At 35.3% G+C, this 57,671-nt stretch carries 57 protein-coding genes and 1 pseudogene (1 of these 58 running past the window's edge); 36 read left to right on the top strand and 22 right to left on the bottom strand.

Translation table 11 applies throughout. From position 1 onward, the window contains the following. The 3 genes from rlmD to CRO45_RS16525 form a co-directional block, all read right to left on the bottom strand. A protein-coding gene (gene rlmD, locus CRO45_RS16535; RefSeq protein WP_097150732.1) for a 23S rRNA (uracil(1939)-C(5))-methyltransferase RlmD crosses the window boundary here: on the bottom strand, nt 1-1,366 show its 5' portion. It extends 32 nt beyond the left edge of the window; 1,366 of the gene's 1,398 nt are visible here — the first part of the coding sequence; the start codon lies at nt 1,364-1,366; its stop codon lies beyond the left edge, outside the window. Between the two features lie 656 nt (nt 1,367-2,022). Further along, the gene (locus CRO45_RS16530; RefSeq protein WP_097150731.1) at nt 2,023-2,889 is read right to left on the bottom strand and encodes an RNA polymerase sigma-70 factor; all 867 of its coding nucleotides are present in this window, start codon (nt 2,887-2,889) and stop codon (nt 2,023-2,025) included. Between the two features lie 5 nt (nt 2,890-2,894). Then, nucleotides 2,895-4,244, bottom strand: a complete 1,350-nt coding sequence (locus CRO45_RS16525) for a phytoene desaturase family protein (RefSeq protein ID WP_235864636.1) — start codon at nt 4,242-4,244, stop codon at nt 2,895-2,897. 136 nt (nt 4,245-4,380) lie between these two features. Here CRO45_RS16525 and CRO45_RS16520 point away from each other — a divergent pair, with 136 nt between their 5' ends. From CRO45_RS16520 to CRO45_RS16495, 6 genes are all read left to right on the top strand, one after another. Beyond that, entirely contained in the window at nt 4,381-6,381 is a 2,001-nt protein-coding gene (locus CRO45_RS16520; protein WP_097150730.1) for a PKD domain-containing protein, read from the top strand. Next, nucleotides 6,356-6,985: a hypothetical protein gene (locus tag CRO45_RS16515; protein WP_097150729.1), complete on the top strand. Its 630-nt coding sequence runs from the start codon at nt 6,356-6,358 to the stop codon at nt 6,983-6,985. The genes CRO45_RS16520 and CRO45_RS16515 overlap by 26 nt, the downstream gene beginning before the upstream one ends. A 145-nt stretch (nt 6,986-7,130) precedes the next feature. Next, nucleotides 7,131-7,754 carry a hypothetical protein gene (locus CRO45_RS16510; protein WP_235864635.1) on the top strand — a complete coding sequence of 208 codons (624 nt, stop codon included), beginning with the start codon at nt 7,131-7,133 and terminating at the stop codon, nt 7,752-7,754. A 591-nt stretch (nt 7,755-8,345) separates the two neighbouring features. Continuing rightward, entirely contained in the window at nt 8,346-8,789 is a 444-nt protein-coding gene (locus CRO45_RS16505; protein ID WP_097150728.1) for an NUDIX hydrolase, read from the top strand. A gap of 93 nt (nt 8,790-8,882) precedes the next feature. Next, nucleotides 8,883-9,209 (top strand): VOC family protein, encoded by a 327-nt coding sequence (locus CRO45_RS16500; protein WP_097150727.1) that lies wholly within the window; start codon nt 8,883-8,885, stop codon nt 9,207-9,209. Nucleotides 9,210-9,316: 107 nt separating this feature from the next. After that, nucleotides 9,317-9,883: an NUDIX hydrolase gene (locus CRO45_RS16495; RefSeq protein ID WP_097150726.1), complete on the top strand. Its 567-nt coding sequence runs from the start codon at nt 9,317-9,319 to the stop codon at nt 9,881-9,883. 121 nt (nt 9,884-10,004) lie between these two features. Here CRO45_RS16495 and CRO45_RS16490 read toward each other — a convergent pair whose 3' ends face one another. The 3 genes from CRO45_RS16490 to CRO45_RS16485 form a co-directional block, all read right to left on the bottom strand. Then, nucleotides 10,005-10,394: a hypothetical protein gene (locus tag CRO45_RS16490; RefSeq protein ID WP_235864634.1), complete on the bottom strand. Its 390-nt coding sequence runs from the start codon at nt 10,392-10,394 to the stop codon at nt 10,005-10,007. A 150-nt stretch (nt 10,395-10,544) separates the two neighbouring features. Further along, on the bottom strand, nt 10,545-10,706 hold the full coding sequence (locus CRO45_RS20140; protein ID WP_170949532.1) for a hypothetical protein: 162 nt from the start codon (nt 10,704-10,706) through the stop codon (nt 10,545-10,547). Further along, entirely contained in the window at nt 10,699-11,970 is a 1,272-nt protein-coding gene (locus tag CRO45_RS16485) for a tetratricopeptide repeat protein (protein WP_097150725.1), read from the bottom strand. The genes CRO45_RS20140 and CRO45_RS16485 overlap by 8 nt, the downstream gene beginning before the upstream one ends. 323 nt (nt 11,971-12,293) lie before the next feature. On the opposite strand from CRO45_RS16485, the gene CRO45_RS16480 reads away from it, so the two are divergent. The 4 genes from CRO45_RS16480 to CRO45_RS16460 all read left to right on the top strand — a co-directional run bounded on the left by CRO45_RS16480 (nt 12,294) and on the right by CRO45_RS16460 (nt 15,911). Then, nucleotides 12,294-12,797: a hypothetical protein gene (locus CRO45_RS16480; RefSeq protein WP_097150724.1), complete on the top strand. Its 504-nt coding sequence runs from the start codon at nt 12,294-12,296 to the stop codon at nt 12,795-12,797. A gap of 66 nt (nt 12,798-12,863) precedes the next feature. Continuing rightward, nucleotides 12,864-14,069, top strand: a complete 1,206-nt coding sequence (locus tag CRO45_RS16475; RefSeq protein ID WP_170949531.1) for a YcaO-like family protein — start codon at nt 12,864-12,866, stop codon at nt 14,067-14,069. A gap of 521 nt (nt 14,070-14,590) precedes the next feature. Then, complete coding sequence (locus CRO45_RS16465; protein ID WP_097150721.1) at nt 14,591-15,451, top strand: ParA family protein; 861 nt, start codon at nt 14,591-14,593, stop codon at nt 15,449-15,451. After that, nucleotides 15,441-15,911, top strand: coding sequence for a hypothetical protein (locus CRO45_RS16460; protein WP_097150720.1), 471 nt, complete (start codon nt 15,441-15,443; stop codon nt 15,909-15,911). The genes CRO45_RS16465 and CRO45_RS16460 overlap by 11 nt, the downstream gene beginning before the upstream one ends. Before the next feature lie 279 nt (nt 15,912-16,190). Here the strand turns inward: CRO45_RS16460 and CRO45_RS20470 are convergent, their stop codons facing one another. After that, complete coding sequence (locus CRO45_RS20470) at nt 16,191-16,274, bottom strand: putative holin-like toxin (protein ID WP_408056607.1); 84 nt, start codon at nt 16,272-16,274, stop codon at nt 16,191-16,193. Nucleotides 16,275-16,877: 603 nt separating this feature from the next. On the opposite strand from CRO45_RS20470, the gene CRO45_RS16455 reads away from it, so the two are divergent. The 6 genes from CRO45_RS16455 (at nt 16,878) to CRO45_RS16430 (ending at nt 21,202) form a co-directional block, all read left to right on the top strand. Next, complete coding sequence (locus CRO45_RS16455; RefSeq protein WP_097150719.1) at nt 16,878-17,357, top strand: hypothetical protein; 480 nt, start codon at nt 16,878-16,880, stop codon at nt 17,355-17,357. Between the two features lie 3 nt (nt 17,358-17,360). Continuing rightward, complete coding sequence (locus CRO45_RS16450; RefSeq protein WP_097150718.1) at nt 17,361-17,912, top strand: hypothetical protein; 552 nt, start codon at nt 17,361-17,363, stop codon at nt 17,910-17,912. 214 nt (nt 17,913-18,126) lie between these two features. Continuing rightward, a complete protein-coding gene (locus CRO45_RS16445) occupies nt 18,127-18,414 on the top strand; it encodes a DUF2564 family protein (protein WP_235864633.1) in 288 nt (95 codons plus the stop codon). A gap of 164 nt (nt 18,415-18,578) precedes the next feature. After that, on the top strand, nt 18,579-19,535 hold the full coding sequence (locus CRO45_RS16440) for an ATP-grasp domain-containing protein (protein ID WP_097150716.1): 957 nt from the start codon (nt 18,579-18,581) through the stop codon (nt 19,533-19,535). Nucleotides 19,536-19,756: 221 nt separating this feature from the next. After that, nucleotides 19,757-20,188 carry a hypothetical protein gene (locus CRO45_RS16435; protein ID WP_235864632.1) on the top strand — a complete coding sequence of 144 codons (432 nt, stop codon included), beginning with the start codon at nt 19,757-19,759 and terminating at the stop codon, nt 20,186-20,188. A 165-nt stretch (nt 20,189-20,353) separates the two neighbouring features. After that, complete coding sequence (locus tag CRO45_RS16430; RefSeq protein WP_097150714.1) at nt 20,354-21,202, top strand: GNAT family N-acetyltransferase; 849 nt, start codon at nt 20,354-20,356, stop codon at nt 21,200-21,202. Nucleotides 21,203-21,253: 51 nt separating this feature from the next. Here CRO45_RS16430 and CRO45_RS16425 read toward each other — a convergent pair whose 3' ends face one another. Together CRO45_RS16425 and CRO45_RS16420 are read right to left on the bottom strand one after the other, a co-directional pair. Continuing rightward, complete coding sequence (locus tag CRO45_RS16425; RefSeq protein ID WP_097150713.1) at nt 21,254-21,817, bottom strand: GNAT family N-acetyltransferase; 564 nt, start codon at nt 21,815-21,817, stop codon at nt 21,254-21,256. An 87-nt stretch (nt 21,818-21,904) separates the two neighbouring features. After that, on the bottom strand, nt 21,905-22,633 hold the full coding sequence (locus tag CRO45_RS16420; RefSeq protein ID WP_097150712.1) for a DUF2087 domain-containing protein: 729 nt from the start codon (nt 22,631-22,633) through the stop codon (nt 21,905-21,907). Between the two features lie 210 nt (nt 22,634-22,843). Here CRO45_RS16420 and CRO45_RS16415 point away from each other — a divergent pair, with 210 nt between their 5' ends. Then, a complete protein-coding gene (locus CRO45_RS16415; RefSeq protein WP_097150711.1) occupies nt 22,844-23,761 on the top strand; it encodes a DNA-3-methyladenine glycosylase family protein in 918 nt (305 codons plus the stop codon). Nucleotides 23,762-24,032: 271 nt separating this feature from the next. Next, nucleotides 24,033-24,785, top strand: a pseudogene (locus tag CRO45_RS16405) (AraC family transcriptional regulator); the annotation flags it as partial. A gap of 66 nt (nt 24,786-24,851) precedes the next feature. Here CRO45_RS16405 and CRO45_RS16400 read toward each other — a convergent pair. Further along, complete coding sequence (locus CRO45_RS16400) at nt 24,852-26,060, bottom strand: MFS transporter (RefSeq protein WP_097150709.1); 1,209 nt, start codon at nt 26,058-26,060, stop codon at nt 24,852-24,854. 120 nt (nt 26,061-26,180) lie between these two features. On the opposite strand from CRO45_RS16400, the gene CRO45_RS16395 reads away from it, so the two are divergent. Further along, on the top strand, nt 26,181-26,717 hold the full coding sequence (locus tag CRO45_RS16395) for a GNAT family N-acetyltransferase (protein WP_097150708.1): 537 nt from the start codon (nt 26,181-26,183) through the stop codon (nt 26,715-26,717). Nucleotides 26,718-26,772: 55 nt separating this feature from the next. Here CRO45_RS16395 and CRO45_RS16390 read toward each other — a convergent pair whose 3' ends face one another. Both CRO45_RS16390 and exaC read right to left on the bottom strand, forming a co-directional pair. Continuing rightward, entirely contained in the window at nt 26,773-27,102 is a 330-nt protein-coding gene (locus CRO45_RS16390) for a DUF779 domain-containing protein (RefSeq protein ID WP_097150707.1), read from the bottom strand. 1 nt (nt 27,103) lies between these two features. Continuing rightward, entirely contained in the window at nt 27,104-28,624 is a 1,521-nt protein-coding gene (gene exaC / locus CRO45_RS16385; RefSeq protein ID WP_097150706.1) for an acetaldehyde dehydrogenase ExaC, read from the bottom strand. Nucleotides 28,625-28,882: 258 nt separating this feature from the next. Between exaC and CRO45_RS16380 the strand changes: the two genes are divergently transcribed. Next, nucleotides 28,883-29,824: a Gfo/Idh/MocA family protein gene (locus tag CRO45_RS16380; protein ID WP_097150705.1), complete on the top strand. Its 942-nt coding sequence runs from the start codon at nt 28,883-28,885 to the stop codon at nt 29,822-29,824. A gap of 77 nt (nt 29,825-29,901) precedes the next feature. On the opposite strand, the gene CRO45_RS16375 is transcribed toward CRO45_RS16380, so the two are convergent. After that, nucleotides 29,902-30,462 carry a chloramphenicol phosphotransferase CPT family protein gene (locus CRO45_RS16375; RefSeq protein ID WP_097150704.1) on the bottom strand — a complete coding sequence of 187 codons (561 nt, stop codon included), beginning with the start codon at nt 30,460-30,462 and terminating at the stop codon, nt 29,902-29,904. Between the two features lie 955 nt (nt 30,463-31,417). Here CRO45_RS16375 and CRO45_RS16370 point away from each other — a divergent pair. Beyond that, nucleotides 31,418-31,909 carry a hypothetical protein gene (locus tag CRO45_RS16370; RefSeq protein ID WP_097150703.1) on the top strand — a complete coding sequence of 164 codons (492 nt, stop codon included), beginning with the start codon at nt 31,418-31,420 and terminating at the stop codon, nt 31,907-31,909. 71 nt (nt 31,910-31,980) lie between these two features. Here the strand turns inward: CRO45_RS16370 and CRO45_RS16365 are convergent, their stop codons facing one another. The 3 genes from CRO45_RS16365 to CRO45_RS16355 all read right to left on the bottom strand — a co-directional run bounded on the left by CRO45_RS16365 (nt 31,981) and on the right by CRO45_RS16355 (nt 33,296). Then, entirely contained in the window at nt 31,981-32,205 is a 225-nt protein-coding gene (locus CRO45_RS16365; RefSeq protein WP_097150702.1) for a hypothetical protein, read from the bottom strand. A gap of 3 nt (nt 32,206-32,208) precedes the next feature. Next, entirely contained in the window at nt 32,209-32,529 is a 321-nt protein-coding gene (locus CRO45_RS16360; protein WP_097150701.1) for a YbjQ family protein, read from the bottom strand. Nucleotides 32,530-32,663: 134 nt separating this feature from the next. Then, the gene (locus CRO45_RS16355) at nt 32,664-33,296 is read right to left on the bottom strand and encodes a hypothetical protein (RefSeq protein WP_097150700.1); all 633 of its coding nucleotides are present in this window, start codon (nt 33,294-33,296) and stop codon (nt 32,664-32,666) included. A gap of 261 nt (nt 33,297-33,557) precedes the next feature. Here CRO45_RS16355 and CRO45_RS16350 point away from each other — a divergent pair, with 261 nt between their 5' ends. Then, nucleotides 33,558-34,979, top strand: coding sequence for a tetratricopeptide repeat-containing diguanylate cyclase (locus tag CRO45_RS16350; protein WP_097150699.1), 1,422 nt, complete (start codon nt 33,558-33,560; stop codon nt 34,977-34,979). A gap of 59 nt (nt 34,980-35,038) precedes the next feature. Here the strand turns inward: CRO45_RS16350 and ahpF are convergent, their stop codons facing one another. Together ahpF and ahpC are read right to left on the bottom strand one after the other, a co-directional pair. Then, nucleotides 35,039-36,568: an alkyl hydroperoxide reductase subunit F gene (gene ahpF, locus CRO45_RS16345; RefSeq protein ID WP_097150698.1), complete on the bottom strand. Its 1,530-nt coding sequence runs from the start codon at nt 36,566-36,568 to the stop codon at nt 35,039-35,041. A 13-nt stretch (nt 36,569-36,581) separates the two neighbouring features. Beyond that, nucleotides 36,582-37,145 (bottom strand): alkyl hydroperoxide reductase subunit C, encoded by a 564-nt coding sequence (ahpC, locus tag CRO45_RS16340; protein WP_097150697.1) that lies wholly within the window; start codon nt 37,143-37,145, stop codon nt 36,582-36,584. 850 nt (nt 37,146-37,995) lie between these two features. Between ahpC and CRO45_RS16335 the strand changes: the two genes are divergently transcribed. From CRO45_RS16335 to CRO45_RS16320, 4 genes are all read left to right on the top strand, one after another. Further along, complete coding sequence (locus tag CRO45_RS16335) at nt 37,996-39,603, top strand: gamma-glutamyltransferase family protein (RefSeq protein ID WP_097150696.1); 1,608 nt, start codon at nt 37,996-37,998, stop codon at nt 39,601-39,603. A gap of 466 nt (nt 39,604-40,069) precedes the next feature. Further along, nucleotides 40,070-40,420 carry a GntR family transcriptional regulator gene (locus tag CRO45_RS16330; RefSeq protein ID WP_097150695.1) on the top strand — a complete coding sequence of 117 codons (351 nt, stop codon included), beginning with the start codon at nt 40,070-40,072 and terminating at the stop codon, nt 40,418-40,420. 12 nt (nt 40,421-40,432) lie between these two features. Further along, nucleotides 40,433-41,296: an ABC transporter ATP-binding protein gene (locus tag CRO45_RS16325; protein WP_097150694.1), complete on the top strand. Its 864-nt coding sequence runs from the start codon at nt 40,433-40,435 to the stop codon at nt 41,294-41,296. After that, nucleotides 41,293-41,988 (top strand): hypothetical protein, encoded by a 696-nt coding sequence (locus CRO45_RS16320; protein WP_097150693.1) that lies wholly within the window; start codon nt 41,293-41,295, stop codon nt 41,986-41,988. Before CRO45_RS16325 ends, CRO45_RS16320 begins: the two co-directional genes overlap by 4 nt. Nucleotides 41,989-42,036: 48 nt before the next feature. Here the strand turns inward: CRO45_RS16320 and CRO45_RS16315 are convergent, their stop codons facing one another. Further along, on the bottom strand, nt 42,037-42,513 hold the full coding sequence (locus CRO45_RS16315; protein ID WP_097150692.1) for a hypothetical protein: 477 nt from the start codon (nt 42,511-42,513) through the stop codon (nt 42,037-42,039). A gap of 286 nt (nt 42,514-42,799) precedes the next feature. On the opposite strand from CRO45_RS16315, the gene CRO45_RS20135 reads away from it, so the two are divergent. From CRO45_RS20135 to CRO45_RS16300, 3 genes are all read left to right on the top strand, one after another. Continuing rightward, nucleotides 42,800-42,949: a hypothetical protein gene (locus CRO45_RS20135; RefSeq protein WP_170949528.1), complete on the top strand. Its 150-nt coding sequence runs from the start codon at nt 42,800-42,802 to the stop codon at nt 42,947-42,949. Nucleotides 42,950-43,119: 170 nt separating this feature from the next. Continuing rightward, nucleotides 43,120-43,959 carry a DMT family transporter gene (locus tag CRO45_RS16305; RefSeq protein ID WP_097150690.1) on the top strand — a complete coding sequence of 280 codons (840 nt, stop codon included), beginning with the start codon at nt 43,120-43,122 and terminating at the stop codon, nt 43,957-43,959. Nucleotides 43,960-44,051: 92 nt separating this feature from the next. After that, nucleotides 44,052-44,897 (top strand): DMT family transporter, encoded by an 846-nt coding sequence (locus CRO45_RS16300; protein ID WP_097150689.1) that lies wholly within the window; start codon nt 44,052-44,054, stop codon nt 44,895-44,897. A 65-nt stretch (nt 44,898-44,962) separates the two neighbouring features. On the opposite strand, the gene CRO45_RS16295 is transcribed toward CRO45_RS16300, so the two are convergent. Both CRO45_RS16295 and CRO45_RS16290 read right to left on the bottom strand, forming a co-directional pair. After that, the gene (locus CRO45_RS16295; protein ID WP_170949530.1) at nt 44,963-45,619 is read right to left on the bottom strand and encodes a CPBP family intramembrane glutamic endopeptidase; all 657 of its coding nucleotides are present in this window, start codon (nt 45,617-45,619) and stop codon (nt 44,963-44,965) included. 267 nt (nt 45,620-45,886) lie between these two features. Continuing rightward, nucleotides 45,887-46,303 (bottom strand): Ohr family peroxiredoxin, encoded by a 417-nt coding sequence (locus CRO45_RS16290; RefSeq protein WP_097150687.1) that lies wholly within the window; start codon nt 46,301-46,303, stop codon nt 45,887-45,889. A 204-nt stretch (nt 46,304-46,507) separates the two neighbouring features. On the opposite strand from CRO45_RS16290, the gene CRO45_RS16285 reads away from it, so the two are divergent. The 3 genes from CRO45_RS16285 to CRO45_RS16275 all read left to right on the top strand — a co-directional run bounded on the left by CRO45_RS16285 (nt 46,508) and on the right by CRO45_RS16275 (nt 48,162). Further along, nucleotides 46,508-46,963: a GNAT family N-acetyltransferase gene (locus CRO45_RS16285; protein WP_097150686.1), complete on the top strand. Its 456-nt coding sequence runs from the start codon at nt 46,508-46,510 to the stop codon at nt 46,961-46,963. Between the two features lie 79 nt (nt 46,964-47,042). Continuing rightward, nucleotides 47,043-47,597, top strand: coding sequence for a kinase (locus tag CRO45_RS16280; protein ID WP_097150685.1), 555 nt, complete (start codon nt 47,043-47,045; stop codon nt 47,595-47,597). 19 nt (nt 47,598-47,616) lie between these two features. After that, complete coding sequence (locus CRO45_RS16275; RefSeq protein ID WP_097150684.1) at nt 47,617-48,162, top strand: aspartyl-tRNA synthetase; 546 nt, start codon at nt 47,617-47,619, stop codon at nt 48,160-48,162. Between the two features lie 76 nt (nt 48,163-48,238). On the opposite strand, the gene CRO45_RS16270 is transcribed toward CRO45_RS16275, so the two are convergent. Then, nucleotides 48,239-50,131 (bottom strand): endonuclease MutS2, encoded by a 1,893-nt coding sequence (locus CRO45_RS16270; protein WP_097150683.1) that lies wholly within the window; start codon nt 50,129-50,131, stop codon nt 48,239-48,241. 598 nt (nt 50,132-50,729) lie between these two features. Between CRO45_RS16270 and CRO45_RS16265 the strand changes: the two genes are divergently transcribed. The 4 genes from CRO45_RS16265 (at nt 50,730) to CRO45_RS16250 (ending at nt 57,195) form a co-directional block, all read left to right on the top strand. Further along, the gene (locus CRO45_RS16265) at nt 50,730-51,989 is read left to right on the top strand and encodes an S-layer homology domain-containing protein (protein WP_235864631.1); all 1,260 of its coding nucleotides are present in this window, start codon (nt 50,730-50,732) and stop codon (nt 51,987-51,989) included. 912 nt (nt 51,990-52,901) lie between these two features. After that, a complete protein-coding gene (locus CRO45_RS16260; protein ID WP_097150682.1) occupies nt 52,902-54,608 on the top strand; it encodes an S-layer homology domain-containing protein in 1,707 nt (568 codons plus the stop codon). Between the two features lie 150 nt (nt 54,609-54,758). Further along, nucleotides 54,759-56,384 carry an S-layer homology domain-containing protein gene (locus CRO45_RS16255; protein ID WP_170949529.1) on the top strand — a complete coding sequence of 542 codons (1,626 nt, stop codon included), beginning with the start codon at nt 54,759-54,761 and terminating at the stop codon, nt 56,382-56,384. A gap of 163 nt (nt 56,385-56,547) precedes the next feature. After that, a complete protein-coding gene (locus tag CRO45_RS16250; protein WP_097150680.1) occupies nt 56,548-57,195 on the top strand; it encodes a uridine kinase family protein in 648 nt (215 codons plus the stop codon). Nucleotides 57,196-57,671 lie beyond the last annotated feature (476 nt).

Below are 57,671 nucleotides of genomic sequence, written 5' to 3'. Positions count from 1 at the left end.
CACATTCAACATGTACTGTATGTGGGAAAAGATCCACTGGTTGAACTGTAACTAACTCATAACCAAATGGTGCTAATTCTTTAATATCTGTAGCAAATGTATCTGGGTTACAAGAAACGTAGACAATGCGTGATGGTTGTGTACGGCCAATTCTACGCATTACTTTACCACCTGCACCTGAGCGCGGTGGGTCAACTACTAATAAATCAGGAACACCAAAAGTTTCTAATACTTCAACTAAGCCATGTCTAGCATCTCTTGCTAAGAAGAACGTATTATCAATCCCATTATCCTTTGCATTACGTTTAGCAGATTCAATGGAAGTTTCTACGATTTCAATACCTGCTAACTTTCCAACTCGGCTAGCGAATGGAAGGGAGAATGTACCAACCCCACAGAATAAGTCAATCATACTTTCCGTTTCTTTTGGTTGACCCATTTCCAATGCTAATTCAACTAGCTTTTGTGCTTGTGTTGGATTTGTTTGGAAGAATGTATCAAACCAAAGTCTGTAGCGGTAACCTAACATTTCATCGTAAATAAAGTCACGTCCTGCTAACACATGTGTTTTTTCAGATTGAGTTCTGTCAGCCCAGTCGCGATTTTCAAGCCATAATAAGCTTTGCACTTTAGGGAATTTCTCTGTAATGCGGGCAATTAAATCTTTAACCGCTTCTTCTAATTCACCTTCAGGAGCTTCTGTTACAAATAGAGCAAGCATGATTTCTTCTGTTGCAAATGATTGACGAACCATTAGATGACGAAGTAATCCTTCGTGCTCGTCTTTGTTGTAGCCAGGAAGTTTGTGATCTTTCGCCCATTTCCCAACCTCTAGAGCTGCTTCAACCATTTCTTCTCTCGCAATTAAGCAAGTCTCAAGAGAAATAACATTTCGGAAGTTACCTTGCTCATGTAAACCAAGTTCTCCTTCTTTTGAAAAAGTGAACTCCATTTTATTACGATAGCGCCAAGGGTTGTCCATACCAATTGTATCTCTTACTAGGGAAGGGTCAAAACCTTGTGCTCCTACAACTTCTTTAACGTATGCTGTTTTGTGATTTAATTGGCCTTCGTACTGCCAGTGTTGCCATACACAACCTCCGCAAAGTTCAAAGTGAGGGCATTCCGGTCCGATTCTTTCAGGGCTAGCTTCTAGGATTTCTTCTGCTAAAGCTTTTACTCTTCTTTTGTCAGGACGTTCAATCGATACTTTCACTTTTTCGCCAGGTAAAGTTTGGGGAATTGTGAGCTTTATTTTTTTTGGATTTACTTCGCCTGTTTCTCTCCAAACTACGGCCTGTCCAGAACCTTTTGGATCTAATTGACGAATTTCTGTTTCAAAAATTTCACCTTTAATGATAGTCAATGAAGGTTCCTCCTTCTAAATTTCTAATATATGAATGAAGCATTTTCCATGCATAAATTCAAAGCGCATAGTTTCTATTATAACGAAACATGCACCATATTGGAATCATTCAGATATTGGATATGGAGGGGAGAAGTTGAGTGAGTGGATTGATTGAATTGATAGTGATTCGTGAAATTAGTTGGGGATGAAGGACATTTGGGTAAGTAATTAGGTTTGAGATGTCCTTCATCGGTGTTATGAAAGACATTTTAAGTAGGATTTCGCTTTGAAAAGTCCTTCATGGGCGTTATGAAAGACATTTTAAGTAGGATTCCGCTCAGAAAAGTCCTTCATCGGTGTTATGAAAGACATTTTAAGTAGGATTTTGTTTTGAAAAGTCCTTCATCGGCGTTATCAAGCCCGTTTTGAGTAGAGTTTGGCCCGAAAGTGGTCCTGATGAGCGTTATCAGAACCATTATGAGTAGGATTTGGCCCGAAAGTGGTTCTGATCGGCGTTATCAAGCCCATTTTGAGTAAAGTTTGGCCCGAAAGTGGTTCTGATTGGCATAATCAAGACCACTTTGAGTTGAATTTCGTACAAAAGTGGTCCTGACCAGTGTTATGAAATCCGTTTTAAACTAAATCTCGTTCGCAACTCGGCATCATTAACTATCTTAATCTCCAATCGGCAGTTTATCAGGGTTCAATGTCATATAAATGTCTTCAATCCGCTCATTAACAATAAAGAAGCTAATAATATTACTTAGCTGACCATTAAGATAAATGATAATACCTGGTTGGCCATTCACGTTTTTCACCTCAACTGCGAAATCTTCAGGGGCTTTCTTTAAGATACCAAGTAAAAAGGCAGAAACATTCGGAAGTGTAGAAATTGGTCGAATCGCTGCTCGAACAACTCCACCTCCGTCAGAGTATAACGTCACATTTTCGGATAGAAGCTCAAGAAGGGTATCCGTTTTTTGTTGTTGGAATGCTTCAATAAAGCGGTTTACGATAGATTTATTTTTCTCGTAATGAAGACTTTCTCCATCTACACGTGATATTTTAGACTTCGCACGACTAAAAATCTTACGGCAGTTATCCTCACTTTTTTCAATAATATTAGCAAGCTCTTTATAAGAAAACTCAAAAACTTCCCGTAATACAAGAACAGCACGCTCATTAGGTGTCAAATGTTCCATCATTCGCAAATAGGCGATACTTAAACCTTCTTTTTGGAGAAATATTTTCAAGGGATCATCGTCTCTATCCAATTCCTTCAGTAGAGGTTCTGGATTCCAAGGACCAATGTACTGTTCTCGCCTAAATCGCGCAGATCTTAGCACATCAAGGCTACGGTTTGTGACCATCTTGCATAAATATGCTTTTTTACTCTCCACCGTTTCCATATCCACTTGATAAGCCTTTAAGAAAGTCTCTTGCACAATATCTTCTGCCTCAGAAATTGAACCTAACATCCGGTAACTAATAGAAAATAGTAAAGGTTTTAATTGTTTATATTCATCATTACTAATTTGCAAAAGAATCAGCTCTTTTCTTTTTGAATGATTTCTAATGCCGCTTGCTTTGCGCTTGTGACGGCCGCTTCTGAAAGAATGCTGTCGGGGGAGGCCCAGTCTCCAGCTAAATATAGTCCGGGAATTGCAGATTTAGAACTATTTAGTCGCGTTTCATCTTCAGGCAATGGCAAGCGTTCATTCACTGTAATATGCGGAATGAAGCGGCTTGTAATTTCGTATCTTTTCCAGCCGGGTTGAACCTTCTCTAGAAATTGTTCAAGTTCTAATTTGACAACTTTAGCGTCTACTTGTTCATCAGGCTGAAGGTATTTAAATACATGTAAAATGATGTTTTTTGGATCGTTAGATAGACGAGCATAAGTTGAATGAACAGAATAGTAAAGTGGGTCATTTAAATCCAATGCGAAAAGTTTTGTGGGGTCTGGAAGTTGGGTTAATGCCACATCGAATGTAGCGCCTTTTACAGGTGTAAATTTTGAGAAGATTCCTTTCATTGCAGTAGGTGCATGTTCGCCAAGTAGTCCTAGTAACTCTAGTGGGCTAATTGTAGAGAGTATATTTTTAGTAGAAATGCTTTCACCGTTAGCAAGAATAATTTCAAAAGCGTTATCTTGTTTAGATGGAATAATCTGTTTTACGGTTTGATGAGAACGAATTTCCGAACCTAGCAAAACAGCTTTGTTGTGTAGTTGATCAATCATAGATTGCCATCCACCGTCCAGATAAAGTACACCACTCATAACGGATTTTAATTGCGATACGACGATTTTCGCACTCACTTGATCTGGTGCATTGCAATAAGTTGATAATCTTGCAAGTAGTAAGAGTACAGATTGTACTGCTTTTGAAGGTGTTATTTGTTCCACCCATTGTGAGAAAGTTAGTTGTGATAGAGAATCAGACTTCATTTTTAAAATAGTAAGTAAAGCCTTTAACCAATGAAAACGATCTTTCATATTGAAATAGCGAGTCGTGAAAACCCCAACTAGATTAAAGGGAGCTCTGTAATGGGTTTCTTTGTCTACCAATATTCCATCTAGTTTCGGAGATTTGCCATGTATCTTGATACCTACTTGTTCGAGAATCAGTTTTGCTTTTCCTTTTTTATAAAGAGCATGAGGACCAATATTAAAGAGCTGATCACTAATCCGGTCTGTTTTTGCTCGACCTCCAACCGTTTTTCCTTTTTCTAAAACCAAAACAGATAAGTTCGACTTTGCAAGAAAATTTGCTGAGACTAACCCAGCTAAACCTCCGCCAATAATTACAACATCCCATTGTTTCGTCAGTTTAATGTACCCCCTAAATTTGTTTTCATATTCATAACGAGGATAGCTAATGGATTGTGACAACATATTAATTTAAATTTTGAAAATGAAGAATTTGGCAAACGGCATACTAGTCAAAGGCTTAGCTTCACTAAAATTTTTTTCATAGATTAAGAGTATGTAAGACATCTACATTTAACTGAATTATGAAAGGAGAAACGTAATGCCTACAGTTGGTCCTATAAATGCATTAAACGGATTTCCCGTTTGGTATAAAGATGATAATGGATTACGGCTAATGCTAAATACCGATGTAGACGATCCATTTAATATCGTAACTCGTGCAGATTTACCAGATCCATCTGCACCAATTTCGTTTCCAGATAATTTTCCTGGAGAGTTATTTTATTTTACTGCAGAAGCAGAAATGCGAACAGACGCAATGAGAGCACGCTTAGTTTTGGCGTTAGAAGCTGCGTTTGTAAATGAAATCCCGGATCATGGAGAGCAAATTGTATTCGGTCGTGTTCGAATTCGAGTGGATGGGTTAGTAGCTGGTGAGACATATACTGTCACACACCCTTACGGAATCCAATCTTTTGTAGCAGAAGATGATGGTGATGGTGGCGGTGAAATCAATTTTACAGAAGATATTGGTGGAATGAATGGTGGTAACTTTGAGATGGCGTTGGATTCTAAAGTTTTCCCCTTTGTAACTTGGGATCCATCCATTGAACCACTTGCGCCAGAAGGATATATTGGTGATCCAACTATAGAACACGAAATTACTGGTAGCCCTGTGGAGAATATTTTTAGAATTCAAGGTCCGGGCATTGGTATTGGTTCACCATTTGCATCACCCTTAGATCCAATAAACACGATTGAAACAAATCTTTTTAATGTATCTGGAAAAATCTCAACGATTTCTGGTGTTGAAGTAACGAGGGCAACGTATACACAAAGTGATGCAACAGGTGGGGTGATTGATGTATTCGCAATTTCAGATGTGACTCCACAGAGTATTCAAGTAACTGGTAGTGGATTGAATCCTACTTTATTAGTAGGTGGAAATGGACTTTATTTTGCACGAGTGTCATATGAAGGGGCAGAACCACCAAGTAGTATAACAGTTACAAATCTCGGTGATAACGACCCGACCAGCGTTCAAGAAGTGGAACCAGTTGATTTCATCACTGCGGCTGCAAACTACAATACGATTACTGAAACCCTTACAATTACTGCTACATCAAGCGACTCAATTCATGAAGTCACTTTAACTGTAACTGAATTCGATTTACAGTTACCGACAACAGGCCCTTTATCTTTATTAACAGATATTGTTCCTGCAAATGTGACAATTGTATCTTCTAGGGGAGGAAGTCGGACGGTACCTGTGACAATAGACGGCGAAGTAACGCCTCCAACAGGGGTGGTAGCTAACGCTGGACCAGATCAAACGGTATTTTTTGGATCCACTGTTCAATTAAATGGAGCTAACTCAAGTGGTACAGTAACTAGTTATCAATGGGTGCAAATCTCAGGGGATCCAGTAGTCACATTAACAGGGGCGAATACGTCTAACCCAACTTTCATCGCACCGAACGTTAATACTTCGTTAACTTTTCAATTAACAGTAACTGGAGAAGGAGGATCATCTTCAGATACAGTAGTAATAAATGTAGTCGATATTGGGCCACCACCTAGTGCCAATGCTGGACTAGATCAAACGGTTCAACAAGGTTCATTAGTGACGCTAACTGGTAGTGCTACCGGGGTTGTCTCGACATATCAATGGCTACAAATATCCGGCCCTACAGTTCAATTAAATAATGTGAATTCAGCAACGGCTTCATTCACTTTCCCAAATCAAAATGCGACTTTAATATTCCAATTAACTGTCACAGGTCCAGGTGGAACATCTACTGATACAGTTCAAATTTCTTCAATTGCGGATGTCATCACAGTTACTCGAGTTCAATTTAGAACAGGTGATAGTGAATGGAGAATAGCAGGAACTTCTAACGTAAACGGTGCAACAATTACAATCTATATAGGAAACACGTTAAATGGTACTGTATTGGCCCAAGTTGTTACAGATGCGCTAGGTGAATGGGAATATCGAGTAGAACCTTCAACCGTTCAACCAGACGCGACACGAGCAATTTCAATTCAATCCAGTTCAGGAGGTGTGCTGGTCAATGTACCGATTAATATCAGAAATTAAAAAACAGGAAAGCATCCTAAATCATATGTTAAAAAGGGTAGTTAGCAATCGAAAGAGAATATGTGATCCGTGTATTGAAAAGATAGAAAATGATTTAAACGAAATTAAAAGCTTACTAACACTTAAGAATAAAGAGTTAAAGTATATTCTAGATGCTATGAATGATCCGTCGTGTAAATGTCCTTGTGAAAGTCCATCCCCTGAACCTGAACCTGATCCAACTGAAGATCGGTTATATGGCTTTGCTTATTCTGACGCTGATAGTAGTGTAAGTGGCAATGTTAAGTTCCAAGTGTTTAGTCCTCGTCATGAAGATATAATCAATAAAGATGGAGGGCTCCAAGTTAGTAAAACTGGGGTTTACCAAGTTAGCTATTCAGTTTCGTGCAAAGTGTTAAATGGGGCAGCGAATCCAGTAAAATTCAAAATTGTAGTGAATGATTCATTCATACCATCGACTTCAGTATTAGAGACAAATACTTCTCAACATCTCTTTTCAAGTCAATTGGTTCCTTTAATGGAAGGGGATATAGTGAAACTTGATGCAGAAGTTTCAGAGGGTAATAGTTATTCGAAACCTACACTTCAAATACTTATGATTTGATAATAAGAAGAACCAATTAAAGCATTTGTAAAATGAAATTTAATATATAATTGCAATAAATAGAGGCAGTGAAATCTTCACTGCCTCCTTTTTCAGGAGAAAGACAGGTTTTTACTATTTGAATAAAATAAAGAAGGAGCTTGGAATGACAATAATAAACAAATTAGCATCACAGCTTGATCGCCGTGATGAAGAACCGAATATTGAGCTCGCACAGGAACTTGCAAGTGAGAATAAAACAGGGATTCATGAAATTATTGAGAACCTCTCCAACAAAGACAAAAAAATACGACATGATTGTATAAAAGTTGCTTACGAAATTGGACAAGTAAAGCCAGAATTAATTAGTGATCATGCGATTGTATTTGTTGAGCTGTTGAGAAGTCGAGACAATCGGATGGTGTGGGGAGCAATGCAGGCAATAACAACCATTGCTGAGTTAAAGACGGAATTACTTATGGAACAATTACACGAAATTCAACTTGCTATAAAAATTGGTTCGGTTATAACAGTGGATAAAGGGATAATTACACTAGCAAAATTGGCTGCTTCTAGCGAAGAAAATAACGAGCAAATATTTCCGTTCCTAATTGAACACTTAAAAAACTGCAGAACAAAAGAAGTGCCACAACATGCAGAAAGTACGTTGATTGCAGTTAATGAAAAAAATAAAGAGGAGTTCATTCAAGTTTTACAAGAAAGAGAACCGTACATGACAGAACCTCAAAGAAAGCGAATTAAAAAAATTTTCAAGTCATTTGAACAATAAATTAATGCAACGCATGGTGTCAATTTCCGTGCGTTTTAAACTTTTAAATTGTCGGAATTTGATATATTAATTCTTATTTTTGACCACTCAGTAACAAAATCCGATTATTTCCAAGGAAATAATTCACAGAATACCACATAACATGTCAAAAATTCACGAAACAATGAAGAACAAAATAAAAAGGTCGATCCCTAGAATAAGGAATCGACTAAAAGTGAGGTGTATGAAAAGGGTTATAATAACTAACAACTTTTTTCTTATTAGAACAACTATTATCAAAAAATCTAAGAGCCACTGCAATAGCGATCCAAGAAGAGACATACACAGTGAACATCACAAGCGACATATATTACTGTATACGCTTACATACTAAAAATAATTACTCCAAATTTTGTATCATTTTATTATATTCTTGAAAATTATTTACTGTAGGGACATTCACTTATTGTTTTTAGTTTATTGCACCATACATATTAACTGTTAGAATGAAATAGATGTGAAACAAGGACAAATGCTAAGAAAGATTTTTTGGCTCTAAATATAATACAAAATGATAAATTTGAAGATAAATAAAAGGGGTCTATAGGACAAATGGAATATTATAAGTATTTAAGGCAACACGTAGGGACAAAGCCGTTAATTTTACCAGGGGCTGTTGTAATTATTCGCAATAACAAAGGTGAAGTATTACTACAAAAACGACCCGAAGGAAGATGGGGATTACCAGGTGGGTTGATGAATCTAGGTGAAAGTTTTGAACAAGTGGCTATTCGAGAAGTATTAGAAGAAACTGGCTTACATATTCAAAACTTAAGATTGTTAGCGGTGTTTTCTGGTGAAGATACCTATGTGAAAGGTGAAAACGGTGACGAGTTTTATTCGGTAACTGCTGTGTTTATAACAGACCAAGTCAAAGGAGAAATTCAGTTCGAAACACCTGAAACGGTAGATGTTCAATATTTTAAGAGTAATGAATTGCCAGAACAAATGGTTGGAAGCCACCGACGATTTATTTATCAGTTTATGTATGAATAAATCTCTGTATATACAATGACGGTTGAAAGCATAATGAGTTTGTCAAAATAATAATCATTTGATACTAATGCTTGGTATGAGAGGGTGTAGCAGATGATTAGAAAACTAGGACAAGTGATGATTTATGTGAATGACCAAGAGGCTGCCATAAAGTTTTGGATGAGTTGGTATGAAATCGCTCCAACAAAGAGCGCGGAAACGAGTTTTGTTCTACAAAACAAGGAACTAGTTGCAAAACTGGAGCCTGAAGTAAACGTAGGTACACCTTCTTTATTGTTTTATGCAGACAATCTTGAGCAAGTTTATGAAGATTTTAAGAGTAAAGGTATTACAGTTGGTGTAATAGTTAATGTACCAGAAGGAAAAGTATTTAATTTTGCTGATGAAGAAGGAAACTACTTTGCGATTGTAGAAAAATAATGAGCTGGTTTAAATGCCTGTCCACGTGTTGTGGGTAGGCTTTTATTATTTAAGATAATGTATAATTAAAACGAAGCAATTATTAGAAGTAACAAAAGGAGTACTGTATGAATCTAAAAAAACAATTTCAAGAGTATACCCCGTGCAATGCACAAGAAGAGAAGGACCGAGAAATCATCCTCCGTTATATGGATACATTTGATAACTTGTTAACGAGGGAAAATGAGTTTGCTCATTTTACAGCGTCTGCTTGGTTAGTAAATAAAGAACGAACGAAAGTATTAATGGCGTATCATAACATCTATAATTCATGGTCGTGGGTTGGTGGACATGCAGATGGGGAAGAGAACTTACTTTATGTAGCCATAAAAGAGGCGAAAGAAGAAACAGGGTTAGTAAATGTAGAGCCTGTTTCAAGTGATATTTATTCTATCGAAATTTTAGGAGTCCCAGCCCACGAAAAGCGAGGGCAGCATGTTGCAACACATGTCCACTTAAATGTTACATACTTGCTAGAAGCTGATGAAGATGAATTAACGCAAATTAAACCTGATGAAAATAGCGATATCGCTTGGATGGAGATAGATGAAGCGGTGGAAGCGAGCACAGAGCCTGAAATGAAGGTTGTGTATCGTAAGTTGAATGAAAAGTTACGGGTTTACCAAGCTCGTTAAGCATTATTGATTGAAGTAGGGAAGATCTAAATAAGATGCTCCAGAAATAAAACGCTTGAAGAATGGTTGCCTTTATTAAAGAGGGTACTCGCATAATTCAAGCGTTTTATTAGTTGAACGATTAAGATTGTTTCGCCTTCATATCAAATAAGTGTTTAAAGTAATGCCAGTAGTAATAAACCAAATAACCATAAGCTATACACATCACAATGGCTAGCGGTAGTAACGACCAATCTAAGAAAATATGAAGGAGTAAAATATTTACGATAATTGCAGATAATGCAGCAAGTGTGAGAACGACAAAACGATTAGCTAATAATAATATCCCACAAATGATTTCAAGTCCTTTTTCCGCAAATAACAAATAGTCAAATTCAAATAAGGCCATTGCTGCAGGACTAGTAGGGGCGATTGGGTCAAAGCCGAACCCTACTATGAACCCATTAATGCCAGCACCTAAAAAGATAATTCCCAAGAAAACTCTAGCGACATGCATTATTTTAACTTTCAATACAAGGCTCCCTTAATAGATGATGTAATATAAATATATTAAATAACAATCGTATTTATCTTCCAAAATAAAAAAAGGATCTGAACAATGCAAGTTCAGACCAAAGTGGCATTTTAACGAAATATGGTTAAATTAGAAGGTTTACAATAATTAGCGATCCAATGTGAATCCACCAATTCCGATACTCATTGGTTTAAGAGCTGGTTTTGGATCGATTTCATGGATTGAAGCTTCTGTAGGAGAAGCAGTATAAACTGCGAATCCACATACTAAAGCAAGTGCTAGAACTATTTTTTTCATTTTGTTAGACATTGTTCTTTTCACCTCCCTTTAAGAGATTTGCGTAAGCATCAAAGGCATATTTATAGAGCTCATTACTTTTTTTATAAAACTTATGTTTTTCTAATATCGCACCAAATTCTTTTGAGTAGAATATGATTAATTCATAGATACGGTTTTTTACGATATGTGGAAAATTAGAATTTAAGGTTGTGAATATTTCATCCATATCTTTGTAATCTATAAATAATAAGCAATTCAGTAGATTATTAGAAATGATATATGAATCATTCACTTTCGTAGATTCCATAACCTGATTTGCCTTATTTAAGTAAACTTTTGCTTCTTTAAAATCTCCAATTTTATAATAAGTTCTTGCTAAATTCGATAATATATTAAAGTTATTTGGCTCAATTTTTAAGGAAGATTGATAATAATGTATAGCATCATAATATTGATTCTGACACTCGCTGCAATAACCTAAGTCGTTATAAATCATAATTTTTTCATAATCAGAAAAAATATTAAGCTGTTCCACAATATGTAAGGCTTGTTTATAATATTTAATCGATTTGTCCCATTCGTAGATATTGTTATATGCAATACCTAAAAGTACCAGAGTCTGCACCATTCGGTTAAGATGATATTGGTCACTATATTCATTTAAAGCTCTTTTTGCGTAATCAATACAAGCTTTATAGGAACGAATACGTCTATAACAAAGAGCGATATTGTAATATAAATTTCCATGTTCTTCTTTTGTACCGTAATTGATATTGTGGTCTTGCGTATACTCTTCGAAAATTTGAATTGCATCTTCATTTTTATTTAAAATAGTAAAACAAACTACATAAGTATTGATGAAAATAAATTTTTCATAATTATTTAGACTAGGTAAAACTTGATACACATCATCCAAAATCTCTTTCGCTTGATTGTATTTTTCAATAGTTAAAAGATAACGCGAATAGATGATTTTATATTTAATAACTAAACCTTGGTTAAGTTGACTCTCGAGGTTTAAATAATGTGATAACTCCTTTTTTAAAGGAGTTTTTTTAGTTAAATGCGCGTACCAGTCATCGAGATCTTTTTCCATTTCTATGGAGCTGTAGATAACCTCATCATAGTCCGCTCCAAGTTTTCCAAGTAGCAGACGATAGATCTCTTCGTCTGGTGTGACGTGGTTGTTTTCAATACGACTTAAATAGGAATTGGTGCATATTCCTTGTGCTAGTTCTTCTTGGCTAATTCCTTGTTCAATCCGTTTGAATTTAATAATATCTCCTATTTTCATATTAAATCCCTCCGAATTAATCTCATTATTACATAAAGTTGGTAAAAGTTAAATCTCATTCAATGTTTTCACAAACGGGATTTTTTTTGGCACTTTAACTTATATTATTTAGTCAAACTTTCATAAAAAGAGAGAAAGGTAGACTCACTTTCCTCAAATTTGTTTTATAACACCACTTTAAGTGGGGGTTGTTGATAAAGTTTGTTCGATTTGAAAAATTCAGAAATGTCCTATAATTAATAGTAACACAGGTAGATGAATTGATTTCAATAATTTGCATAAAGATAAAATCAAGTGTTCCTATAAGAAATGGAGGGATGAGTATGTTTGCAAAACTTCAAGAGAGAAAAATTGAATCTGGTAATGTAATATTCCGATCAAAAGTAACTTCATATAATAAGGTAAGAACAAGTGGATTTGCTTCAAAGTTAAATAACGAAAAGAATATTGAAACATTATCAGAAAAGTCAATTTCACTAATTAACAACACCTTAAATAAACTTTTTACTCAAGGTCTACTCAATAAGTTCCATTCGAAAGAGGATAAAAGTGTATTAATTATAACTAAAAACCTTTCAGAAGAAATACAGCAATGTATTAGTAGTGAGAATTTTGCTCACGATATACGAGTTAATCATATAGAAAACATCGAAAAAACGAATTTTAAAGTAGATATCATTATTGCATTTGATTTTGACTATGAGACTATTTTCTTTAATGAAGTATCAGAACTATCAAGGGAAATAAACGTACCGTTGATTCAATTTGGTATAGCAGACGGTAGTTTATTTATGGGTCCTGTCTATTTATCGCAAAAGCCATGTTGATTGACTGAAGAAAAGAGGTCGCTTGTTTTTGGGCAAATCTATTTCAAAGCAAAAGGGGTGCTAATGATGAATCATGTAAACGGTTCTAAAAAGTATCAAGAAAAGCTAATCCATACGATAGAAAGTGTTCCTATAAGTATGATGAACAACCAATTTCATCGATATATGGCCATAATTAAACAAAAAAGTGGTCAAAGGATCTTTCCAGGAACAGGATTTTCTATGGATTACCATGTAGCGAAATCCCATGCAGTAGGGGAAGCGATCGAGCGCTATTGTGCTGGAATTATGAACCCAATAGATATTGTAAAGCGACCAATTAATGATTTGGACTATCCATGCATTCCGCCACTACATTTCAATCGATATACAAATGAGCAATATGCAAATCAAGACAAGTTTGAACAGTATAATAAGAATAGTGAACATAATTGGGTTCTAGCCAACAACTATATGACAGGTGATACAGTTTATTTACCTATCGAAACGGTTTACTTGTTAATACCAAATCAATACAAAAGGTTTCGAGATGTTGTATCAACAGGTTTAGCATCTGGGCCATGTTTTGACGCTGCGTTTGAAAATGCTTTGAATGAATGTATAGAAAAAGATGCATTTATGCTTTCATGGTTATTGAGAAAAGTAAACTATGAAATTTCATTAGATAGTTTAAAAACTAAGAAACTAAATAAATTAATACAGTCAATGGAAAATATGAATTACTCGCTTCGGATTTATGATATATCTCAACCAGAAATAAAATCCTTTACAATATTGACTGTAATTAAGGCGAATGATTCAATAGGTTTTTATATGACAGCATCAACGAACCGAAAATTAAGTAAAGCTATTAAAAAGTCGATTGAAGAAGCGATTAGTGGATACGTCACATTGCAAGAAAAGAGTGTCTATCATTCAAATTCTGACTTAGACATGTCGAAAGAAGGATCTACTTATTACTATTTCAAAGGGTTTGATGACAGTGTGTTATCAGAAGTAATTAGCCCTGAAATAGAAGTGAAGAATTTTGAATCAATTGAACAAGAATATACGTTTACAGAGATGATTCAGTCTGTCGCGAGTCAAACGGATATTTATTATAAAGATTTAACAACAGTTGATATTCGAGAATTAAATTTAGTCAGTTTGAGAGTGGTTACTCCGAGTTTATTAATTTTACCATATGAAAAAGAAGCGCTTTTAGAGTCGGAGAGACTACAAAGATTATCGGACGGAGTAGAGTTAAATTTAAAACCTCATCCGTTTCCGTAAACACTTGGGGAAGTGGGAGATTAAAATAGAAAAAGTCGGATCCTTTATGGATTCGACTTTTTTATTGTAATCCTATAACTAAACGTACTTCCTTCTCTTAATCAGCTTATATAAAAAAACTAGAAAAATTAATATTAATAATGAACCGAAAACACCGATCCAAAATGGGTTTTGAGCAATAAATATTCCAAGAAATTCAAAGGGTCTTGGAACCTCTAAGGCATCCATAATTGGGAAAATAATATACAGAAATAAAAACACACCTGCAATGAACGAAATCGCAAAATATTTCACCTAAACACCCCAAACATTCAAAGTTTAACTTCTCGTTTAAGCTTTCTTGCATGTCTTAGAGAATCCGACCATAATCTGTTTAATGTATTACATATTCTCCGTTTATCACAGGTATCCTTTAAAACTGATAGTAATTCCACAAGAAAAACGAGATTTTCGATTATACATAGTCTTTGAATCTAGCCATATATTAATAGAGACATTGCTTTGAAAGGGGATCTGATTATTTGGCGATTGTAATACCAGTCATTAATTTAAAGGGTGGAGTAGCGAAAACGACGACTAGTGTAGGGCTAGCAGAGATGTTGTCATCGGAATTTAAGAAGAAGGTACTTTTCATAGACCTTGACCCTCAAACCAATGGTACGACGATGTTGATCGGAGAACATCGGTGGAAGGACTTAAATGATAATGGCTACACGTTAGCAAGGCTATTTGAAAGTGCACTTCATCCAGAAGAGTTCACATTTGACTTGAACAGAACACTTCAACGGAATGTATCTAATATTTTGTCCGTTATGAATTTAGATTTAATCCCTTCAAGCCTCGATTTAATTAACCTTCAAGACGATTTAACAAGAATTCCAAGAGGAAGATTTTATACGAATCATCCATATGACATTTTAAGAAAAGGCATCCAGCCTATTTTCAATCACTACGATTATATTATTATTGACTGTCCGCCAAATTTAGGTTTAATCACACTTAATGGGCTACGCATTGCAAATGGTTATATTATTCCAACGATCCCTGATGTTCTTTCTACATATGGCATTCCGCAAATTATTAATCGTGTGAACGATTTTGCATGGGAGATTAGCTATCCAATAGAAACATTAGGGATTGTAATTACAAAATTTAAGGAAAATTCCAATGTACATCAAACAAATCGTGCAAAACTTCAAAGAGAGATCGACGCTCCTTTGTTTAATGCAGTATTTAAAGAAAACAACCAAATGGCAAGTGCAGCAGACTTCACAATGGAATATGCAACATTCCGACAGAAATGGGGGTATGGTGGTCAATTCGATGCTTTCTATAACCTAGCAAATGAAATCGTAGAGAGGTATGAACGAAATGAAAATTGAAACACAGTTGGAACAACTATTTAAAATTATTGTGCAAGAAGTAAATGCGAATCATGAATTTGCAAAGAAGATTAGGGGGATTTTCAATGCAAATGAGAAAAAGCCACATCAAACTAGTAGAGGGTGGGGCGGCAGAGGGGCTGGAGAACTTTCTGCAGCAAACCCAACTGAACATGCGAATACCGCTCTTCCAAGCGTTACTTCTAAAAGGAAAACACGTAGACGAAATGCTGCGCTTTTCAACCCAGAAACGATTTTAGAAGAACATGGAGAAGGTACACTTCTTGATTCACTAAACCAATTAGAAGTAGATCAGTTAAAAGACATCGTTTCAGAATTCGGAATGGATCCTGCAAAGAAAGTAATGAAATGGAAAAAGAAAGATCGATTTGTGGCACATATTGTTGAAGTAACTAATCATCGTTTACAAAAGGGAGGAGCATTCAGAAGAATAAATTAGCTATTTTTCACTCTGGATGAGTAGTTTAAGAGAAAATTAAGAAAAAGAGTAAAATATATGGAATGTATTGTAATCCAAGTGCATACAATATGCATTGGGGATACAATCTTGTTAAATCTGTCGAAAATTAGTATAATTAGGTTAACAACATAAATAATAAAAGAGACTGCTTGATGCTGCAACATCAAACAGTCCTTGCAATAGTCGGTCCCAACAAGGGATTGGCTCCAGAAAAGAAGGTATTACCTAACCCATCTGAGCTACCAACTCAAAGGTGGGTTATTTTTTTACGTTAAAAGACAGGATCGCGATGACTAATGTTGAAAATGAAATTGCCAACATTAGTGCTTCTGAGACTGTCATGGCATCACTCCTTTCTACTGGAGTGAGCCAACCACCCTTGAGCCCAAAAACTATTACAATTTTATTTTAGCACAAAAGTTCCTTTATTTGAATAATTTAACAGTAGGTAAAAAGACTTGAAAAACTTGTCCGTAATATAGGTTGCAAGACATTGAAATTGATAGAGAAAGTAGGTCGAATCCAATAATAAAGGGATTCGGCTTTTTTTTCTCTAATAATGAAGAGCAAAAAAATAATAACTTAATAATATTCCAACATTTTGATTTCTATAATTATTTTGTGTTTTTATGATATGGATAGTAAATTTCCGATATCAACCCTATAGAGCCATATAAACTAACCTTTCATATGCGAAAAGACTGTGAAAATATTTTTTTGTTCCACCAAAGGATTTGAAAGCCTATCGAAAATTCCACTTTCATCTTTTGAGGTGCTAAAAATTAACTTTTCCAATTAAATGAGAAATATGAGCAATTTGACAAAAACAGTAAAGGAAATAAAATAGAATTACCTTCACTTCAATACTTCCCCTTCCCCACTCAAACTGTTAATCCAAACTAATAATGTACGTATCATTTGAAAAAATGTAGGAGGTAATATGTATTGGGCTCAATTATAGAAGATGTAACATGTCCTAAATGTAGCTTGATGGCGATTGCGGATTATTATTATCGTACTGATGAAGTTATTATCAAATGTCCTCGTTGCGGTTACAACTATAATAGATATTTTAAATGGAACAGAGATCATTTCTTTAATTGTGCTAGTGAGATAGAAGATGCTCACGAAGATGATGAACTAATCATCGATGAACAGGAAGGTTTTGGTGTTTACGTATTGAGAACAAAAGATGGTTATAAGACAACAAACTTATACAATTGTAGGATTACAAATAAACATATTGACGAGTTTAAAAAACTTTACTTCTCGGAAGAAACTGACCAAGAAAGAAGTTACCTTGTTCGTTATGAAGAAGGAGAATTTAAAGTCATCATTGGGACCTTGCCAGAAGACTTCTTTACTTATTCTGAAAATACAATACAGCCATATATATTGCGTCCATTATGGAAATTGGAGAGGTGAAAAATGACCACAGATACTCAAAAGCTTTTAGAATCCAAAAGATTAATAGAAAAACTAGCAAATGGTGAAAATCCACTATCAGGTATACCAATCCATGATGAAAGTTTCTTAAATAACCCGAAAATTTTACGATCGTTTTATTTCCTCGTAGATCATCTGACAACTCAAATTGAACAAAAAACTCTTCCGCCTGTTAAACCTAAAAAATTCGTTATAACTGAAGAACAACTTGAGAGCGTAAAACTTCCTACTGGAAAGATAGGTATTAATGAATTTGCAAAAGCAATCAACAAAGTCATCGATCCTCAAGTTAGTAAAAAATTAACTGGCCAAATGATTAATAAAAAGCTTAAAGAACTTGGAATACTAAGTGAAATGGTTGATGAAGAGGGCAAAACGAATACGGTTACTAATGAAAACTCTGAAGGATATGGCATTGAAAGTATAGCGAGAAGCTTTAATGGTCGCGAATATCAAAAGGTTGTTTACAACGAAGTGGGGAAAGAATTTTTACTTAAAAACTTTATGGGTTGGATGAATGACAATTTAGAGTAAATTTTGCTAAACATCTGATCTTTTGGTATGGTTTTTAATTAAATCCTCGGTTAAATTAACTATGAATAGTATGAATCCAACAACTAAAACTATGTACAAGAATCAATTGTTCATTCCGCTAAGTATTGGCTAAATCGTCATTACATATTTCGATATCATTCACTGAATACTAACCATAGTAAGTCAAGAAAATGATAATGAAGGGATGAGGCAATTGACGAAACCGAAACATTCAAGTGGAAGTTGGAAACAGGATCATCCAAGTACTTTGTTTGGAAACTCTGTTCAAAGAGCAGAGCGCGCGGTAAAACAAGCGATGTCCCATCCACAGGAGATCGCCATCGAACATGCTTTTAATTCCATCGAACACGCGGAAAATGCATTTCAAAATGCATTGGAGCATAATGAACATCTAGACATGGTCGAACAAAATAAAGATCACCTAGAAACAATTAAGCAACAATTAGACGAAGTTGAACAAATTGTAGAAGAACAGCAATAATTGAATTGTTATACTTTGTAACACAAAGCGCCATTAGAGTAGCACCTATTTTTACTCTGTAGTTCATTACAACTACAGAGTTTTTTTGTTGATTAAATTTAATGTTTATTAAATTGATATGATTAATAAGATAAGATATGATGGAAATACGAGGTGATTTAATGATGACGAAAAAAGTTTATATCATTCACGAAAATGATGATTGGACTGTGCATTTAACAAAAAGATTAGATGAACTAAATATCCCTTATGAATCTTGGCATTTAGACGAGGGCATTGTAAATTTAAATGAAGCTCCACCTGAAGGTATTTTTTATAATCGAATGAGTGCCTCATCGCATACACGTAACCATCGATTTGCTCCAGAACTAGCGACGGCTGTTATTGATTGGTTAGAGTTCTATGGGCGAAAAGTGTTAAATGGTAGCAATGCATTACGCCTTGAGGTTAGTAAAGTGAAACAATATACACAATTAGAAAAATACGGAATACGCGTTCCGAAAACTGTTGCAGCTGTTGGGAAAGAGCAGATTATGGAAGCGGCTAAAGCGTTGAATAAAGTTCCTTTCATTACGAAACATAACCGTGCTGGAAAAGGGTTAGGTGTTCAATTGTTCTTTTCACTAGAAGCACTTCAAGAACATCTAGATAAACCGACTTTTGAAGATTCTGTTGATGGAATCACACTTGTACAAGAATATGTTCAATCACCTGATTCATCGATTACTCGTGTAGAGTTTGTTGGTGGCGAATATATTTACTCAGTACGAGTTGATACATCGGAAGGTTTTGAATTATGTCCTGCAGATGCTTGTCAAATCGGCGACTTATACTGCCCAGTTGGTGAAGAACCAAAAGATCTATTGAAATTCCGTATATACGACAATCCTCGTACGGAACTTATTGGAAAATATAAACAGTTCTTAAAAGGGAACGACATTGATGTCGCAGGAATTGAGTTTATCGTTGATGCAGAAGGAACTGTATATACGTACGACGTTAATACAAATACAAACTACAATTCAGACGCGGAAGAATTAGAACAAAAATTTGGTATGTTGGAATTAGCAAAATTATTAGGTAGAGAATTAGAAAAATTAAATGAACCCGTTGAAAAGTAGAAAAATGGAAGAGAGAGCACGAATTACAGTGTTTTCTCTTTTTGTTTATTTGATTAATTATTATTGAAAACTCAGTTTAAAGAATATTATCATCGTAATTTCATATGATAATTGCTATTAATATAAAAATTTTTTTTCATTAAAGGGTAATTGTGACGAAAAAACGAACATATATAAAAGATTAACAACTTATTTTTTAATCAAACAAAGGGGGAATGGATATGTACGAAGTATGGAATGAATTTCAAATCACACCACTTTTCAATTACATTCGAGAAAAAGCAAGGGAAGCAGGCTTATATCCTGAAAATGCAAAAAACAAAGAATCCATTCAATTATTTTTAGACCATGAGCTTCTCGAAGATCGAGCAATACGTGTTGGGGCTATACAATATGAGGGGATTAATTCTACACAGCTAGAACCAAATTTGGTGAATTGGCGATTTGATCGACGCTTACTGCCAGATGATTTAAGAACAGAGCTTGAGGCTATATTAGCATTCCGTAGGGATACGAATGCGGGTCTTAATATAAATTTAAATGCTCAATCGATTGCATTTAAGTTTGAGGAACTAACCGAACAATCGAAGGAAGCTATTGAACAAATAGTGGGTGTCATTAGTAAATATGTTAAACGTAAAAAAGAAGCGTGACAGTTCATAAAGAACTGTCGCTTTTTATTCTATGATAATTGTAAATGAGAAGTACATTGGGATATAAAAAACTTTGTATTACATACTTAAGCAGAAGGAATTCGGCATTTTAATATAGAATTTGCTAGTTTTGTAAGACATATTCATAGAATTGGGGAAAAGAGAATGAACATTAAAAAGTTGGCTCAATGTACTTTGGATGATGTGCTAACAGCCTGGAATGAGGGATTTGAAGGTTATTTTGTCCAGATAAAATTAAATGCAGAGGCATTTCTAAATCGACTTGTAGGAGAAGGTTTATCTCCAAGCCAATCAATTGTTGCTTTTGACGAAAACAACCCTGTAGGAATCGTTTTGAATGGGTTTAGACAGGTGGATGGCAAAAAGATTGCTTGGAATGGCGGTACAGGTGTTGCAACGGACTATCGTGGAAAAGGCGTTTCGAGAGCTATTATGGAAGAAACATTAGAAATTTATAAGCAAGAGAATGTTGAAGTTGCGACCCTTGAAGTAATTAAAGAAAATGAACGAGCAATAAAACTGTATGAAAAGTATGGTTATGAGATTACTGATCATTTATTGTTTATATCAGGTGAATATAAGCCAGAAGTAAGCGGCTCTCTTGGGATAAAAGATGACTTAATCCGACCAGAACAGCTTTCAGGATTATCGTTTTATAAAGAAGATGTGCCATGGCAATGCGGTTGGCAAAGTGCAAAACAAGGTGAAGCTAAGGTGTTTTATAATGATGTAGATAAGCCGTTAGGATATGCAATTTATCGAAGAGTTTGGAATGATGAAAAGAAATTAGATCGAATCGTTTTTCATCAATTAGAGTTGTTAGATAAAGAGAAAGTGGAGTACATTCCTAAATTTATTGCGAGTATTACAACTGAACCTGTGAATATTACAACGATTAATTTCTCTGCGTCTAATCCGGTATCTAATTACTTTATAGAGCAGGGGTTAAAGGTCTCTACTGAACAGTATCAAATGAAGAAAATAAACGGGTAGAAAAGGTATGAGCAGGAGATTTGTGATCAGATGAATCTCCTGCAATTAGGATTACAACGATTTAAGATACTCTTCGGCTGTAAGCGAATAATAGCACTGACCCTCAAAATCGCTTAACTCTTCTTGAAGGTGGCTAATTCTGAAGTGGTACTTCATCCCGAGATTTTCTAATATTTTCAGGGAAGGAAGGTTTCTATAATCCGCAAAAGCCATTATCTTTTTTAATCCAATAACTTCAAAGCCATATTCCAAAGTAGCTTTTGCTGCTTCGAGGGCAAGCCCTTGCTTTCTATACTGAGAAGAAATTCCGTAATAAATCTCCGTTTCGCCCATTCCTAAGTCATCCGGTCCAAGCCCGCAGTAACCTATAATTTTGCCATCCTCTTTGTGAATGATAGCGAGATTAAATTTGTAGATTTTATCAGCTGTATTCTTCTGATTCTGAGTAATTGACCACTCAATAATCTTCCGAACGCCTTCTCGATCTGGAATTTCCTCTGGTATATACTGATAGAAATCTTTTTCACTTACAACGGCATAGGTTTGGTCAATGTCTTCAATTTTGTACGGGCGGATGATCAACCGATCCGTTTCTAATTTTGCATTTAAGAACATGTAGTTACTCCTTTAAGTAAGTTTGCAACACTACTATTCTATATGACAGTTTGGAATTCCTTTTCTCAAGATGGTACAATTTCTTTTTTATTCTTTAACCCAATAAGAAGAACCATCATTACTCCGGTCTATAAAGCCATACTCTACTAGATGACGTCGTAATGATACAAAATCCGCGTTGACTGTTTTTAAAATTTCATTTACTTCTTTTTCATTGTATGTTTTTCCTATTTCAAATCGCTTTAAAATATGTTGAAGAATGATTAACTTTTTCTTCTCTTTACTTGGAATTAAGTCAATACCACCGTCTAAACCATTTTTAAAATACGTATTTAGAACCTTTTCTCTTTCCTCTCGGTCGATACTATAACGTTCATCCACTTGTTTTGCTCCTTTATGAATCTTGTATTTTTCGGGATCATTAATTAATTGCATCAGTGCTAAGAACATCTTAGCTTGTCGCTCCTTTTCCCGTAATTTGAAGCGGTGCTGCCTTACAGTAGAAATACTTTTTACACTACTTCTGTTTACTATTTCCAGGTCAGGTATTTGCTCATAGAAATGTTGTAGCATTTCGACTTGCACGTCAGTTAGTCCAGTCGTTTTTTTGTCTAATTGAATGATGGCGTGAAAAGAGGATTCGTGGGCAGTTAAAATATGTTTTTTCATTCTTCCTTCAGCAGTTAATAGCTTATCTTCATAGGGGTAAATTTCATCGGTGTGATAGGATTCGCTACAAAATAGACAGTGATATTCAGAATCCTGTAACTGATAGCCCTTCACTAACTCTTTTGTTGATATATTTTGAAATTTCAAATTATCACCTCCATAAACATAATAATATAATGTTAGTTTATTTGTAAACAAATGTTAGTAACATTTACAATAATTGTGATGTTAATTCGAGTGTAACCGGAATGATGGATTAAACAAAACGTAAGAACAAGAATAAGGATGCAATTCGTGTGAGTTACTTGCTAAAATGAATTCAAATATAAGGAAGCTTTTAAAGAAAGGAATTCCGAAATGAATTGGATTGATCACAAATCGTATATTGAAATTTGTCCTCCCCAGGAATTTAATTTTGAGGAATGCTTAGTCTTTTTAGGGAGGGCTAATCATGAAATCCTACATCAAATTAAAGAGGGAGTAGTGTACAAACTATTAAAAGTGAATGATTCTTTGGTTTTATTCACATTGAAAAATGTTGATGAAAGTATAAAAGTTGAGTTTCCTTTAGGGCCTCCCTCTATTGTAGAGCGTAAAAAAGTAGGAGAGTACGTTTGGGAATGGTTTGACTTGGATCAGGATTTAGGGGAATTTTATCGATTAGCAAGTCGTGATAAAGTGTTAAAGATGCTTGTCCAAAAATATGAGGGTTTGCGGATTATGTGCATTCCAGATTTGTTTGAGGCACTTGTGTGGGCAGTAATGGGACAGCAAATTAATTTAACATTTGCTTATACATTAAAGAAACGGTTTGTTGAACAATTTGGGGAATCGATTACTTTCGAAGGAGATGAATTCTGGGTCTTTCCTTCCTTTGAGGAGATTGCAACTTTGTCTGTAGAAGATCTAACGAAACTTCAAATTTCTACAAGGAAGGCAGAATATATCATTGGCATTGCTAAAGAAATGGTAACTCGTAAACTTTCGAAAGAATTATTGCTACAGAGAGAAGATTATAATGAAATGAAAAAATCATTAATGTCAATCCGAGGAATTGGGGCATGGACAGCAGATTATGTATTGATGAAATGCTTACATGAAGCGACTGCTTTCCCAATAGCGGATGTAGGACTTCATAATGGTCTTAAAAATGTATTAGGTCTTGAGAAGAAACCGTCGATTGAAGAAATAGAAGGTTATGCTGCAGGTTGGAAAGGTTGGCAGGCCTACGCAACCTTTTATCTATGGAGGTCATTGTATGACGAAAATATATAAAGTAGATTATGAATCGAAGCGGGTTAGGACTATATTTATCGAAGAAATTAGTTGAGAAGATGAATGGGAAAATGGATGCGAAGTTAGAGGGTAAGTGGTTTATTATTAAAATAAAACTTCCGAGAATGAGGTAAACGGTGAAGTGCCATTCCAAGCAGAGAGAATGGCGCTTTCTTATTAGAAATCACAACAATTATCAAATAAACTAGAAAACATCTCATTATAATTAAATTAGAGGTGTAGTTTATGAAAGAATATATACAGCAAATGACAGTCATTTGTGAAAATTATTGTTAACCAAAGGGAGAGTGCCGAAAGAGTGGATGTAATGAATGAAGTCAAACTACTGCAAAGATCAAATGGTGAATTATTTGATGAGGATGTCTTAAATATTTTAAACGGTCAGATGATGTATGAAGAGTTTAAGACTAAAAAGCTCATGGGAAATTCGGATTACGTTCCTTTTAATGAAGCAATGTGTGTTCATCCAACGACGAGACAAATCTTTGACGATGAATTTATTCGAATTCGTGCTGCTGGCCACCACGACACTACTCGGCATTATACCGAGTTAGTGATAGACTCATTAACTCCACTGTTTCATAAACAATATAACTACATTGTCTTATGGTTTGGAGAAGATGTATTTTGTCAGATGAACTTGCTAACAATATTGGCTTATTTAGAACAGGCGCAATATACAGGGAGAGTATTTTTAAACACTTTCCGAGATGATGAATTTAAAGTAAGTCAAACGGAGCTTCAATTAGGCAATTATCGTGGAGTGTATGAAGAGGTACTTCTTCACCATCAAAAGCCGAAAGCAAATCTATTACCGGTGATGTATCAAGCAGTAGAGCTGTACTTGAGTATGCAAACGGAACCTAATGATGTAACAAAATTTATTAAGAATAACGAGCACTTATCGACTGGAGAATTAGTGAAACAGTTAATTACATTATTCCCTACGCTCGGGTACGGGGATTTGCAGTATATTGAAATCATAAATGAAGTACGAAAATAAAAGATTAAGTATAGGAAACCCTCCTTTGTTTTGGAGGGTTTTATTATTTGAAGGGGAGTAGAAGAATTACATATCTTCTCCTGATTGGAAATACGGTTTATGTTTAACTAGATGGATATATAGATAGATCGCAAGTAACAGAGCAATAAATGCAAATATACTTGTCATAGCTTGTACAGAATACCACTCTGCCACTAAACCAAGTACGAATGTAAAGACAATTTGTAGAATGCCTTGTAATAAGTTTAGTATGCTACCGAATCTCCCCATGATTTCTGGAGGGATTGATTTTTGATAGAGTGTGGCATAACCAGTATTACAAAATGCCATAAAGAACCCCAGTGCGACAAATGAAATGACCGCTACGATAATGCTTTGAGACATGTAAAAAATAACGTAGCTTAATAATGTGATAGAAAATCCAGCACCTATATAGGAAACAAGAGAAATCTTTTTAACATAGATGGCTGCTGCAGCTCCACCTAAAATTGCCCCAACACCTGCAACACTGACAACAACTCCATAGATGGAATCGGACACATGAAGATGGTCTTTTAGAAAGGTTAACTCTTGTGAGTCAAGGGCGAATGTAATCGTTAACGCAATGGAAAAGACAATAAAAAATGTTTGCAATATTTTATGTTCGCGGCTGAACTGGATAACATGTTGAAAATCAGAACGTAGTATTTGAAACGTTATCATTTGTCTCGTATTGCTTTCGGAAGTTTCTATATTAGGTAAAAATGATAGAGCCAGTGCACAGATGAAGAAGGTAATACCATTAATCCACATAGCAATGGACGTATTCGTCATCATAATAATAGCTCCACCTAAAGCGGGCCCAATCATAAAGGAACCTGAACTAAGAATACTATTAATCGCATTGAATCGTTTACGATCCTTTTCTTCAACGATTTTAGTAATCATAAACGTACTACTTGGACCGAAAAATGAACTTGCTATATTTGCAAAAAATATGAATGTGTAAATTAACCAAATGGAAGAAATAAAAGGCATGATACAAACGATAATCCCTCGTATAATATCTGTCCATATTAAAATCTGTTTCTTATTTGACCGGTCAATAATGGAGCCTGCAAAAAAGCTACATAATATTCGAGCAATCGGTCCAACTAAGTACAGTCCTGCAACGGCTGCAGGTGAATGAGTTAAATGCCAAACAGCTAAGTTTAATGCAATCAGGTAAATCCAGTTGCCAAGGTTTGAAACACCAAAACCGAATAATAGTAAAATATAATTTCGAGGATAACTCATTGGGATTCTCCTAACGACTTTGACTTATGTACTCTTCTTTCCCACTATGAATCTTGTCCTCATTATAATAGACTGAAAATTGGGAAAGTGTAAAGTGATTACTAGATTGGGGGCGAGTCAATGCTATCGATTCGACAAATATATAAAGAAGATTATCCTGCAGGAAAAAAGGTTTCTTATCAATACACTTCACAGAAATATTACGAAATCATATATGGAAGAACCGATAAAGGTTGGAACTTTTCCTTAGTGGAAGAGAACTTTGAAACACCCTTTGTAAAAGAGCTAGAAGAAGAGATCTTTGAGCCATATAAAGAGGGAGCGGAAGTTTATGTTGCAGAAATCAATGGGGAAGAAGCTGCAATTATGGTCATTCAAAAAATGGAGTGGAACAATACTTTATTGCTTCATGATTTGTATGTAAAGCAAGAGTTTAAGAAAAATGGAATTGGTACTAGATTAATAGAAAAGGCTAAGGAACGGGCGGTCAAACTAGGAGTTCGACTTATTACGTTAGAAACGCAAACATCCAATTTTTCAGCAATCCAATTTTATTTGAAAAACGGTTTTGAGATCATTGGGTTTAATACAATGTCATACACGAATGATGATGTGAAGAATAAAGAAGTAAGATTAGAAATGGCGTGTATTGTATAATGCCCGTGCAGATCTAAACAAAAAACCTTCCACCCAATTGAGTGGAAGGTTTTTGTTAGTCTTGAAGTGCTTTCGCACCGATGATAAAGGATTTATTCTCCGTACTTTCGAGAGAAAAGGAATTTCCCATCCCGTCTGACACATCAATGACGATCTGCAAGTGTTTCCAGTAGGAAAAGTTTGAGTTGTGCATATAGTAGGGCACACCAGCAACTTCACCAATTTGTTCATCTCGGCTACCGAGATAGAAGTCACCCTTTGTCATACAAATGGGTGAAGTTCCATCACAGCAACCTTCAGAGTGAACGAAAATGAGCTCACCATGTTGTGCTTGCAACTGTTGAATTAGTTTTGTAGCTGCTTCTGTCGCAATGACTTTTCCCATCTTAGAAGAAGCCCATTGATCCTTTGTTGTAACCAACTAGGATACATTTTGTTTGTTGGTAGTGAGAAAGCATCATTAAGTGGTTTTCACGACCGATACCTGATTGTTTGTAACCACCGAATGCTGCGTGAGCAGGGTATTGGTGGTAAGTGTTTGTCCAAACACGACCAGCTTGTACAGCACGACCAGCACGGTAAGCAAGTTCGCCATTACGAGTCCATACACCAGCACCTAAACCATATACTGTATCGTTTGCGATTTCGATTGCTTCGTCAAAGTCTTTGAATGTAGTTACTGATAATACTGGACCAAAAATTTCTTCTTGGAAGATACGCATGTTGTTTGTACCTTTGAATACAGTTGGAGCTACATAGTAACCTTCCGCAAGTTCACCTTCTAATTCGTTACGGTGACCACCGATTAAAAGTTCAGCGCCTTCTTCTTTACCGATTTCAATGTAAGATAAGATTTTATCTAATTGTTGTTTTGAAGCTTGAGCACCCATCATTGTTTCAGTGTCTAATGGGTTACCAATTTTAATCGCTTTAATACGTTCCATAACTCTTTCCATGAATTTGTCATAGATTGACTCATGTACTAATGCACGAGTTGGAGCTGTACAAATTTCACCTGAGTTAAGAGCGAATAATACAAAACCTTCAATTGCTTTATCTAAGAACTCATCGTCTTGATCCATAATATCTGGGAAGAAGATGTTTGGTGATTTACCACCAAGTTCTAATGTTACAGGAATAATGTTTTCAGTTGCATATTGCATAATTGAGCGACCTACTGCAGTTGAACCAGTAAACGCGATTTTCGCGATACGTGGGTTAGTTGCAAGTGGTTTACCAACTTCAAGACCAGTACCTTGAACTATGTTTAAAACACCTTTTGGTAGTAAATCTTGGATTAACTCGATTAATACAGACATTGAAGCTGGTGTTTGCTCAGCTGGTTTCATTACGATACAGTTACCTGCAGCTAATGCTGGAGCGATTTTCCAAGCAGCCATTAATAATGGGAAGTTCCAAGGAATAATTTGTCCAACTACACCTAGTGGCTCATTGAAGTGATAAGCTACAGTATCACCACTGATTTCACTGATGCCGCCTTCTTGTGCACGGATTACACCTGCGAAGTAACGGAAGTGATCCACGATTAATGGTAAGTCTGCATTTAATGTTTCGCGAACTGCTTTACCATTATCCCAAGTTTCTGCAACAGCGATCATTTCTAAGTTTTCTTCAATACGATCTGCGATTTTATTTAAAATTTGTGCGCGGTAAGCAACTGTTGTTTTACCCCAAGCATCTTTTGCTGCATGAGCTGCATCAAGTGCTAACTCAACGTCTTCAGCAGAAGAACGAGGTACAGTTGTAAATACTTTACCTGTCACTGGTGAGATTACTTCTAAATATTGACCTTTAACTGGTGCTACCCATTCGCCACCAATAAAGTTTTGATATTGTTCTTTAAATTGAACTAAAGAACCTTCTGTATTTGGATTTGCATATATCATAATTATTTCCCCCATAATTATATATTTTGCTTCACTTTGCCATTATAGGGATGTTTATGTTTTCGACAATTTTCCCTATGAATCTACTATGCCACACTTTCGACAAAATTGCAAACGCTTTCAACATAATTAAATATTTAGTTTTTTTAATTGGAATTATTAGAATAATGATAGAAAGATTTGTTAATAAGCAACATAATAAGATAAATAGTTTTATATGTTTATGAAAAATACAAGTAAGACAAAGGGGAACGTTATATGAGAAAAACATCGTTTGCACTAATTGGAGTAGGTGTTGTAGGGGAGAGAATTATTAATCAGTTACTAAATAATGAAGCAAGTGAAATTCTAGCAATTTATGATGGTAATAAAACAAGACTAGAAGAAGTAGCATCTAAATATAAGTTACCAGTCGTACAAAATGTAGAAGAACTATTTAAGATGAAACCGGATTGGGTTTATATTGGTACACCTCCTGTGAGCCATGCTAGTTTAGCAGAACAAGCAGCAAGTTTCGGTTTAAACATTCTTTCTGAAAAGCCGCTTGCTCATAATACCGAAGATGGAGAGAAAATGGTTCATTCAGCTGCAGAAGCAAATGTACATACAGCGATGCATTTTCCAATGATGTATAGTCCCGTTGTTCAAAAGTTGAAGGAATCAATTGCTAATGAAGATTTGGGTAAAATTGTACGTGTAGAACTACATACATATTTTCCTGTTTGGCCACGTCCTTGGCAACAAAATCCATGGATCGGAACACGTGAACAAGGTGGATTTATTCGAGAGGTGTTCCCACATTACTTGCAATTGATGCATCATCTGTTTGGGGATTTAGAGATTCAATCTCATGAGATAACATATCCAGAAAACGAAGAATTATGTGAAACAGGTGTGACAGCGTTAGCGAAAACGGAATCTGGTGTTCCCGTTTTATTGAATGGATTATCAGGAATCGGGCAAAAAGAAAGACTTGCGTTTAAAGTATTCGGCACAACAAAAGTAATGACGATTCGCAACTGGTCAGAGCTTTGGGTAAGTGAAGAGGGAGAAGAGGCAATTCAAGTAATACCGGAATCAAAACCATTGTCACTAATTGATGCGTGTCATGGATTAAATAATGGAGATGAAGTATTAACAGTTTCGTTTGAAGAGGGGTTAAAAGTTCAACAATGGATTGATCAACTGTTACTGAAGTAAATAGAAGAAAATGGCCGATACATGCAAGAGTATCAAGAATTAGAATGTCAGCAATAATAGAACGCCAAGCTTCATTTTTAAAGAAGCTTGGCGTTTTTATTATTATTTGCAAGAGATTGGCGAAAACCTGTAAACGGAACGGCGTTATTTAATCGATTTACAATGAGGTTAGCACATACTGACAAAGGTTGTTGTTCTGTATTTACTTCAATATCATATACTTCTTGCTTATGGACAAATTCAAGTTGTGAGATTGCTAATCCGATGTGGCGATCACCTCTTAATAGCTCTCTTCGGGTTAGTTCTTCAGGCGAACAATGTACGCCTACGAAAAGAATAGTATATTCACTTAAGGTTTCATAAAATGTATGCATTGTTTTAGTGTCATGGATGATTTGATCGAGTATTAAATTAACTCCTCTGTCTGCAAACATTGCTACATTTTTATGATAGAAATATTCTGTTTCAATGGGGATTAGTCGTTCATTTTCCCGATCTTCCATTTTATCGATCACGATGTCATAGTTATCAATACTAAAAGTAAAAAAGTCTGGCAGTAATTTTGTTAATTCGTGAGCTAACGATGATTTACCTGAACTTGAAACGCCATTAAGTACTATTATTAACCCTTTTTCCATAAATGAGCTCCCTTTATATTAATACACTAATTTTAAGGAGTAGGATAAGTTTGGTAAAGAAATTTTTAATGGAACAAAGAGCTGTTGAAAAGGTCTGAAATGCCCCTCTAATAGAGGAGGTAGCGTGCTATTTTAGATTTCCTTATTCATATTCAAGTCGAATAATGATAAAGAATGCAACAGAATTTTATACACATCGAAACTCACAAACCATTGGAGGATTAGAAAATAAAATCGCTTCTAACATAGAATATGAATGTTCCAAAAAAGGGTTTTTTGTCAACTTGGTTTACGGAAGTAGGGTTGGCTTGTTATCGTTTTGTCGATAAAAGTAACTGAAAATGGATGTTTTACTAAGATAGATATAAAAAAGACTAGTAAGAATGAAAAACATGGATAAGAGTTTGCTTTATTAGTACTAGCTTTATATTATTCTGTCAACTGGATTGACAAGATAGTTATCGTATAGTTCTTGTGGGTAATTTAGGGGCTTTTATCTATTTATTATTTGAAAATAGGTTATATAGATGAGCGATTGAAATCTTAAGGGGTTTTAAAAAGAAGTATATTACAATAGATGGAATGTTTTATGTCAACTTAGTATACGATAGCGTTATTGTACTCAAAGGATTTGTCGAATATAGTAAATAAATTATTATTATTAGGATATAAAATTTATGCGTAGGTGCATAAATTTAGCAAATCTTTATTAATTGTATATTTACTGAATCTATTAACTTAGTTTTTTGTAAACTGGGTTGACGATAATGTTATGAAAATCATAATCAAAAGTCGCAATTAGTACTTTATTCTTGTCGAAGGTGGCATAACTCGAATTTTGTAGGGGATGTTGAGTTAGATAATTTATATGTAAACTATTCAAACGTCTAAGTTATTAGAGAATAAGACCATATACTACTTTGAAGATTAGTTTATTTGGATAGGTGGTGAATGAATGGTATTTTATCCTCGAGATCCTTATGGTGGACCACGTTCTCCAATGTATTCACAAAGGGGGGGACCCGGACCTGTTCCTCCAATGAGAAGACAAGATGAGGCATATTTTTATCCGAATGAAATGAGAAGACCAAATGAAGCGTACTTTTATCCAAATCAGAGAAGGCAAGAAGAAGCGTATCCTTACCCTAATCAAATGAGAAGGCAAGGGGAAGGGTATATGTATCCTGACCATAGAAGAAGGCAAGAAGAATTATACTACCAAAATCAGATGAGAAGGCAGGATGAAGCGTATTTTCATCCCAATGGCATGCCGGGGCCAAATCAGCCTCCGATGGCAGGACCAAATCAACCTCAAAATCGACGTCCTCCATCCAGGTTACCAGAGCAATTAAACACCCTAGCAGGTCATATGGGAACGATTACACAAGGGATTAATATAATGAGGCAAGTAGGCTCGTTGTTAAGTATGTTTAATACTAGAAGATAAAATTGTTCGAGTGCCAGGTACAGAAATAATTCTGAATATTCGGAATTGTTTCTGTACCTGGCACCGTTTTTTTAATCTTCTTTATAGAATCGCTCGCCAGTTTCTGGGTTAAAGTAAACTACCAATCTTTTCTTAGTTGTTGGATCGATTGAGACTTCATTTGTTCTCCTAAATCCAGGCGGTACTTGTTGTCCATGTTTTTTGGAGAAACGTTGGTCCCAAATGAACCAAGAGCCAAAAGCTAAAATAAGAAAGACTATAAACGAGATACCGTAAATTCCGAAAATCCATTCCATAGCTTATACCTTTTCTACAATAACCGCAGTACCATAAGCGATAATTTCACTCATGTTTTGGCCGATTTCTCCTGAGTCAAAGCGCATCATAATAATCGCATTGGCCCCCATTGTTGTTGCATTTTGAACCATGCGGTCAATTGCTTGTTTTCTAGCGTCCTCAAGCATTTCAGTGTATTGATTAATTTCCCCACCAATTAGCCCCTTTAATGAGGCTACAATATCTTTTCCAAGACCTCTTGCTCGTACAGTTAGTCCAAAAACTGGTCCTAACACTTCTTTTACTTCATAATTTGGTATTTTTTCAGTAGTAACAATAATCATATGATCGGCTCCTTTACGACTCTTCTTACTAGTTAATTATATGTTATCCATAGATGAAGATGCCATTATTGTGTGAGTACCAGGTACACAAACAATTCCGAATATTTCGAATTGTTTGGGTGACAGGTACCGATTTATTCAATAATAGTAACGGAAGAAGTAATGTGGTCAAAAATTTCAATATCACTATCAACTGTTTCGGCTCTTGCAGAAAATGAGAATATATAAGCTATATCATCGTGGATGATTGTTCGTTGTACGAGGTGAGCATCACCTGTGCCAATATCAATCACACTGATTGTTTCATTCCACTGAAGATCATTAGATTCATACGTTTTGTTACTTACGAATTCTTCACCTGTAATTTCAATTACATAGTCAATGTATTCCTCTACATTCATCGGTTCAGGCAGCTCTTCAGCAACGACATTTAAGTTTGCTTTTGTTGTTGGATTCAAGTAAACCGCAAGAACTGGAAGAGGTTGCTCTCCTACATCAATCGGCTCTGCATTTTCTGGTAGAACAAATGAGATACATTCAAAATTGGTTTCAACAAATTGAATGTCAGCGGTAGTTGTTTCTACCATTTCCGTAGAATCTTTTTCTTCTGTACTTTCCTCAGATGTTTCTTCCGAATTAGAAGAGTCTGTTTTTTTACTAGCTTGTTGTTCAATCTCTTCAACTGGTTGTTCCGTAGTGGATGATGAACATCCGGATAATGCGACTAATCCAGCTAGTAGCAACGGTAAAGTGTAATAGAGTTTCATTTTATTCTCCTAAATTCTAAAATTTAATAAACGATCAAAAATTGAAGCCGCTCAATCAGTAGACTATCAAAATGCGAATCTTGCTCTTGCTGCCTTCATAAATCTAAATCATCAGCACCATCTATATTATTCTATTATGAGGAATTTATTCAAACGCTTTTTAATAAAAGGAACTAAAACCTCCTAATTTTTCATTTTGTTATATACTAAAAGTATTGTATGTTGGAATTTCCATTAACAAGTTAGAGTCAGGTGTATAGTATGAAGTTAGAGGAATTAAAATTACTACAACAACGTGTTACCTCACTAAGGGCAGAAGGAAAGTATAAAGATGCGATTGAATCAAGTCAGGAGCTTTTAAAACTTGGGCTAGCGTTTAACGATTTTAAATCCGTTTTAATTGCTCATTTAAATAAAGCAGCATCTTTTTATTGTATTGGAGATATAGAAGCTGCTTTTCATAGTATTGATGCATATAGTGAAGTATGTTTACAATACGGAGATGATGTGGATTGGTTAAGTTTTTATAATGTGAGATTCTTATTATATGAGTTTCAAAAGGATTATAAAAAGGCAGAAGAAACGCTACATCGCACGATTGAATTAGGCGAAAAAACGCTGAAATATAATATCGTAAGCAATGCCTATAGCAATTTAAGTCACTTATATATAGTGGATGAAAATTTTGATCAAGCATTAGAAATGGCCAAACTTGGATTAGAAATGGCAAAGTTACATCAACCTAAAAGTGAAATCTTGGAAATAAGAGTTGTGTTAAATATGGCTAAAGCCTATATTGGGCTTCATAAATTTGTAGAGTCTAGAAGAATAATGGATGAGATTATTCGTACCAACATTTTAGATTCATTTATAAGGGAAAAATCCCAATACTTTCATTTACTAGGTTTATGGCACACAAAGTTAGAATTATTTGAGGATGCATTTAATGCTTATACGATTTCGAAACAACTTGTCGAAAGTTATAATGATTTGTATCTATTAAAGAACATTCAAGAAGAGAGAATGAAGCTTTGTGAACTAATGAAGGATATACAAAAAGGATATATCGTGCAAAAAGAATATATTAAACTGTTGGAAGATATAAATGAAAGAGAAGTTGCATTAACTGCTTTAAAGCTTGAAGTGAAGCATAGCCTTAGAACCATTGAAAAGAAGGCAAATACTGATTTTTTAACAGGGGTATACAATCGTAATTATTTGGAGAGCAAGGTTAGTGAACTATTAAATAATGTGACTAACAAACAAGAAAATATTGTTTGTATTTTATTTGATATAGATGATTTTAAATTGTACAACGATGAGCATGGACATTTATTTGGTGATGAAGTCATTAAACTTGTTAGCAAAACTTGTGAAGGTCTCATGCAGAAAGATGAAATGATTGGGCGATTTGGTGGAGATGAATTTGTCATCATTACAAAAGGCAGGTCCCTTGAAGAAGGGAAGAACAAAGCTATTCAAATTGCCGAAGCTATACGTAATTTGGAAATAAAGTCTAGCGGCAAGTCCTACTCAATTACGATTAGTATGGGTGTAGCAGATAATCAAAAAGGGAAAATTACCTCTTTCCAAGAGTTATTCCACCTCGCAGATATGGCACTCTATGAAGCAAAAAAACGTGGCAAAGATCAAATCTATGTAAATAGCCAGTCAAAAATATAGTAATGAAAAAACACTATCCTCTAAAAGGATAGTGTTTTTCTATAAGACTAGTACTAAAACTAGTTACGAATTAAATAATCAAACGCTGCTAATGAAGCAGTTGCGCCAGATCCCATGGAGATGATGATTTGCTTATAAGCGCTGTCAGTACAGTCACCAGCAGCAAATACACCAGGAATTGTTGTTGCTCCACGTTTATCAACGATGATTTCGCCGAAACGAGAACGTTCAAGAGTTCCTTCTAACCATTCTGTGTTAGGTACAAGACCGATTTGAACAAAAACACCTGCTAATTCGATATGTTTTTCTTCGCCAGATTCACGATCTACATATGTAAGACCGTTCACTTTGTCAGTACCAGTAATTTCTTTCGTTTGAGCGTTTGTTACAACAGTTACATTTGGAAGTGTATGTAAACGGTTTTGTAATACTTCATCAGCTTTTAGGCTGTCGTTGTATTCAATAACAGTTACATGATTTACAATTCCTGCAAGGTCGATTGCAGCCTCAACACCAGAGTTACCTCCACCAATTACTGCAACATCTTTTCCTGCAAATAGAGGACCGTCACAGTGTGGGCAGTAAGCAACACCTTTGTTTTTAAACTCTGCTTCACCAGGAACATTAATGTTTCTCCAGCGAGCACCAGTTGAAATAATGACAGATTTACTCTTAAGAACTGCACCGTTTTCTAATTCAATTTCAACAAGATCTTTTTTCTCTAAACGTGTAGCACGTTGTAGATTCATAACATCAATGTTGTATTGCTTTACGTGTTCTTCTAGAGCAGCTGCAAGTTTTGGACCTTCTGTTTCTTTTACACTAATAAAGTTTTCAATAGAAAGGGTATCTAAAATTTGACCACCAAAGCGTTCCGCAACAATACCTGTACGGATTCCTTTACGTGCTGCATAGATTGCTGCACTAGCTCCAGCAGGACCGCCACCAACAACAAGAACATCATATGGTTCTTTATCGGCAAATTGTTCTGCACTTGGACCAGATCCTAATTTTGCAAGGATTTCATCAAGTGTCATACGACCATTACCGAATTCTTTACCATTTACAAATGCAGCAGGTACGGCTAAAATATCTTTACTTTCAACTTCTTCTTTGAAGACTGCACCGTCAACCATTGTGTGTTTAATATTTGGATTAAGCACACTCATGATATTAAGAGCTTGTACAACTTCCGGACAGTTGTGGCAAGTTAAGCTCACATAAGTTTCAAAGTTGTATTCACCTTCAATAGATTTAATTTGATCGATGATACTTTGATCTACTTTTGGAGCACGGCCACTAACTTGAAGAAGTGCAAGTACTAAAGATGTAAATTCGTGTCCTAGTGGAACACCAGCAAAGACAATACCAGTATCCTCACCAACGCGGTTTACACTAAAGCTCGGTGTTCTTTCAAGTTCAGCTTTTTCTACCGTAATTTTAGATGAAAGAGAAGCTAGCTCATTTACTAGAGCTAGCATCTCCTCTGAAGCTTTATCAGTACCTGTACTCACTTTAAGGACGATATCGTTCTCAAGCAGTTGAAGGTACTGATTTAATTGTGATTTAATTTCTGCATCGAGTGCCATTTAATATCGCTCCTTAAATTTTACCTACTAAGTCAAGGCTAGGTTTAAGCGTTTCTCCGCCTTCTTCCCATTTAGCTGGGCAAACTTCACCTGGGTTTTTACGTACATATTGTGCTGCTTTAATTTTGTTAATTAATGTACTAGCGTCACGGCCAATACCACCAGCGTTAATTTCCATAGCTTGAACTACGCCATCTGGATCGATGATGAAAGTTCCGCGGTCAGCAACACCTTCTTCTTCGATTAATACGTCGAAGTTACGGCAAATAACGTGTGAAGGGTCACCGATCATTGTATAAGTAATTTTGCTGATTGCTTCTGAAGAATCGTGCCATGCTTTGTGTACGAAGTGAGTGTCAGTTGATACTGAATATACTTCAACACCTAGTTCTTGTAATGCTGGATATTGGTTTTGAAGATCTTCAAGTTCAGTTGGACATACGAAAGTGAAGTCAGCAGGGTAGAAGCATACAACACTCCATTTACCTTTTAGATCTTGATCTGATACTTCGATAAACTCTCCGTTTTTGTAAGCTTGTGCTTTGAATGGTAAAATTTCTTTTCCGATTAATGACATAATCAAAAACCTCCATTAGTTTAATAATAATAATTCTAATATAGTTATAATTCTCTAGTAGATGTCGTCTTTTGTCAACTAAATGATATGTGTATATTGTATGAACAATATAGAAAGCTTACTTTGGAAATAAAACGTGTGGATAAACTACGAAAAAACGTCATATTAATTTTCCTTAGTAATTTTTATATATTTTCCAAGAACAAAGAGAATCATAACTATTAGAACCTAATTGAAAAAAATAGATGAAAAAACTATTGTTTTTTATTTTTCAATTTCTCAATTAGGTCTGTAACTTTATCTATTGTAACCATTGTTTCTTCTCTTAATACTCCAATTTCAACGTTGTCATGAATCGACAAAATCCTATCCATATATAAGAAATAGTTACTTCATCTTTTTGAAATTCTCCTCGTTTTAATTTGTCACTTTTTAATAGAAATACATAAGGGAATATTCAATGTCGTGCATAAGTAATATGGGGAATATTAAGAAAATTTTTATTAGTGGCTGGAGTGGAGGAAACGACGGCTTCTAATGTAGAATCTAACTCATCAATGGAGGGCATTTTATATAGAGCAAATCACCTAGTAAATTAGCGGATGACCTTTTAGATGAGGTAACACAGTTTAATGTAAAGTAGTATTTTATTAATTTTATAGAATAATGGATAACCCAGCGACTCGTTTTTGGGTTTATTTTTTGGAGGTCAATTATAAATGTTGGAAGCATTAGTTTACAATTTATAGAAATAGGTTTACATATCTGTTGAATATTCGTAAAATTTTGAATTATAAAGTGAATCTATTTTATTAAGAGATTGTTTTCACTAAATAGGGGAGTGAGAAGAATGAAGGTTGATTACTTAAATCATCCATTTGCTTCAAAACGACATACGGTATTCGCGAAAAATGGTATGGTGGCGACGTCTCAACCACTTGCTGCACAAGTAGGAATTGAGATTATGAAAAAGGGTGGAAATGCAATCGATGCTGCTATAGCGACGGCAGCTGCTTTAACTGTTCTAGAACCAACCTCTAATGGTATAGGTGGGGACGCATTTGCTATTGTTTGGGTTAAAGGTGAGATTTATGGTTTGAACGCTTCAGGACCTTCTCCAGAATTATTAACAGCTGAAGCGGTAAGAGCACTTGGCCACGAACAAATGCCAAGACTAGGTCTAGTACCAGTTACAGTACCTGGAGTGCCAGCTGCATGGGCTAGCCTTTCAAAAAGATTTGGAAAACTTTCTTTAAAGGAAACATTAGAGCCAGCCGTTCGTTATGCTGAGGAAGGGTATCCTCTAACGCCGATTTTAGGGAAGTATTGGAAAAGGGCGTATGAAATATATAAAAAGCAAGAAGGGCGAGAGTTTGAAGCGTGGTTTGAAACGTTCTGTATTGATGGAAAGGCACCTGAGATTGGAGAAGTTTGGCGCTCTAAAGATCACGCAGATACGCTTCGTAAAATTGGTGAAACGGGTGCGAGAAGTTTTTATGAAGGAGAACTTGCTGACAAAATCGATAAATTTATGGTGGAGCATGGTGGTTTCCTTAGAAAATCAGATCTTGCCGCATATCAAGTAGAATGGGTAAAGCCAATTTCCACAAATTATCGTGGATATGATGTGTGGGAGATTCCTCCGAATGGACAAGGAATGATTGCGTTGATGGCATTAAATAATTTCGAACAGCTTGATCCACCAAAGTGGCAGTCGGCTGAGACGATACATCAACAAATTGAATCTATGAAGCTAGCTTTTGCTGATGGAAAGGCATTTATTACAGAAGAAGCGGACATGCCGATTAGCACGGAACTACTACTATCAAAGGAACATGCTTTATACCGTGTAAAGGAAATCGGTGAATTTGCGATTGAACCGAAGCCGATCGAGTTAGCAAAGAGCGGCACAGTTTACCTTGCAACAGCGGATAGCGAAGGGAATATGGTTTCTTATATTCAAAGTAACTATATGGGATTCGGGTCTGGAGTGGTCGTTCCTGGAACAGGAATTGCATTGCAAAATAGGGGAGCAGATTTCTCTTTAGATGAAAACCATCCTAATTATTTGAAACCGAAGAAACGTACTTATAATACAATTATTCCTGGATTTTTATCGAAAGGAAAAGATGCTGTTGGCCCGTTTGGAGTGATGGGTGGGTATATGCAGCCACAGGGGCATTACCAAGTGGTGATCAATACAGTTGATTATCTATTAAATCCACAAGCAGCTCTTGATGCGCCGAGATGGCAATGGATTAGTGGAAAGAAAGTCCATGTGGAATCGGAGTTTCCAAATTACCTTGCTCAAGCATTGCAGCGAAAAGGACATGAGATTGAAGTACTAGCCGATCCTGGAAGTTTTGGACGAGGACAAATTATTTGGCGAAACCCTAAGACTGGTGTTCTTGCCGGAGGAACGGAGTCTCGAACGGATGGTATGGTAGCTGCTTGGTAGTGGTGAATTTCAGGAATGAAACTTGTAAATAGGATAGACCTTCAACATGATTTATACATGTTGGAGGTTTTTTATTTTTATAAAATTAATTTGGATTGTTAGTGTTCTTTTTTCATGGATTTGGCCCCGCGATTGCTTCTCGAGGACAAAATTCCAGAAAAAATTGGAAAAGTGTCCACGAGACGGATTCTAAAGGAATAAAAATCTAAAAAAATTGAAAAAGTGTCCACGAGACCACTTCTCGAGGACAGAAATCCAGAAAAAGACGAAAAAGTGTCCACGAGACCACCTCCCAAACACGGGTTGAGTTTAATTGTGCTATTTCCTTCTTGGAATCACCAAGTCGATTTTTGGCGTATAGATTTTTATTGTTATTGTTGACAATATTTCCCCTTTGTTCTATAGTTAGTTACACAAGTAACTAACCAAACAACCTAGAATGGACTGAAATTTTGGAGGAAACCGTGTGAAACATTCATTATCGGATCAGAAGCCGATTTTCCAGCAAATTCGTGAGCGCGTAGAGGAAGCGATTTTGGATGGTATTTTACAACCAGAGGATCGGATTCCATCAACGAATGAATTTGCAAAGGAATATCAAATTAACCCTGCTACAGCAGGAAAAGGGGTCAATGAATTAGTGGATAAGGGGGTCATTTACAAAAAGCGTGGGGTTGGTATGTTTGTTAGTCTAGATGCGCGCAAAATTTTAATCAATGAGCGCAAAGAAAACTTTGTAGAGCAATATATTGAACCATTAAAGACAGAGGCAAAACGTTTAGGCATTACCGAAGAGGATTTACGAAAAATGTTATAAAGGGGTAACTTGATGAAAATCCAGGTGAGCAATGTAACGAAAAAGTATAAGGATAAAGTGGCGTTAAACAATGTAAGCTTTACGATTGAAGGACCAAAGATTGTTGGGTTTTTAGGTCATAATGGAGCGGGAAAAACAACTTTCCTCAATATGTTATCAGGTATACTGCCTACAACAAATGGAGAACTTCGAGTAAATGGCATGCATGTATTTAATACGGCTACAGTTTTACGAGATATTTGTTTTGTTGCAGAAACAGGGAATTTTCAAATGGAGATGACAGTGGATCAATCCTTAAAGGCAAATCGATATTTTTACCCGAATTGGGATGAAGAACTTGCGAGAAAGCTCCTGAAAGTATTTGCGCTTCCACCGAAAGCAAAGGTGAAAAGTCTATCGAAGGGGATGAGTTCAGCTTTAGGTATCATTACAGGTCTAGCCAGTCGTGCACCAATTACAATTTTTGATGAGCCTTATATTGGACTTGATGTGGCAGGTCGCAGCAAATTTTATGATTTGTTAATTGAAGAACAGGAAATAGACCCTCGACTATTCATATTATCAACCCACCTTATTGACGAAGTAAGTAACTTATTTGATGAAGTGCTAATCTTAAATGAAGGGGAACTTCTATTACAAAAGGATTATTTGGAGTGGGATGAAACGATCCTTGCAATTAGAGGTTCGTCGGAAGAGGTTGCTAATGCTGCGATTGGTCATGAAGTAATTTATGAACAAACGTTTATGAATGAAAAGATGGCTGTTCTTTATTTGAAAAATCCTGTACTAAATGAAGAGGTAAAAGCAGAACGTGTGTCACTGCAAGATTTACTCGTTTACTTGAGCAAACAGCAGAAAGAAGGGTATGCGTTATGAATCTAATCAAGGGAAGCTTTTATGTATTCTATCAAAGCTATAAAAGGCAATATCTCATTTTCTGGACAATTTTATTAGCCATTGTGTTATTTTCAATTTTCATGGTTCTAACACTTGTCGATGGATTTACAGTATATCTAATGGTATCTATTCCTGTGTATGTTTTTTTCATAATTATGGGCTCTAAATGGTTGACGAATACTTTCTCTTATTTCATAAGATTTGGGGTTAGTCGCATACAGTATGCAGGGATGACGGGGTTGTTCTTTATTGCTTGGAGTCTAGTTACAGCGATTTTTACAGCAAGCCTACATCAAGGGATTTTCTTTATCAATAGAGTTTTGGAGATTGATTATTTTACGATTTTCCATCCAATGCTTTTCATAGATTCAACATTACCTTTTCATTTAGTATTTTTGTTTGATTTTGTGATTTTGTTTTTCTTCTTAGTGAGCGGCCTCTTATTGAACTATGTCTTTTTCCAATTTGGAATGGTTGGAGGTTATACGTTTATTGGGGTAATGGCGTTTATACCTCTTTTAGGAATTATGCTGAAATGGTATGAACCAGTCTTTCGTTTTATCGGAGACCAGTCATTCTGGTCACTATGTAGTGTGATTGGTCTAATTGGAGTTTTAGTTTATGTAATAGTTACTTTAAGTTTAAAGAAGCTGTCGGCAATACCTGTCTAATTAAAATTGGTGCAAGATACACAAGTTCGATTGTGTACCTTGCACTTTTTACTTTGTACGTAGTTTGTAAAACAGCCAGGATTTAAAAATTGACTCGCCAGAACGATGGGTCGCGACTTTGTTATAAAAATAGAAATCGCTTGGGTTTACTTCGAGTTTGGCAATAGGGGAGACGGGTTCATAAGAAATCCATTCATCGAATTGGAATGGACCTTGTCCTATATAGGTAAATGAATCCTTTGGTAGAATATAAACCGTTCCCGAATCCCAAGGATGATTTAACTTCGTTTCTTTTGTTAATGAATAAAAGTGAAATGTTTTGCTTCCGTCAGTAGAAAGCGCGGCATTTCGAATATTTCCCTCTACTTTGTCCTTTTGTAAAGTTGCAAAGAACACTGGCCATATCGGATCTTTCGTAGCAAAGACAGCAATTGCAGGCTTACCGTTATAGAGGGTTTGTTCACGTGGTTCAAAGGACTGAATGTATTTATAATTGGAGCCGTGGAAAACAATTGGTTTATTCATTGATAAATAATATAGAAATTTATATTTTGGGATTGGAAGGTTGTAGTTAATCTTCTTATCTGGGCTTTCGATAGCAGCTTCGTATAAGTGATTAAATCGAATTTCTTCTTCCTTACTAGCGGTAATTTTAGGAGAAGGATAAAATAAAAGATTTAATAGTAATTTAGTGAAAAATTTTTTCGTTTATAACACCTCTTTCCTATACAATAATTATTCTGGTGGGATTGTAGTTATACATTGGGTTATAGTTAAGTATGGAAATTCAATTTTTGTAGGAGGCATTTACTTGAAAAGAATAAATAAAAAACTACTTTTAATAGTAGTTATCATAATATTAGTGATTGCAGGTCTGCTCGATCTAAAGTTTGAAGGATTATTTTATCAAATGTTACCTGAATCAGTTCAGTCCATGATTTCGAATATTTTTAATGGATAAATGCATATCTTTGAAAATCGGTTAGCGTATTATTATAGAATGGTATTTTCTGTTTATAGTTAATAGAATTCGATTTCATAACATCTTTTTATAGAAAATTAAAAATACATTTGAAAAGTTATGAATCTATATTAAAATATCTCTATCAACTTGAGAGAAGGATCATAATAATGTGGCTCATAGCGGCAGTAGTGACGATGTTATGTTTTGGAATCAATAATTTTATTTTTAAAGCAACTTCAGGATCAGGACTTTCAAAGGTCCATATGCAATTTTTCTTTAACCTAACTGCCTTTTTAATAATGTTAGGCTTCGGGTTGATAGAAGGGTTTGCAGCTTTTAATGCATTAACTATTTTCTTAGGTGCCATCATTGGTATTTTAAATGCAAACGGTAATATTCAAATGTCAAAAGCATTTGAAAAGGGACCTGGAAGTATAACGTCGCCATTAATTAGTACGAATACGATTATTCCGATACTAAGTGCTGCATTAATCTTCCACGAGCATATTACATTAATTCAGTGGCTAGGCATTATAGTCATGCTTGCTTCAGCAGCGGTCATTCAATATACACCTGGAAAAGGTGGCGTGAAAATCGATTATAAACCTTGGATGTTCCATATTTTATTATCCATTGGATCCTTTGGGGTATTAGGTGTGCTGATGAAGACATCTTCACAATTACATATCGATTCAGTTAATACGCTTGTTTGTATGTATGCAGGTGGTGCGGGGTATTTAATTATTAATAGTCTTCTTACGAAGGAAAACTGGCAGCCGAATGAGTTGAAGTTTGGTTTAGTGATTGGGTGTATAAGCACTGTTGGTTATAGTAGCTACTTCTTTGCGTTAAATACAGGGGTTGCAAGTATTGTATTCCCAATCGTTAGTTTAAGTTGTTTAGTAGTTGTTATTGGAAGCTGTTGGATGTATAAAGAAAGACTTAAAATGTATCAAGTCGTTGGTGTGATCACTGCGCTGTTAGGGATTGTGCTGACGAAAATTTAAAAAAAGGTACCAGGTACACAAACAATTCGGACTATTCCGAATTGTTTGTGTACCTGGTACTTATTTTAAAGAGAGGTGGACTTGGACTTAAAATGTGGATTCTAGCAGCAGTGTTGACGATGTTATGTTTAGGAACGAATAATCTTATTTTGAAGGCTACCTCAGGAAAAGGACTTTCAAAAATACATATGCAGTTTTACTTTTATCTCACCGCATTTTTATTAACATTAGGTTATGGATTAGTACAAGGATTTGAAATGTTTACTCTATTAACCTTTGTACTAGGTTCGCTTGTTGGAATATTAAACGCTAATGCAAATATCCAAATGACTAAGGCATTTGAAAAAGGACCAGCAAGTATAACGGCTCCACTTATTAGTACAAATACCGTCATACCGGTACTGAGCGCAGCTCTACTTTTCCATGAGCATATTACGTTAATTCAGTGGATTGGTATTATCGTGATGCTTGCTTCTGGGGCTGTCATTCAATATGTGCCAGGTAAGAATGGTAGGGATATTGAAATCGATTATAAACCGTGGATGTTACATGTTTTAATAGCCTTTTTCTCGCTTGGTATACTCGGTGTGCTCATGAAGACTTCTACCCATTTACAATTAGATACAGTAAATATGCTTATTTCTATGTACGGTGGAGGTGCTCTCTATCTTTTAATTAATAGTTTTATTACAAAGGAAAACTGGCTACCTACTGAGTTGAAAATTGGTGCATTCATGGGATGTATTAATCTTGTAGGTTATATTAGCTATTTCTTTGCTTTAAATACAGGCTTTGCAAGTATTGTATTTCCAATCGTTAGTTTAAGCGCATTAGTCGTCGTTATTGGTAGTTGTTGGCTCTATAAGGAAAGACTTAAGGTGTATCAAATCATTGGCATCTTTACTGCATTATTAGGGATTGTGTTGACGAAGATTTAATAATTACATAGTGTAATTAAGTAACCCATCCGTGAGGTAACTCATGGATGGGTTTGTTGCCGAAATTAAGCCATTCCTGGGGGGATGTAAAGATTAAGAAAAACAAAAATTGATAGATTTCCAACATCGACGAGCATATGTGAATAAACTGACCATCTGAGGCTATTTGTTTTATATCGAATGAATGACCAGACAATTCCCATAACAAATAGTGCAACGTACATTTGAATAGAGCAATTGGCAATTGAAAAAACTCCCCACATTAGTGGGTGACTAAGAACAAAAAGAATAGTGGAATAAAGAACAATCAACCATTTTGGAAAATGACTCCCTGCATCTAAAAGGAGACCTCTCCAATAACCTTCTTCAAACCAAGGGTTAATGAGGGCGAACAAAATTAAAAATAGAGTAAGTGTGGTGTATTCAAAGAGTAGAGAAGAGTTAGGTAGTAAAATGCCTAATGCAGGAAAGATGCCTATAGCCAATGCTATAGCGAACCATTTAGGTTTATAAAGGGGCTTTTGAAACCACTCTGTCAACGTCTTTTTATCAACAAAAATGGCTTTACACAATCCAGTTAATCCCCAGTAAGTGAGGGCTGTTACTAGCCAACACCATTCTGGAATTGTTTCGAGACCCCAAATTGCAACAAAATGGACCATACAGATAATGAAAAAGGGGCTAAGAAGTACAATCAAACGTTGTTGCTTCGTCCAATTCAAACGCATTCCTCCGAATCATAATTAATACGTACCTGTACTTTAGAGAAGGTGGTGCTCTAAACTATCAGCGAGTTCTTCCATGCTGCTGTGAATTTACTGTTCTAATCTAAAAGCCAATACATGAATACCGTCAACCGCTGACATTAACCTTAGGAGGGTAAGTTGGAAAGTAAGAAAAACCCACCGGAGATTGTTAATTAACTGGAACCTCAGGTGGGCTTTGTTGGGGACACACACAAGTGTGTACGGAATCGTTCGTTAGGTATTTCATCCTTGTGTTTCTATAGTAAACTCCATAGTAGCTCGTTTTGCTTCAGCGTATGGCCAGATTTGGTTGGCCTTTTGCACAAGCTGTTCCAATTGGCTTTTTTCAATGTTATTGCCTTTCACTTGAAGATGCACTGCTAGTTTATATCCTTCGCCATCTTCTAATAAATCCACTTTCGCCGTTACTTCTGATTGGAATTCAAGCTGTTCTTTATCTGCTACAATTTGTAACGCACTATCAAAGCAAGTTGCGTATGCAGCAGCGAATAATTGCTCGGGATTAGTAGCCTCTGAATCCTCGGATTTTTGACTTCCTGGTAACGCTGTTTCGAAATCAATCACTTGATCGTCTGATTGAACTCGCCCTTCTAAACCTCCAATAGTTGTAGCGGTTGCTGTATATAAAACCTCTGACATAGCTTCATCTCCTTAATTTACTTATGGATAACACATTTATTAACATTTCCATTAATGTGCTTTATTATGTAACTTATTGAGTGTAGCTATCACCATTTTTTACTCTTTATATAATTAATTATATTTATATTACTTAGTGAAAATTATGTTGAATAAGTAAATTTTTATAAATAATGAAATTCTAAATAAAAGGGGGGAATTGTTTTGATTAAACAAATTGACATTACGCAAAGTAAGGATGCTGAAGAGGTTTTAAACGTTCAAATTCCGTCATATAAGGTAGAAGCTGAAATAATAGGTTCATATGAAATACCACCACTGAAGGATACGGTTAATACTTTGCAACATTGTGGAGAAACTTTCTTTGGTTATTATGAAAATGGAGAGTTATGTGGAGTCATTTCTATAAAAGTAGATCGTGACCAAGTTGATATACATAGGTTAATTGTACATCCAAACCACTTTAGAAAAGGAATTGCTCAATTGCTGTTAAATTTCATAGAGACCGATTTCCAGTTTGAGACCATTAAAGTAGCGACAGGTTCTAAAAATATTCCGGCAGTTCGTTTTTATTTAAAGAATGGTTTTCAAAAAGTTAAAGAAGTAATCGTAAATGAACAATTATCTTTAACGTTTTTTGAAAAAAAACGGGGGAGCTAATAAAAATGAGCCTTATTGAATTAGTAGAAGAAGTGTTTACCAATTTTCAAGAACGAATCGATAAAGTCGCCCCTATGTCGTGGGTATTGATGGTTTAAGTGGAGCTGGAAAAACGACTTTAGTTAATAGACTGCAATCTGAAATGAAAGACCGATGCAATGTTATTGTTATCCATATTGATGATCATATCGTGGAGAGAAATAAACGATATGACACCGGATACGAAGAGTGGTATGAATATTATTATTTACAATGGGATATTAATATGTTGGTAGATAAGTTATTTAATGAAATTCATCGAAATAGCTCAAAGATAACACTCCCATATTATGAAAAGTCTATGGATAAAAGCATTGATAAAACACTCCTCGTTACTCCCGAGAGCATGATTGTCATTGAAGGGGTTTTCCTACAAAGGAAAGAATGGAAGTCCTATTATGATTTTACTGTTTTTATTGATTGTCCAAGGGAAGTAAGGTATGAAAGAGTGCTACAACGAGATCGTTATATAGGAAATGAACAAGCGATTTTGGATAAGTATAAGAGAAGGTACTGGTTAGGGGAAGAACATTATCTTAAAACCGTAAATCCTCTTAAAAAGGCAAATTCAATATATAAACCCACAGTGTTGTGAGAGTTGGGAAGGGTGTCCAATGAAAAGATGGAAACTAATACCGGTACTTATTTTTGTTATTTCTATTTCAGTGATCTGGGGTGTATTTGAGAAATTACAATCATATGATGAACCTCAAGAGGCGATATTCGCAATTGAAGAGGACCTAGTGTTAATACCGGGCTACAAACTTAATAATAAAGCACTGTTCTTTTTTATAAAGGATGGAAATAGTTTAGGTTCAACCTATGTGAATGAAGGATTTTTTGGATGGAAGACGGATATGCTTGCTTGGAGCTCAATGGCTATTGATAGAGATTATGAGCGTTTAAGTGGATATAAAGGTCATGGAGATTATTTAATTTATGGGTTAATTAGGCATGGTCATGAACGAGAAATCCGAGTTGGCGAAAGCGAAGCGCGTATACTAGATTTAGCAATGTTGCCTCCGAATGAGGTGGAAAAAAATCAGTTAGAGGGTCTATATTTATGGTATTTTGAAAGCGAAACGCCAATTAGTGGTGTGGAAATAAAATTATTAGATAAATATACTGGGGAAGAGTTAGATTCTCTTCAGGTTGAATAGCATTTTTTACTAAAAATTTTTAAAAGCCCAATTTCTCTACTAGTTACTGAGAAATTGGGCTTTTTCAATTGATCCTTTATTTATTTTTTCGTAGTTCTTTATTGATTTTCCGAAGTGCTTTTTTCGACCCTCGTTCAATATCATGATTTAGTTTTCGTGTTTTATAATCTACGAATAGGGATTCTAAGTCGTAGCCCTCCGGATATAATTCCGTAGCTTTTTCCTCCAGTGACAGTCGCTTTTCATTCACTTCTACGAATTGTTTTTTATAAAACACAGTCACATTAGAATATTTATCTTTCTCTTTATAGACAATGCCAAAGTCGTTGTGATCGAGCAGTTTCACACGGTCTCCTTTTTGATAATCGACTTGATTTTCTGTATTTTCGACTTTAGGTGTACGAATCTTGCTCGAATTTAGTCGTTCTAATCGATATTCTTTACTTGTCATATAATCTTCGGCACGTTTTAGCACATGTTCTGGGACATTCATTTTTCGTGAAATCCATAATGCGTTACTGTCTCCAGATTTCCCAATTAGCAATTTATATAAAGGCTCTAAGGTTTCGTTATCAAATTGCATAGCTGCATTCATAAAGTCACTATGCAGTTCAGAGAAACGTTTAATTTCTCCGTAATGGGTAGTTGCAACAGTAATACAGCCCTTAAGGTAGAACTCTTCTAAAATCGAGATCGCAATCGCCGCACCTTCGTTTGGTTCTGTTCCACTGCCGATTTCATCAAATAATAGCAACGTATTGTTGTTTGCTAGACGCAGGATTTCGGACAAATTCTTCATATGAGAAGAGAATGTACTTAGTGCATTTTCTAAGCTTTGATTGTCACCAATATCTACAAATACGTTATCAAATATTGCGATTTCAGTATCTTTAGATGCGGTAATATGGAAACCAGACATCGTTGCCAGTGTTACAAGACCAATCGTTTTTAATACGATGGTTTTTCCTCCAGCATTCGGTCCAGTAATTACTAGACTTCGATAATCCTCTCCAATTTGAAAATGAAGGGGAACTACATGCCCTGATAACAACGGATGCTTACAAGCTTTCAAATTCATTTTCCCGTAATCATTGATTTTCGGCTCAATACCATCGATTTGTCGGCTATATTTTGCTTTCGCAAAAATCATATCGTACTGGGAAATGAGCTCAATATTAATTTTAATAGGGTGGAGATGATCATGTACTAACCCTGTTAACGTAGCGAGTATTTGATATTCAATAATGGCCTCTTCGGATTTCAATGTTGCTAGTTCTGCGCTTAGTTTTCCTACTACATTCGGTTCCATAAAGACCGTAGCCCCTTTAGAAGAGACTTCAACGACGGACCCCTGAACATGGTTTTTAAATGATGCTTTAATAGGAATCGTATAGCGATCATCTTTCAATGTAATAATGAATTCCTGAATATACTTACTGTTTGCGCTACTGTTCAAAAATTGATTTAAGCGATCTTTTATTTTTTGTTCAGCCGTTTGGATATGGTTTCGAATACGTTTCAGTTCACTGCTAGCGGCTGAGTCCACCTGGTTATTTTTAATAGAAAAATTGATTTCTTCTTCTACATCTAAAAACTCAGTCATGGACCGGGCGTAAGATGCTAATGTAGGTGCATCAAACTCTTTGCCTGACATGAACGTTTTTATTCTTCGACATCCTCTTAAAAAGTCAGAGATACTTAATAATTCCGATGGGTCAAGAATCATTCCTTTTTCTAACTTAGTGATGATATGTTCGATGTTGGAAACACCAGAAAAAGGGACATTTCCACCTGCGTCTAGGATTGCGCGGGCTTCTGATGTTTCATTTAATCTGTGTTTGACGACTTTTACGTTTGAACTAGGAAGTAATTGATCAATCAGTTGTTTCCCAAGTCCACTCACACAATAGGATTTAACAATTTCTTTTAGTTCGTTGTATTGTAATTTTTCAAATGTATGTTCATTCATGATTGGATGCTCCTCAATGTGATTTTAGTCAACAGTGAAGAAACCTACTCTTTAAGATTTCAATGAGATATTTGAATATAAAAAAGCCACGGTAGATACCGTGGCTGGACTTTTACAAGGCATAAGTAAATAAACCCATCCATAAAAATGAAATGGTGCGCTTGTTTATAAAGTGTTTAGGTAGGTATCTTCATAGGTGGAAATAAGTCCATAACGAAATAAGGGGTAAGATTCTAATGAAAATCCCCATTTGTTAACAATTCCTTATTTCCTATTAATGTTTTCCTATTTAGAAGCTACCGCACTCACAAATAAGCACCTCGTTTATTATTAAATTGATTTACTCATTGAAATCAACTTTACTGCACCATTATACGTTGCCTTACAGGAAATGTAAAGGATGTTAAATGCCAATTTTAATACCTACTATTTTATGAAACTATTATTTGTCCGAAGGGGTGAATGGTGGTTTTTTTTTGTTTAGTCGAGGTATGGAAAACTTGGAAGTATACCCATGAATTAACCCTCAATTGGTAAGAAATAAACTGCTATGATGGTAGAGTTAAAAGTTACTAGATTAATATAAAGGAGTGATAATTTGGCAGATAAAACCAAAGTCGGGATATTACTAACTATGTTTTTACTATTTACATTAATAAATAGTAACCCGCAAATAACAAATGCCAATAGTATAAACCCCGTTCCAATTGAAGATCCTCAGATAGGGAAAAATAGTAATGCCTATTTACCTGTATTCTATCCATCTACACAAATGAAAAAAGACTTCGTTAACGAAATCTCTCAATATGCAATAGAAGCAAATAAAAAGTGGGGGATTCCTGCTAGCGCAATTATTGGAATGGCAATGATTGAAAGTGGATATGGAACTACTAGAATAGCAATTAATGCAAACAACATTTTCGGAATAAAAGTTTGGGGATATAGTCCGAGTAATGCTTGGCAACTACAAGGGCAACCCGATGAAGATTATGAAGCGATTCCTGTTATAGCTAATTATGGGGCAGATCGAAAGATATATGATGAAAGCAAAAGAAGAGATAACTGGTATCGTGCCTTCGATTCCTATAAAGGAGCGGTAGATTATTTAGCAGGGGGTTTGCTTTTAAATCAGAGGTATCGTTTCGCAAAAACAAATTATGATGAAAGACTTAAAAGCGGATGGAGTTTTAAGAACGCATCTAAATATTATCTTTACGACATTGCCAATGCCGGATATAACCATTTGGGCGGAGAATATTACAAAAATAAAGTAGGTTTAATCATGGACCAATGGGATTTATATCAATTTGATGATGAAAGAAAATTCATTGACATTGGTGGACATTGGGCTAAAAATGAAATTTTGTTTTTAGCAGAAAAGGGTTGGATAAACGGATATCCTAACAGAACATATAAACCGAACGGCACTTTAACAAGAGCAGAAGCCGCTGAAATTATCAGAAATTTTTTAGCGCTGACTTCAACGAATGAAAGCATTTCTTTTAAAGATGTTCGTAATGAATCTTGGGCATCGGAACCTATTAGTTTAGTGGCACAACATAATATAATGAATGGGACTGGCGAAGGATATTTTTCACCTGATGCCATATTAACGAGAGCGCAAATGGCACAGACATTTTATAATGCCGGATTTTATAGTGAATCTGCAACGAATGAGTTGAATTCTTTTGCAGATGTTGGGGAAGATTATTGGGCATATATTGCCATTGAAACAATGAAACAAGAAGGGATTATGACTGGTTATCCAGACAATCAATTCGGCCCGAATGATCCAATCACTAGAGGACAAATGGCTGCTGTTATTTATCGAATACATAGTAAAGGGTTAGATAGATAAATAAAGAAGAAATGGGCATTTCTCTGATGAGAAGTGCCTTTTTTAATAGAAAAATAGGGCGATTAAAGGCGAATTACGTGAGAAGTTTTATGCAATTGAAAATAACTCATTTTTTATACTTATAGAAAAAGATTCTAAAAGGAAGACTTGAATGATGAACTGAGATTGTTAGTTTTATGTCAACCAGGTTTACGAATTGATAGTTCTGTAAGTAGGGGGATGTCGAAAAATTGTCTGGTAATTATAAAGTCTTCTCAAATAGTTTCATAAATGAGTTGAAAAAAGATAAATGATCTACGAGAAGCGATTAATAATACCTTATTGTTGGATTTTTCGTCAACTAGGTTGACCTAATAATTATTGGAAAGTAGTAGTTGGGATGAAATTAGGAACTTTGGATTTTTTTATGTAAATATAATTTTTCATAGGGGTTAAATTCTTTTATAACTTGTGCTAAAAGCAATGTTATTGGATAGCTAATATAATAATTCATCAACTTAGTTTACGAATTTATTCTATCTAACAAATGACTTGTCGAATAATCCCTAAATTTTATTGGTTTACCAGAATAATGTATACATGACTGCATAAAAGTGATGAATATAGAACGAGTGTTAGTAATATGGCTTCATTTCTCAAGTTATTCATCAACCTAGTTGACAAATAAACTAATAAACTAAAACGAAATGTCGTAATATACATCTTATTCTTGTCGAAAATATCGAAACTCGAATTTTGGAAGTGGTATATAAAATACTTATACTAAAAATAGTGCCTGGCACTCAAACTGTTGCGAAATTAAGAGTTATCTGAGCGCCAAGCACCAATACAACATGTACCAATATATACCTCTTCCTCATCAATAAGTATAAATAGTAGAATAGTTGTAATTGATATATTAGAGGTGTTCTTGTGAAAAAATGGGCCATTTTAGTATTAGTTTTGTTTTCTATTCCAATACAAATGCTTGAAGTACAAGCAGCCGACTCCGACTGGAAAGAAGGAGAAGTTATTAAAGGTCATTACTCAAATACTGAAAGGGGTCAACAACAATTAGTACTTGAAGAAGATGCAAAAGTGACGTTTATATTAAAAGATAATGAAGATCTTGATCTTGAATACGATTACCCTAATTGTTACAACGTCATCTTGTTTGATAAGAGTGGTAAGCGTATAGCAAATGTAACAAATAATTTCGAAGATAAAGATTTGGAAAAAACGATACAGTCCATCAATTTGAGAAAGGGATCCTATCAAATAATCGTTTCAGCTTGTTTTTGGGCTAAAGGGGATTATGAAGTAAGTTACGAAACTAGTTCAATAGATGGGCCAGACATTGAGCCAAACAATGAATATGCATCAGCACATTCATATAAGATTGGTACTGTTTTAAACGGTTCGGTTTATAGTGAAACGAGTCCTAATGATTTTGATGTATACAAAGTAGAGATTTCAACCTTTGGCAAACTAAAATTGAAGATGTACGATACGGGGCTCGATAAAACAGATATAAAACTGGTAGCGATTAATGAAAAAGATATAAAAGATAAAAAGGATATAGAAGATATAGAAGATGAAAGATCATTCGCATTTAAGAGTTATGGTTATCCAACTGAAATTGAAGTGTTAATTCAGCCAGGAACATACTATTTTAAAATAGGTATAGAAGCCGATAATACACCAGTTGTCAATTACACACTATCAACACATCTTGAGCCATTAGACAAAAATGCTTGGGAAAGTGGTCGCAATAAAAATAAAGAAAATGCGGATGTAATTCAAAATAATAAAAAGGTAAAAGGATTTTTATATGGAGGAAGCCATAGTTACAGTGAAAGTGGCGATTATTATAAGTTTACATTAGAGAAAGATGCAAAAGTGACGTTTATTGCCAATTACCGCGAAGGGTTTGGGGCACTTTCTTTCCATGATGACGCAAGAGGTACACAACTGATTTCTGGTGGATATGTAACAAGTGATACGGGTCAAATTATAGAAACAAAACAGTTAAAAGCAGGTACATATTATGTAAAATTCCTCCCTAGATATGGAATTGACCGCTATGAAGAATACGATCTAACGATACGTATTCAAAGGTTTACAGACGTACCTGCAATGCATCCATATTATGAATCGATTGAAGCTCTTGCACAAGTAGGTATTAATAAAGGGTATCCTGATGGAAGTTTTCACCCTAAAGAGCCGGTTCAGAGGCAACACGTTTTTGCCTTCATCAATCGTATTGAAGGACTGAATATTCCTAAAATCCGTAACATGAGATCCTTTATGGACGTAAGTACTAGCCAACTTTTTTTCCCGGAAATTAAGAAGTTTTATGAAGCCGGAATAATTAGTGGGTATGGAACTTATATGGGACCTAGTTTGAATGTATCGCGTGGCGAACTTGCAAAAATTTTAGTGAATACGTTTAAGTTGAAAATGAACGGAAATGGAATCCCTTTTAAAGACGTGAAGTCATCGAATATTTTTTACAATGATATTCAAATCCTTGCAAGTAATGGCATTACAGTTGGAGCCTACGGAAATTTTATGCCTAACAATCCGGTAACAAGAGAACAATTCTCGGCTTTTTTACATCGAATTTTGAATCAAAAATAATCGCTTTAAAACGATCATGTTCAACCATGGTTGTTTTTTTACATTATAGGCGATTGTGATTTAACTGATGAGACCCAATATATACCACTATATCTAGTATCTCATGACTATTAAAATAATTATATAAAAATGAAAGTATGTGGTATTACTATGAAAAAATTGGCCATTCTCATTTTTCTTTTGGTTTTCTTTCCGCTGGCAATCATTGAAGTTCAAGCGACTGACGACATCTGGGAGGAAGGTGAAGTAATCTCAGGGGACTTAGGAAAATATCAATACGATAATCAATATAAGATTACGCTTGATGAAGATGCACGCCTAACCTTTACCTTAAAAGACTTTCCCGATAATGATAAAAATAGGGGTGGAAAAGATTATATAATAAAGGTCATAGGTTTACATTACGAGGGTCTTGCTTACATATCAACTAGCCAAAATGATGGTGATCCAGCTAAGACAGTACAGTCTGTGAATTTAAAAAAAGGGTCATACGATGTCAATATCACTAAATTTAATTATGACTCTGAAGTTGAATATAGTGTTAGCTATCAAACGAGTCCAATTATAGGAACTGATATTGAGCCGAATAATAATAATCAAACAGCCATGCTGCTAAAAATGGACGATACCGTATCTGGTGAATTAAATGGTATTGGCATTAATCAAGATCATGATATGTACAAAATAGAAGTCACAAAGTTTGGGAAAATGAAGTTTCAACTGAAACGAACGGAAGGAACGAATAGCCCGGATTATTTGTTACTGTCAGCCAAAGGAAAAGATGGTAAGCAACATAGGTTCTACTTAACGAGTTATAATGGAACTCCTAATGAATTTGAACATCTCTTTGAACCAGGAACTTACTATATTAAGATTTTTTTAGGAAATTCGGAGCAAGCCATCTCATACTACACATTAAATACTAGTTTTACAGAACTAGTTGAAGAAGATTGGGAACCAGATGTCCTTAAAAATAACAAAACGTATAATGGGTTTTGGTATAGTGTAGTAGAGTCGGATTTGTTTAGTTTTACACTGGCAAAGGATGCCAAAGTAATATTCTTTGGTGAAACATTAAATGGTTTAGGTGCACTTAGCTTATTGCGGCCTATAAACGTAGAATTGATAAGTAATAGTAGTAAATTTCGTGTAGAAAAAGAGTTAGTAGAAGGTAGATACTATGTGAACTTTAGGGCGAGCGGTGAAAATAAAGATGAATATAAAGGTTACACTTTGAAAATGCAAATTCAAAGTTTTAAAGATGTACCAACTAACCATCCGTATTACGAACAAATTGAAGCTCTTACTCAATTAGGTGTCAATAAAGGGTATCCTGATGGAAGTTTTCACCCGAAGGAGGCTATACAAAGGCAACATGTCTTCGCATTCATTGATCGATTGGACGGTATAGAATTCCCTAAAATTCGTGAAATGAAATCCTTTACAGACGTGAACACTAGCCAACTTTTTTACCCGGAAATTAAGAAGTTTTATGAAGCTGGTATTATTAATGGGTATGGAACTTATATGGGACCTAATTTAAATGTAACGCGTGGCGAACTCGCTAAAATCTTAGTGAATACGTTTAAGTTGGAAATGAACGGAAATGGAATCTCTTTTAAAGACGTAAAATCATCGGATATTTTTTATAATGATATTCAAATACTTGCAAGTAACCGCATTACAGTAGGGTCAAATGGAAATTATATGCCTAACGACCCAGTCACAAGAGAGCAATTCTCTGCTTTCTTACATCGAATTGTAAATAAAAAATAATTACTTTAAAACGGTCATGTAAAAGCATGGTCGTTTTTACTTTTCTTCAGCCTATTTTTCATAAGGGAGAAACTGAGGTATTTTTCTAAGAAGGAGAAATGCATTTGACTATTGAATTTAGGGAAATGTTAGATGTTAAGTATTTGAGAAACGAGGGTGAACGATGATCACATTAATACGAGAAATTGTGAGTTGGATTCAAGATTCCGATAAGAAGTTAATAATCGGAATTTCTGGTCATGGAGCTGCAGGAAAGACGACGTTTGCTCATAGGTTAATGGAAGAGTTAGAGATGAATGTAAACTATCTTAATACAGATCCTTACATCGTAAGCTCGTCAATTCGAAAACACGCACAGATCGATTATACATATGAGGGAATACTTCACCGTTATAAAATGACTGCTTGCCATCCCGCAGCTCATCACATTCCAGCTTTAGAAAGAGATGTACAAATGTTAAAGGAAGGAATGGATTTACGCACGATTGATACCCATTATTCAGAAAGTAAAATCCTTACGTCACAAAAAAAAGTAACTATTGTAGAAGGAATGTGCGTTGCTTTTGCAAATCCAGAACTATTCGATCTGCTTATCTATTTCTATACAGATGGAGATACGGAAATGGAGAGAAGACTAGGTCGCGATATTAAGGAAAGAGGAATGGATGTTGAGTATTTAAAACAATCACACAATGAGCGCCGTATCCAGTATGAATTGTTTATGCATCCATATAGTAAGAACTTTGATGTTGTTGTTAAAAGTAGCAATGAAGTAACTAATATAGAAAGAAATACTTTTAAGATTATTTAGTTTTAAGGAAAATCATTCTTCATAATGTCATGATATGCGTAGCTTTATTTTTCCTCGATCCATCATAATGTGTAGTATTAGTATTGGGGCGGTTGCATAAGTTAGTATGCAAATGACTAATTACTATTTAGGAGGAATTCTACTGTTTAGTGAAATAGTTTGGGGGAGCCCGGGGAGTTTATTGTGCTTAGGTGTTTTCTTGGCAGGGCTAGGAGTTTTTTTGAAGTTTGCGAGAGTGTCGAAGAAATAGAACATAGTTTATTCATAAAAGTAAGGCAAAGGTATTTCTTTATAAAGGAGAAATGCCTTTTATTATTGAATTTATAGAAGTAGTTATGCAATTTATAGGCGAGACCAAAAGTTGAAAGTCAATCACTTAATAAGCACAGTGGTGAAATGTCAACCTAGAAAAACATCAAAATTGGAAATTCATTAAGCATTCAACATCTCAATTTCCTTTTTTAAGCGCACTTAAA

Origin of the sequence: Ureibacillus acetophenoni, assembly GCF_900220965.1 — a bacterium.
In the GTDB taxonomy this organism is placed as follows: domain Bacteria; phylum Bacillota; class Bacilli; order Bacillales_A; family Planococcaceae; genus Ureibacillus; species Ureibacillus acetophenoni.
Note: the sequence above shows the minus strand (reverse complement) of the source record. Positions and strands in the feature narration are given on the sequence as shown.

Excerpts from the sequence above, each read along its gene's own strand:
- CRO45_RS16525 (WP_235864636.1), bottom strand. The coding sequence starts at position 4,244 with ATGTTGTCACAATCCATTAGCTATCCTCGTTATGAATATGAAAACAAA.
- CRO45_RS16520 (WP_097150730.1), top strand. The coding sequence starts at position 4,381 with ATGCCTACAGTTGGTCCTATAAATGCATTAAACGGATTTCCCGTTTGG.
- CRO45_RS16515 (WP_097150729.1), top strand. The coding sequence starts at position 6,356 with ATGTACCGATTAATATCAGAAATTAAAAAACAGGAAAGCATCCTAAAT.
- CRO45_RS16510 (WP_235864635.1), top strand. The coding sequence starts at position 7,131 with ATGACAATAATAAACAAATTAGCATCACAGCTTGATCGCCGTGATGAA.
- CRO45_RS16505 (WP_097150728.1), top strand. The coding sequence starts at position 8,346 with ATGGAATATTATAAGTATTTAAGGCAACACGTAGGGACAAAGCCGTTA.
- CRO45_RS16500 (WP_097150727.1), top strand. The coding sequence starts at position 8,883 with ATGATTAGAAAACTAGGACAAGTGATGATTTATGTGAATGACCAAGAG.
- CRO45_RS16495 (WP_097150726.1), top strand. The coding sequence starts at position 9,317 with ATGAATCTAAAAAAACAATTTCAAGAGTATACCCCGTGCAATGCACAA.
- CRO45_RS20140 (WP_170949532.1), bottom strand. The coding sequence starts at position 10,706 with ATGTCTAACAAAATGAAAAAAATAGTTCTAGCACTTGCTTTAGTATGT.
- CRO45_RS16485 (WP_097150725.1), bottom strand. The coding sequence starts at position 11,970 with ATGAAAATAGGAGATATTATTAAATTCAAACGGATTGAACAAGGAATT.
- CRO45_RS16480 (WP_097150724.1), top strand. The coding sequence starts at position 12,294 with ATGTTTGCAAAACTTCAAGAGAGAAAAATTGAATCTGGTAATGTAATA.
- CRO45_RS16475 (WP_170949531.1), top strand. The coding sequence starts at position 12,864 with ATGAATCATGTAAACGGTTCTAAAAAGTATCAAGAAAAGCTAATCCAT.
- CRO45_RS16460 (WP_097150720.1), top strand. The coding sequence starts at position 15,441 with ATGAAAATTGAAACACAGTTGGAACAACTATTTAAAATTATTGTGCAA.
- CRO45_RS20470 (WP_408056607.1), bottom strand. The coding sequence starts at position 16,274 with ATGACAGTCTCAGAAGCACTAATGTTGGCAATTTCATTTTCAACATTA.
- CRO45_RS16450 (WP_097150718.1), top strand. The coding sequence starts at position 17,361 with ATGACCACAGATACTCAAAAGCTTTTAGAATCCAAAAGATTAATAGAA.
- CRO45_RS16440 (WP_097150716.1), top strand. The coding sequence starts at position 18,579 with ATGACGAAAAAAGTTTATATCATTCACGAAAATGATGATTGGACTGTG.
- CRO45_RS16435 (WP_235864632.1), top strand. The coding sequence starts at position 19,757 with ATGTACGAAGTATGGAATGAATTTCAAATCACACCACTTTTCAATTAC.
- CRO45_RS16430 (WP_097150714.1), top strand. The coding sequence starts at position 20,354 with ATGAACATTAAAAAGTTGGCTCAATGTACTTTGGATGATGTGCTAACA.
- CRO45_RS16425 (WP_097150713.1), bottom strand. The coding sequence starts at position 21,817 with ATGTTCTTAAATGCAAAATTAGAAACGGATCGGTTGATCATCCGCCCG.
- CRO45_RS16415 (WP_097150711.1), top strand. The coding sequence starts at position 22,844 with ATGAATTGGATTGATCACAAATCGTATATTGAAATTTGTCCTCCCCAG.
- CRO45_RS16400 (WP_097150709.1), bottom strand. The coding sequence starts at position 26,060 with ATGAGTTATCCTCGAAATTATATTTTACTATTATTCGGTTTTGGTGTT.
- CRO45_RS16395 (WP_097150708.1), top strand. The coding sequence starts at position 26,181 with ATGCTATCGATTCGACAAATATATAAAGAAGATTATCCTGCAGGAAAA.
- CRO45_RS16390 (WP_097150707.1), bottom strand. The coding sequence starts at position 27,102 with ATGGGAAAAGTCATTGCGACAGAAGCAGCTACAAAACTAATTCAACAG.
- exaC (WP_097150706.1), bottom strand. The coding sequence starts at position 28,624 with ATGATATATGCAAATCCAAATACAGAAGGTTCTTTAGTTCAATTTAAA.
- CRO45_RS16380 (WP_097150705.1), top strand. The coding sequence starts at position 28,883 with ATGAGAAAAACATCGTTTGCACTAATTGGAGTAGGTGTTGTAGGGGAG.
- CRO45_RS16375 (WP_097150704.1), bottom strand. The coding sequence starts at position 30,462 with ATGGAAAAAGGGTTAATAATAGTACTTAATGGCGTTTCAAGTTCAGGT.
- CRO45_RS16370 (WP_097150703.1), top strand. The coding sequence starts at position 31,418 with ATGGTATTTTATCCTCGAGATCCTTATGGTGGACCACGTTCTCCAATG.
- CRO45_RS16365 (WP_097150702.1), bottom strand. The coding sequence starts at position 32,205 with ATGGAATGGATTTTCGGAATTTACGGTATCTCGTTTATAGTCTTTCTT.
- CRO45_RS16360 (WP_097150701.1), bottom strand. The coding sequence starts at position 32,529 with ATGATTATTGTTACTACTGAAAAAATACCAAATTATGAAGTAAAAGAA.
- CRO45_RS16355 (WP_097150700.1), bottom strand. The coding sequence starts at position 33,296 with ATGAAACTCTATTACACTTTACCGTTGCTACTAGCTGGATTAGTCGCA.
- CRO45_RS16350 (WP_097150699.1), top strand. The coding sequence starts at position 33,558 with ATGAAGTTAGAGGAATTAAAATTACTACAACAACGTGTTACCTCACTA.
- ahpF (WP_097150698.1), bottom strand. The coding sequence starts at position 36,568 with ATGGCACTCGATGCAGAAATTAAATCACAATTAAATCAGTACCTTCAA.
- ahpC (WP_097150697.1), bottom strand. The coding sequence starts at position 37,145 with ATGTCATTAATCGGAAAAGAAATTTTACCATTCAAAGCACAAGCTTAC.
- CRO45_RS16335 (WP_097150696.1), top strand. The coding sequence starts at position 37,996 with ATGAAGGTTGATTACTTAAATCATCCATTTGCTTCAAAACGACATACG.
- CRO45_RS16325 (WP_097150694.1), top strand. The coding sequence starts at position 40,433 with ATGAAAATCCAGGTGAGCAATGTAACGAAAAAGTATAAGGATAAAGTG.
- CRO45_RS16320 (WP_097150693.1), top strand. The coding sequence starts at position 41,293 with ATGAATCTAATCAAGGGAAGCTTTTATGTATTCTATCAAAGCTATAAA.
- CRO45_RS16315 (WP_097150692.1), bottom strand. The coding sequence starts at position 42,513 with ATGAATAAACCAATTGTTTTCCACGGCTCCAATTATAAATACATTCAG.
- CRO45_RS16305 (WP_097150690.1), top strand. The coding sequence starts at position 43,120 with ATGTGGCTCATAGCGGCAGTAGTGACGATGTTATGTTTTGGAATCAAT.
- CRO45_RS16300 (WP_097150689.1), top strand. The coding sequence starts at position 44,052 with ATGTGGATTCTAGCAGCAGTGTTGACGATGTTATGTTTAGGAACGAAT.
- CRO45_RS16290 (WP_097150687.1), bottom strand. The coding sequence starts at position 46,303 with ATGTCAGAGGTTTTATATACAGCAACCGCTACAACTATTGGAGGTTTA.
- CRO45_RS16275 (WP_097150684.1), top strand. The coding sequence starts at position 47,617 with ATGAAAAGATGGAAACTAATACCGGTACTTATTTTTGTTATTTCTATT.
- CRO45_RS16270 (WP_097150683.1), bottom strand. The coding sequence starts at position 50,131 with ATGAATGAACATACATTTGAAAAATTACAATACAACGAACTAAAAGAA.
- CRO45_RS16255 (WP_170949529.1), top strand. The coding sequence starts at position 54,759 with ATGAAAAAATTGGCCATTCTCATTTTTCTTTTGGTTTTCTTTCCGCTG.
- CRO45_RS16250 (WP_097150680.1), top strand. The coding sequence starts at position 56,548 with ATGATCACATTAATACGAGAAATTGTGAGTTGGATTCAAGATTCCGAT.